53 protein-coding genes and 1 pseudogene (1 of these 54 cut by a window edge) are annotated in these 57671 nt (G+C 41.0%); 12 read left to right on the top strand and 42 right to left on the bottom strand.

Features of this window, described 5'->3' with window-relative positions; all coding sequences use genetic code 11:
• Positions 1 to 136, top strand: partial view of a hypothetical protein gene (locus A5877_RS17205; protein ID WP_008377957.1) — the 3' portion only. The gene continues 17 nt to the left of window position 1, outside the view; only the last 136 of its 153 coding nucleotides appear in the window; its start codon lies beyond the left edge, outside the window; it ends in the stop codon at positions 134 to 136.
• 51 nt (positions 137 to 187) lie between these two features.
• Here the strand turns inward: A5877_RS17205 and A5877_RS11790 are convergent, their stop codons facing one another.
• The 4 genes from A5877_RS11790 to A5877_RS11775 form a co-directional block, all read right to left on the bottom strand.
• Complete coding sequence (locus tag A5877_RS11790) at positions 188 to 721, bottom strand: ParB/RepB/Spo0J family partition protein (protein ID WP_005232014.1); 534 nt, start codon at positions 719 to 721, stop codon at positions 188 to 190.
• Positions 648 to 1139: a hypothetical protein gene (locus tag A5877_RS11785; protein ID WP_050790962.1), complete on the bottom strand. Its 492-nt coding sequence runs from the start codon at positions 1137 to 1139 to the stop codon at positions 648 to 650. The genes A5877_RS11790 and A5877_RS11785 overlap by 74 nt, the downstream gene beginning before the upstream one ends.
• 36 nt (positions 1140 to 1175) lie before the next feature.
• Positions 1176 to 2483, bottom strand: coding sequence for a DUF3440 domain-containing protein (locus A5877_RS11780; protein WP_008377955.1), 1308 nt, complete (start codon positions 2481 to 2483; stop codon positions 1176 to 1178).
• A gap of 231 nt (positions 2484 to 2714) precedes the next feature.
• Complete coding sequence (locus A5877_RS11775; RefSeq protein WP_086316888.1) at positions 2715 to 3239, bottom strand: hypothetical protein; 525 nt, start codon at positions 3237 to 3239, stop codon at positions 2715 to 2717.
• Positions 3240 to 4194: 955 nt separating this feature from the next.
• Here A5877_RS11775 and A5877_RS11765 point away from each other — a divergent pair.
• Positions 4195 to 4383, top strand: coding sequence for a hypothetical protein (locus tag A5877_RS11765; protein ID WP_005227564.1), 189 nt, complete (start codon positions 4195 to 4197; stop codon positions 4381 to 4383).
• A 413-nt stretch (positions 4384 to 4796) separates the two neighbouring features.
• On the opposite strand, the gene A5877_RS11760 is transcribed toward A5877_RS11765, so the two are convergent.
• From A5877_RS11760 to A5877_RS11740, 5 genes are all read right to left on the bottom strand, one after another.
• On the bottom strand, positions 4797 to 5723 hold the full coding sequence (locus A5877_RS11760) for a LacI family DNA-binding transcriptional regulator (protein ID WP_008377949.1): 927 nt from the start codon (positions 5721 to 5723) through the stop codon (positions 4797 to 4799).
• Positions 5724 to 5954: 231 nt separating this feature from the next.
• Positions 5955 to 8318, bottom strand: coding sequence for an HAD-IC family P-type ATPase (locus A5877_RS11755; RefSeq protein ID WP_086316887.1), 2364 nt, complete (start codon positions 8316 to 8318; stop codon positions 5955 to 5957).
• Positions 8319 to 8684: 366 nt separating this feature from the next.
• Positions 8685 to 9416, bottom strand: coding sequence for a bifunctional 2-polyprenyl-6-hydroxyphenol methylase/3-demethylubiquinol 3-O-methyltransferase UbiG (locus tag A5877_RS11750; RefSeq protein WP_176273459.1), 732 nt, complete (start codon positions 9414 to 9416; stop codon positions 8685 to 8687).
• 274 nt (positions 9417 to 9690) lie between these two features.
• Positions 9691 to 10203 (bottom strand): ClbS/DfsB family four-helix bundle protein, encoded by a 513-nt coding sequence (locus tag A5877_RS11745; protein ID WP_086316885.1) that lies wholly within the window; start codon positions 10201 to 10203, stop codon positions 9691 to 9693.
• A gap of 27 nt (positions 10204 to 10230) precedes the next feature.
• Positions 10231 to 10647: an effector binding domain-containing protein gene (locus A5877_RS11740; RefSeq protein ID WP_086316884.1), complete on the bottom strand. Its 417-nt coding sequence runs from the start codon at positions 10645 to 10647 to the stop codon at positions 10231 to 10233.
• A gap of 93 nt (positions 10648 to 10740) precedes the next feature.
• Here A5877_RS11740 and A5877_RS11735 point away from each other — a divergent pair, with 93 nt between their 5' ends.
• From A5877_RS11735 to A5877_RS11725, 3 genes are all read left to right on the top strand, one after another.
• A complete protein-coding gene (locus A5877_RS11735; protein ID WP_086316883.1) occupies positions 10741 to 11649 on the top strand; it encodes a YafY family protein in 909 nt (302 codons plus the stop codon).
• On the top strand, positions 11639 to 12208 hold the full coding sequence (locus tag A5877_RS11730) for a hypothetical protein (protein WP_035006572.1): 570 nt from the start codon (positions 11639 to 11641) through the stop codon (positions 12206 to 12208). Before A5877_RS11735 ends, A5877_RS11730 begins: the two co-directional genes overlap by 11 nt.
• Before the next feature lie 98 nt (positions 12209 to 12306).
• On the top strand, positions 12307 to 12768 hold the full coding sequence (locus tag A5877_RS11725) for a GNAT family N-acetyltransferase (protein ID WP_005232035.1): 462 nt from the start codon (positions 12307 to 12309) through the stop codon (positions 12766 to 12768).
• A 114-nt stretch (positions 12769 to 12882) separates the two neighbouring features.
• Here A5877_RS11725 and A5877_RS11720 read toward each other — a convergent pair whose 3' ends face one another.
• Together A5877_RS11720 and A5877_RS17365 are read right to left on the bottom strand one after the other, a co-directional pair.
• Entirely contained in the window at positions 12883 to 13728 is an 846-nt protein-coding gene (locus A5877_RS11720; RefSeq protein WP_086316882.1) for a bifunctional 2-polyprenyl-6-hydroxyphenol methylase/3-demethylubiquinol 3-O-methyltransferase UbiG, read from the bottom strand.
• A 497-nt stretch (positions 13729 to 14225) separates the two neighbouring features.
• On the bottom strand, positions 14226 to 14363 hold the full coding sequence (locus A5877_RS17365) for a hypothetical protein (RefSeq protein ID WP_254907477.1): 138 nt from the start codon (positions 14361 to 14363) through the stop codon (positions 14226 to 14228).
• A gap of 382 nt (positions 14364 to 14745) precedes the next feature.
• On the opposite strand from A5877_RS17365, the gene A5877_RS11710 reads away from it, so the two are divergent.
• Together A5877_RS11710 and A5877_RS11705 are read left to right on the top strand one after the other, a co-directional pair.
• Positions 14746 to 15237 (top strand): PH domain-containing protein, encoded by a 492-nt coding sequence (locus A5877_RS11710; RefSeq protein ID WP_086299101.1) that lies wholly within the window; start codon positions 14746 to 14748, stop codon positions 15235 to 15237.
• The gene (locus A5877_RS11705; RefSeq protein WP_086316881.1) at positions 15227 to 16696 is read left to right on the top strand and encodes a PH domain-containing protein; all 1470 of its coding nucleotides are present in this window, start codon (positions 15227 to 15229) and stop codon (positions 16694 to 16696) included. The genes A5877_RS11710 and A5877_RS11705 overlap by 11 nt, the downstream gene beginning before the upstream one ends.
• A 112-nt stretch (positions 16697 to 16808) precedes the next feature.
• On the opposite strand, the gene A5877_RS11700 is transcribed toward A5877_RS11705, so the two are convergent.
• The 8 genes from A5877_RS11700 to A5877_RS11665 all read right to left on the bottom strand — a co-directional run bounded on the left by A5877_RS11700 (position 16809) and on the right by A5877_RS11665 (position 26047).
• A complete protein-coding gene (locus A5877_RS11700; RefSeq protein ID WP_086316880.1) occupies positions 16809 to 17771 on the bottom strand; it encodes a transketolase family protein in 963 nt (320 codons plus the stop codon).
• Between the two features lie 3 nt (positions 17772 to 17774).
• Positions 17775 to 18632: a transketolase gene (locus A5877_RS11695; protein ID WP_086316879.1), complete on the bottom strand. Its 858-nt coding sequence runs from the start codon at positions 18630 to 18632 to the stop codon at positions 17775 to 17777.
• Between the two features lie 22 nt (positions 18633 to 18654).
• Positions 18655 to 20019, bottom strand: coding sequence for a PTS ascorbate transporter subunit IIC (locus A5877_RS11690; protein WP_005232062.1), 1365 nt, complete (start codon positions 20017 to 20019; stop codon positions 18655 to 18657).
• Between the two features lie 16 nt (positions 20020 to 20035).
• A complete protein-coding gene (locus A5877_RS11685; protein ID WP_005227537.1) occupies positions 20036 to 20317 on the bottom strand; it encodes a PTS sugar transporter subunit IIB in 282 nt (93 codons plus the stop codon).
• Positions 20314 to 22353, bottom strand: coding sequence for a BglG family transcription antiterminator (locus tag A5877_RS11680; RefSeq protein ID WP_086316878.1), 2040 nt, complete (start codon positions 22351 to 22353; stop codon positions 20314 to 20316). Before A5877_RS11680 ends, A5877_RS11685 begins: the two co-directional genes overlap by 4 nt.
• Positions 22354 to 22716: 363 nt before the next feature.
• Positions 22717 to 23979, bottom strand: coding sequence for a PTS sugar transporter subunit IIC (locus tag A5877_RS11675; RefSeq protein ID WP_016611331.1), 1263 nt, complete (start codon positions 23977 to 23979; stop codon positions 22717 to 22719).
• A 14-nt stretch (positions 23980 to 23993) separates the two neighbouring features.
• Positions 23994 to 24719: a glucosamine-6-phosphate deaminase gene (locus tag A5877_RS11670; RefSeq protein ID WP_008377914.1), complete on the bottom strand. Its 726-nt coding sequence runs from the start codon at positions 24717 to 24719 to the stop codon at positions 23994 to 23996.
• Between the two features lie 11 nt (positions 24720 to 24730).
• On the bottom strand, positions 24731 to 26047 hold the full coding sequence (locus A5877_RS11665) for a 6-phospho-beta-glucosidase (protein ID WP_086316877.1): 1317 nt from the start codon (positions 26045 to 26047) through the stop codon (positions 24731 to 24733).
• Between the two features lie 145 nt (positions 26048 to 26192).
• Here A5877_RS11665 and A5877_RS11660 point away from each other — a divergent pair, with 145 nt between their 5' ends.
• The gene (locus A5877_RS11660) at positions 26193 to 26945 is read left to right on the top strand and encodes a MurR/RpiR family transcriptional regulator (RefSeq protein WP_005232077.1); all 753 of its coding nucleotides are present in this window, start codon (positions 26193 to 26195) and stop codon (positions 26943 to 26945) included.
• Positions 26946 to 27150: 205 nt separating this feature from the next.
• Here the strand turns inward: A5877_RS11660 and A5877_RS11655 are convergent, their stop codons facing one another.
• Both A5877_RS11655 and A5877_RS11650 read right to left on the bottom strand, forming a co-directional pair.
• Entirely contained in the window at positions 27151 to 28479 is a 1329-nt protein-coding gene (locus A5877_RS11655) for a PTS sugar transporter subunit IIC (RefSeq protein WP_016611335.1), read from the bottom strand.
• 145 nt (positions 28480 to 28624) lie between these two features.
• Positions 28625 to 29338, bottom strand: a complete 714-nt coding sequence (locus A5877_RS11650; protein WP_008377910.1) for a GntR family transcriptional regulator — start codon at positions 29336 to 29338, stop codon at positions 28625 to 28627.
• Between the two features lie 167 nt (positions 29339 to 29505).
• Between A5877_RS11650 and A5877_RS11645 the strand changes: the two genes are divergently transcribed.
• Complete coding sequence (locus tag A5877_RS11645; RefSeq protein WP_016619910.1) at positions 29506 to 30930, top strand: glycoside hydrolase family 1 protein; 1425 nt, start codon at positions 29506 to 29508, stop codon at positions 30928 to 30930.
• A gap of 518 nt (positions 30931 to 31448) precedes the next feature.
• Here the strand turns inward: A5877_RS11645 and A5877_RS11635 are convergent.
• Positions 31449 to 31593 (bottom strand): annotated as a pseudogene (locus tag A5877_RS11635) (putative holin-like toxin).
• Between the two features lie 327 nt (positions 31594 to 31920).
• Here A5877_RS11635 and A5877_RS11630 point away from each other — a divergent pair.
• Together A5877_RS11630 and A5877_RS11625 are read left to right on the top strand one after the other, a co-directional pair.
• The gene (locus A5877_RS11630; protein ID WP_086316875.1) at positions 31921 to 32754 is read left to right on the top strand and encodes an AraC family transcriptional regulator; all 834 of its coding nucleotides are present in this window, start codon (positions 31921 to 31923) and stop codon (positions 32752 to 32754) included.
• Positions 32747 to 33166, top strand: coding sequence for a DUF2000 domain-containing protein (locus A5877_RS11625; RefSeq protein WP_005232083.1), 420 nt, complete (start codon positions 32747 to 32749; stop codon positions 33164 to 33166). The genes A5877_RS11630 and A5877_RS11625 overlap by 8 nt, the downstream gene beginning before the upstream one ends.
• A 194-nt stretch (positions 33167 to 33360) precedes the next feature.
• On the opposite strand, the gene A5877_RS11620 is transcribed toward A5877_RS11625, so the two are convergent.
• The 3 genes from A5877_RS11620 to A5877_RS11610 all read right to left on the bottom strand — a co-directional run bounded on the left by A5877_RS11620 (position 33361) and on the right by A5877_RS11610 (position 35851).
• On the bottom strand, positions 33361 to 33903 hold the full coding sequence (locus A5877_RS11620) for a DUF3267 domain-containing protein (RefSeq protein ID WP_005231440.1): 543 nt from the start codon (positions 33901 to 33903) through the stop codon (positions 33361 to 33363).
• Between the two features lie 58 nt (positions 33904 to 33961).
• Positions 33962 to 34279 (bottom strand): hypothetical protein, encoded by a 318-nt coding sequence (locus tag A5877_RS11615; RefSeq protein ID WP_008377898.1) that lies wholly within the window; start codon positions 34277 to 34279, stop codon positions 33962 to 33964.
• 447 nt (positions 34280 to 34726) lie between these two features.
• Positions 34727 to 35851, bottom strand: coding sequence for a GGDEF domain-containing protein (locus A5877_RS11610; RefSeq protein WP_254907476.1), 1125 nt, complete (start codon positions 35849 to 35851; stop codon positions 34727 to 34729).
• A gap of 136 nt (positions 35852 to 35987) precedes the next feature.
• Between A5877_RS11610 and A5877_RS11605 the strand changes: the two genes are divergently transcribed.
• Positions 35988 to 36731 carry an EAL domain-containing protein gene (locus tag A5877_RS11605; RefSeq protein WP_005232094.1) on the top strand — a complete coding sequence of 248 codons (744 nt, stop codon included), beginning with the start codon at positions 35988 to 35990 and terminating at the stop codon, positions 36729 to 36731.
• 373 nt (positions 36732 to 37104) lie between these two features.
• On the opposite strand, the gene A5877_RS11600 is transcribed toward A5877_RS11605, so the two are convergent.
• The 17 genes from A5877_RS11600 to A5877_RS11520 all read right to left on the bottom strand — a co-directional run bounded on the left by A5877_RS11600 (position 37105) and on the right by A5877_RS11520 (position 57335).
• Positions 37105 to 37452: a hypothetical protein gene (locus A5877_RS11600; RefSeq protein WP_016611346.1), complete on the bottom strand. Its 348-nt coding sequence runs from the start codon at positions 37450 to 37452 to the stop codon at positions 37105 to 37107.
• Between the two features lie 125 nt (positions 37453 to 37577).
• Positions 37578 to 37973, bottom strand: coding sequence for a hypothetical protein (locus tag A5877_RS11595; RefSeq protein ID WP_061053740.1), 396 nt, complete (start codon positions 37971 to 37973; stop codon positions 37578 to 37580).
• A gap of 173 nt (positions 37974 to 38146) precedes the next feature.
• Positions 38147 to 38476: an LPXTG cell wall anchor domain-containing protein gene (locus A5877_RS11590; RefSeq protein WP_086316873.1), complete on the bottom strand. Its 330-nt coding sequence runs from the start codon at positions 38474 to 38476 to the stop codon at positions 38147 to 38149.
• Positions 38477 to 38510: 34 nt separating this feature from the next.
• Positions 38511 to 39074 (bottom strand): hypothetical protein, encoded by a 564-nt coding sequence (locus tag A5877_RS11585; RefSeq protein WP_086316872.1) that lies wholly within the window; start codon positions 39072 to 39074, stop codon positions 38511 to 38513.
• A gap of 25 nt (positions 39075 to 39099) precedes the next feature.
• Positions 39100 to 39618, bottom strand: a complete 519-nt coding sequence (locus A5877_RS11580; RefSeq protein ID WP_008377885.1) for a hypothetical protein — start codon at positions 39616 to 39618, stop codon at positions 39100 to 39102.
• A 39-nt stretch (positions 39619 to 39657) separates the two neighbouring features.
• The gene (locus tag A5877_RS11575) at positions 39658 to 44235 is read right to left on the bottom strand and encodes a hypothetical protein (RefSeq protein ID WP_086316871.1); all 4578 of its coding nucleotides are present in this window, start codon (positions 44233 to 44235) and stop codon (positions 39658 to 39660) included.
• A 373-nt stretch (positions 44236 to 44608) separates the two neighbouring features.
• Positions 44609 to 46084 (bottom strand): helix-turn-helix domain-containing protein, encoded by a 1476-nt coding sequence (locus A5877_RS11570; RefSeq protein ID WP_016620737.1) that lies wholly within the window; start codon positions 46082 to 46084, stop codon positions 44609 to 44611.
• Between the two features lie 235 nt (positions 46085 to 46319).
• Positions 46320 to 48557, bottom strand: coding sequence for an excinuclease ABC subunit UvrA (locus tag A5877_RS11565; RefSeq protein WP_016612450.1), 2238 nt, complete (start codon positions 48555 to 48557; stop codon positions 46320 to 46322).
• A gap of 360 nt (positions 48558 to 48917) precedes the next feature.
• A complete protein-coding gene (locus A5877_RS11560) occupies positions 48918 to 49499 on the bottom strand; it encodes a GNAT family N-acetyltransferase (RefSeq protein WP_086316870.1) in 582 nt (193 codons plus the stop codon).
• 166 nt (positions 49500 to 49665) lie between these two features.
• Complete coding sequence (locus tag A5877_RS11555) at positions 49666 to 50142, bottom strand: SAM-dependent methyltransferase (RefSeq protein WP_086316869.1); 477 nt, start codon at positions 50140 to 50142, stop codon at positions 49666 to 49668.
• Positions 50143 to 50228: 86 nt separating this feature from the next.
• On the bottom strand, positions 50229 to 50411 hold the full coding sequence (locus tag A5877_RS17465; protein WP_369596783.1) for a GyrI-like domain-containing protein: 183 nt from the start codon (positions 50409 to 50411) through the stop codon (positions 50229 to 50231).
• Between the two features lie 72 nt (positions 50412 to 50483).
• Positions 50484 to 51047 (bottom strand): MerR family transcriptional regulator, encoded by a 564-nt coding sequence (locus tag A5877_RS11550; RefSeq protein ID WP_254907474.1) that lies wholly within the window; start codon positions 51045 to 51047, stop codon positions 50484 to 50486.
• A gap of 178 nt (positions 51048 to 51225) precedes the next feature.
• Positions 51226 to 52125, bottom strand: a complete 900-nt coding sequence (locus tag A5877_RS11545) for a hypothetical protein (RefSeq protein WP_061054483.1) — start codon at positions 52123 to 52125, stop codon at positions 51226 to 51228.
• A gap of 1 nt (position 52126) precedes the next feature.
• Positions 52127 to 53407: a PTS cellobiose transporter subunit IIC gene (gene celB / locus A5877_RS11540; protein ID WP_086316868.1), complete on the bottom strand. Its 1281-nt coding sequence runs from the start codon at positions 53405 to 53407 to the stop codon at positions 52127 to 52129.
• Positions 53408 to 54114: 707 nt separating this feature from the next.
• A complete protein-coding gene (locus A5877_RS11530; protein ID WP_008377866.1) occupies positions 54115 to 54858 on the bottom strand; it encodes a hypothetical protein in 744 nt (247 codons plus the stop codon).
• Positions 54859 to 55342: 484 nt separating this feature from the next.
• The gene (locus tag A5877_RS11525) at positions 55343 to 55678 is read right to left on the bottom strand and encodes a nucleotide pyrophosphohydrolase (protein ID WP_086299081.1); all 336 of its coding nucleotides are present in this window, start codon (positions 55676 to 55678) and stop codon (positions 55343 to 55345) included.
• Positions 55641 to 57335 (bottom strand): DUF2075 domain-containing protein, encoded by a 1695-nt coding sequence (locus A5877_RS11520; RefSeq protein ID WP_086316867.1) that lies wholly within the window; start codon positions 57333 to 57335, stop codon positions 55641 to 55643. Before A5877_RS11520 ends, A5877_RS11525 begins: the two co-directional genes overlap by 38 nt.
• Between the last annotated feature and the right edge of the window lie 336 nt (positions 57336 to 57671).

The following is a 57671-nucleotide window of genomic DNA, read 5'->3' as shown; positions in this document are numbered from 1 at the left end:
GATCTTCAGCTTTCTAAGAGACACATTAGGTGTGATCCTGGCCATTCTCTTAGGGACGCTTTGTTTGTCGATGGTGATCAATCTGATCGTTATCGTTGTAAAAAACACCTATTCAAAATTTAAAAAGAATTATTAACGAATCGCTGTCTTCTAATAGATAGCTTTTTTAGATAGTTTTTTCAACCTCTCAGGTCTCTTTTTTGCCTTTATAGTATCTTTTTTCAAACTCAATCCAAGATTTGCTGAATTCATGGTTGGAAAAGGCACTTTTTAAGCCTGAGCGCTGCTTAAAGCGAAAGACCTCTTCGCGGTCCATCCCCAATTCCTTGGCAATTCGTTCATCCGACCACTCGTTAGCGACCAACTGCTGCACGATGTTTCCCATCTTCTCGATGCCATGGGTACCACGTGCTCGATTGTGGCGAATCGTTGAAGCGATGCGATTCTCAAAAGGCTTATCGATCACTGTGACCGGAACGCTTGGCAATTCTAAGCGATCTTTTGCTACGACATACCGATGAAACCCATCGATCAAAATATACTTGTCCTGCTCCTTATCGTGGTAACAAACCAGTGGCTGCGTAAAGCCATCTTCCCGAATCGACAGTTCCAGCAAATCCATCTCTGGAGCAGCCACGGTGTTGGGATTATACGTATTCGCGTGAATCTTGCTGACTGGGATCAGCTTCGCCGCTAACACTGGAAAATCGATATCGCTCATGAGGTACTACACTCCTTTTTAGAAATGAATAATTTTTTGTTTGTCGATAGACCGCAAACCCTTTTGACTCCAAAAGTGCAATTTCACTAGGCTGGTTACTAGAAGCGAGAATCTCTGCTTCTGGGTAGTTGCGGCTGATATCCACCAACATTTTCCGTAAAAGAAACTTTTTAAATTGAGCAGTTGGATCTTTTTCATAAAATTCCCCTAGCTCCACTTTATTGACGCCTTTTTCATAATAAGAAAAAGCGGTCACCCGTTTTTCGTCATCAAGAATCACATACCAGTAGCAGTTCTCATCATTGACTAAGTACGGAAATTGCTGCTGATACACCCGTTCCGCAAAAAATGCCCCCATCAATTGATAGAATTGGCTTTTCTTATACGGTGGAAAAAATAAAACCAATCGTTCGTTCACAAAACCCTTCCTCTCTAGGGACACATTCGTCCATCGTTAGGTGATTTTTTTCGTTAAATACTCATATTTGGCATTCAATTTTTTTAACTGATACTTGGGTAAATGCTCGATTCCCAACGCCGCCCCAAAATCGACCGCCAACTCATACAATTCCGTCTCATCTTTTTTCGTCAGACTGTATTGTCGCGTGCTCAAAGAAAAATCATTTTTTTCTAACGCACGAGCGATCCCTTTCCAGTCATGCCAGAGTACTTCGTTTTTCAGCCACTCCTTACGTTTGGTCACATCGGGAATGTCTTCCACTTCGATCCCGTGCTTTTCTCGATAATGATCAATCAAGATTGTGATTTTGCGGTAATAATGGTCCTGTAATTTCTTTGAATAAAGTCCAATTGATTCCAGTAAAAAGACCGCATACTCTTGCCAAGTCATATGACTTGGCTTTCTCGTATTGTAATGCGCCAATAATCCCGTCTGGGCATACAATCGACCAAAATTGGCTCCTGACACGCGGTTGACGACGCGTTCCCACGTTTCCGGTTCCACCAGAGCATATTGGTATAAGCCTTTTCGTTGCTGCATACCATAAGGCTGACAGATTCGCATTTGATGAATCGGAACGCCATGATCATATAATTTTTCATAAAAGCCATTGATCGGCCAGTCAAAATGGGCATAGGCGCCCCAGACATCTTCTGTCTTCCAATCATAGATGGGGTAAAAATTGACGACCATGGAATCTGCTACTTGCCGTTTGATCCAGCATTGCTTCCGAAAGTTATACTTTGGCGAAGTGATCGACCGATATCGGTATAGACTTTCCTGTGTTCGGATGCCAACGCCACAAGCAACGGGTTCACACTGATGATAGTTTGCGTACCAGTGAGCAAAGTTTCGTAAGAACTTATCTGGATTCATATTTGCACTCTGATAGATTTCCATCAATGATTCATCTAAATCAGCAAGTGAAATTGCATCTTTTGGCATCATCTGTACCCACTTCTCACGTTCTTGTTCATCCCACATCAGCCATTGTGGCTGAAATACGCTAGTGTTGTTGTCCTCGTAAAAGGGCAAACAGAAGTGAAAGGTTTGATTGATAGTTGGTAACGCTTTGATTTTTTCCATGAACGTTCTCGTAGCATCATAATTTGCCTCGATATCTAAAATCAGCAGATCAAAAGTTTTCTTTTTTTGTCGGGCGACTTGGTCAGCCAACTGAATCATGGCACCGCTATCTTTTCCACCACTGAAAGAGAAATAAACATGGGGAAAGGTATCAAAAATATATTCCAGGCGCGTCATCGCCGCTTCCAGCACATTATCCTTACAATATTTCTTCATAAAAGCTCATGTCCTCATTTTATTTGTCCTTTTTTTGAATAAGTATTACATTCTAGTATAAAGTTTCACTTAGCTTCTTACAAGGACTTAAGGGAGATTTTGCATTCGATACATGCAAATAATTGTTAGCTATCATTGCAATGTGTTCCCCATTGCTCACTACTATTCCTAGTAATCAAGAAAAATAGTAGAAAAATTCCTTCTGAAACAAGTTTTATTGCTTTTCTTGATTCATTCAGCCAAAAGGGTTTGAAGGACTTTTTCAATACGCTTCACTTGTTTTTCATTGAAGTGGGACAGCCATTCTTGATCCGCAAGTAAACGCTGAATCTCTTGCTGAAGGTCTTTGTATCGACTGGCTTCCTGGATGTTTTCAGTCATTTTCAAGAAATTACTAATTTTTTCTCCTTTAGGCAGCAGTACATACTCTTGCTTGATCCCTTCAAACTTGTCTTCATGATCAATCACCAAAAGTTGAGTGATCAAATCATGAGCGATCCACCGATGATAGGAGTTTTTATGGGTATGCAATGCCCAGATCCGTTCCCATTCATCATAAATCAGCTCAGGGTTTTTAACGGCTACTTCTTTAATGATCAAATAACTATTAAAATACTCATTGATATGATTTTGACCATCAACGATATTCTCCACTAGCCTCTCTCTTACCTTTCGATCATCGATCGCCGTTTGCACAAACGGTTGGGGATCAAAGGATGTTGTCTGGAAATGACCTGCGATTTCTAGGTAGTCCATGCTTTCACCTTCTTTAAAAATTATAAGATTATTTTACAGGTTTGAACCTCTATGTTTATTTTAACAGAATCTATGTGCGAAAAAAGTGGCTTTTATATTCCCCTTCTTTTATCAATCATCCATTCTGATCACGTAGGTAGACTAACGCCACTTTGAATATCATACTTTTTGGAAAACCCAATTTAAAATTGAAAACAGCTGGAAAGAATCCTTTCGATCCTTTATCCACTAACACTGCTATCTATTGATTTCTTCCGTTCGTCTATTGAGCGCTAGGAAAAGTGCAAGCTTCCTTTTATATCCTTTTCTGAAAGGAGCCCTTCACAAGAGAACCTGCTGGCAACTACTTTCTCGTTAAATTCCCAATGTCACTGACACAAAAAAGGAAGTCCCGCGTTCGGGACTTCCTAACGTTCTTTTCTCTTCAAATACTATTTCACGCATAGCTGCGAGATGCTGGATCACGCGTCCTTTCTCCGAATACCTCGGTCGGTAGGCATTTTGATCCATTGTTCTGGTGGACGCTTTCTGATTTTTTTTGGTGCAAACATCAGTTGAATAGTTCTTTTGACAAAGTTATTTCGGTATACGTTTTCCATAACTTCCACGCCCTTTTCAATTGATTTAGGAAGCGGTGACGTCGATCCTTCTTCCTATTTTTATTATAAGCCCCAATCCGGTACAAAACAAACAATTCAGCTGCTGTTTTCTCCCATTCGTTTAGATGAAATCTGTGATTGCTGCTTAAAAAAAGCAGCATATATTCTTGAATAAAGTTCAATAAGCCACCGCATATTTATTGAAAAACATAATGAAAAATTGCAGAAAAAGATCGAAACTACTCGAGACAAACGCCAAAGGGCTGTGTTTTTGAATGAAAAATCGTTTCACTTTACTTTTTCTTAAATTTTAATTATTATTCTTTTGAAATAAGAATAATGAAGGAGATAAAAACATGGAAAAATACCAAGTGTTCCCTGGTCAAAACTATCAGGCAAATGTTATTGGCTTTACCGGTTTACAAGAAGTTAGTGTGATTCATGTTTACGAGAATACTGCAACTGTTCTAATCAAAGAAACAGCTGAAACAGGTGTTGCTAAGCTATGTAATTTTCTAGTTGGTGCCACACAATTAGTTAGTTGATCCTCTTTTATTAACCAAAACATGAGGAGCCATTTGCCATCCAACATGTTGTAGGAAAACGATTTGAAAGTAGTCCTTTGTGAGCTTGCTCTTTTCCTATTCATCAATTACAGCAGTATTTTTATTTATCTACTCAATATCTCTCTACTTTATATATAAATAGTGTTAGAATGAACAAAAGGAAACGTATCAGGCTTCCCCCAAGAGAATCTTCCCCAAGTACTCTTGTCTGATACGTTTCCTATTTTTGTGGCGAAAAAGCCACAGACCAATGGTAGCCCTTTACTCTGTGAAAAGCAAGCATTCAAAATTGATTTTTTCTTTATTTTTTTATTTTATCTCCTCAAATTCCCTTTAAAAATCAGGCAAAAACACACCTCTCGTAATAAGGTGTGTTCTTTTTTTGACAATGATTATTCACGAATAATAAGTTCATAAGGCAGAATGATCTGTTCTTGTTTTCTTTCTTGAAACAAGCGAAAGGCTTCTTTGCCGCACTGATTCAGATGAAACTCAACGGAAGAAAAATGCAGCATTTGACTGATAAGCAGGTTTTCTTGTCCAATCACGATGGGTGCTGTCCCGTGGGAGTATTGATTCAAAATCATTGCTGCGATTTCGTCTCCATTTGTGATCACCCCATCGATTCCTCGTTCTTTAAAAAAGGCTGCTGCGGAAATCCCGTCTTGGGCTTTGATACAATCCCAATAAATATCGGCTTCCGAAAAAGCAGGAAACAGCTCCTTGGCTTTTGCGATGGTATTGACTGAATTGCAGCTAAGACGTTTGCTGCGCCCGAGCGTCAGTCCCAAACGTTTTACGCCTTGTTCTTTTAAATAATTGATACTAGCTGTCACAGAGCCGACCAAGTCGATCGCAACGAAAGGAACAGCAGTACCGGTCGAATTTTCACAAAAAACGATCGGTCCTTTTTCCATGTAGGGATAAAACGTCTCGATATGATTTGCGCGGGTAATGACGATCAATCCATCAAACCCTTTTGCAGCGAATTCTTCTAGATATTCTAGTTCCAATTTCCGATCAAAATTGGTCGGCAATAACGTCACTTTGTATTTTTTAGCAAAGGCTTCTTCCATAATGCCATTTAGAATCCCATCAAAAAAGGCGTGATTGACAAACGGCACGATGACCCCAATATTATAGGTTTTCCCCGAGCTGAGCTTTTGGGCGATCTTATTCGGTTTGTAATCCAGTTCTTCCATCACCGCCAAAATCGCTGCTCGCTTTTGCTCATCGACATAAGGATGGCCATTGATCACACGAGAGACTGTCGTGATCGAAAAACCAGTGATTTTTGCTATATCGCGTATCGTTGCCATTTCCTTCATTCCTATCTGTTTGTTTTACGATTGACCTAAGTCTACCATAGAAAATTTACTGATTCACTTTCGATAAATTTTCTGAAAAGGTCCCTTGGTTGATTGTACGGTATGAAACGAGTTTCATAGCAAGACTTAGACTCCTTGAAAATAAAAGAAATTTATTTATAAACAAAAACTGATTGCTTAGCAAGCTACAAGCGCTACTTAAGCAATCAGTTTTTCTACTGTTTACTGAATCATTTCTTTTGATAAGCTTTTACGTTTCTTCGTATACCTTCGCATCAGTAACTCGATGCCCTTATCCGCAAAGCGTTGCATATAGGCGGAAAAATTCAACAAGGCAATCAAGAGAATGAGGTTGAGATAGCTGGTATTGCCTAGGTTAAAGAGGTCACGACCGACGATCAAGGCAGCAAAGTACAAGATCTGGGTGCTGAAAAAAATCATCGTTCGATAGCTGTTGATCGCTGGATAGACTTTTTTCTGGATCAAGCGATAGTTCCAAGCGGTAAAAATAATGCTCATGATCGATAGAGCTTTGCTGCTACTGTTGAACCAATAGCCAAAGTTGATGATCAGCAGAGTTCCTACCGTAATCGTCAATGCTGTTGGAAAAGCATTTTTGAAAATCGTTGTCATAAAGTCCCCTTTGATCCGATTGAAGTCTGGTTCAAAGTTTAAAAAGAAGGTCGGAATGCCGACAAAGCAGGCATTGATGATCGTTAATTGGATCGGCTCAAAAGGATATGTCGTTCCTGATAACAACGTCCCCATAGTGATCATGATGGAGAATAAGACTTGCACTAGCACCAATGAACCTGAGCGAGTAATGTTATTGATTACTCGGCGGCCTTCATCCATGACCGATGGCAAAGCATCGAATTGATTTTCCAAAAGCACCAAATTTGATACTTGACGCGCAGCATCGACACCGGAAGCCATCGCGATGGAACAGTCGGCTTCTTTCAGCGCCAAAACATCATTGACGCCATCGCCAGTCATCGCGACAGTATGCCCTTGTTCTTTCAAGTAGAGTACCATTTCTTTCTTTTGTTGCGGCGTCACTCGACCAAAAATCTGATAGTTGCTGACAGCTTCTTTTAATTCGGCTGCAGTTAATTTTGATACATCGATAAAATCAGCAGCCCCTGGTAGATTGACTTTTTTCGCGATTTGACTGACTGTCACTGGATCATCGCCAGAGATGATCTTGCATTGGATTGCTTGTGAACGAAAATACTCCAAGGTCTCTTTGGCATCTTCACGGATCGTGTCTGACAGTAAATAAAATCCTAACGGTTCAATATCCGTCGGCAGTCCTGCCTCCTCATAGCCTTGCGCACTGTGCGCCAAAACGATCACCCGGTAGCCTTCTTCTGCCAGCTGTCTTTCCTGTTTTAAGACAGCTTCATGGTTGGTTCCCAGTAAAATCGACGCAGCTCCGATGAAATAAGTGCCTTGCCCTTCAAACGTGACGCAACTGAATTTGCGGTCAGATGAAAAGGGGACGACTTGCTGCATCTGGTAAGTCGTTTTTTCTGAAAAAAAGGTTCGTAGCGCCATTGCCGTTGGGTTCTGATCGGGTAGCTGAGCCATTAAGTTGCCGGTGATTTCTGCCAACGGTGTTTCCGATTGTAAGGAAATCGTCTTTTCCACCGTCATCTTGCCTTCGGTGATCGTGCCGGTTTTGTCTAAGCAAAGAACATCGACCCGTGCCAAAGCATCAATGCAGTTCAATTCCTGCACCATCACTTTTTTGCGCGCCAGATAGACGGCACTGATGGTCAATGTGACACTGGTCAATAAAAACAAACCTTCGGGGAACATCCCTACAGCTGCCGCCACCGTCCGTAAGATGGCGGTGTTGAAAGCCGCATGAGAGAAATAGAACTGTTTGACAAACAAGAGGGTACATAACGGTACCAAAATCAAGCTGATCCAACGAATGATTTTATTCAAACTGCCTTGGATCAAGTATTTTTGTCGTTTGATGGTCTTGGCTTCTTTGTTGATTTTTGCGATATAGTTATCAGCGCCTACGTGGATCACTTGGCACAACGCTTCACCAGCAGTGATAAAACTGCCAGAAAACAACTCGTCTGCCGGCTGTTTGTGGATCGTATCCATTTCACCAGTCAGCAAGGATTCATTGACTTCTAAAGATCCTTGAATGACTTTGGCATCCGTCGGCACTTGATCCCCGCTTTTCAGTCGTAACACATCATCCATTACGAGTTTGTGGATCGGCAAATTCTCCAGCTTACCATCCCGATAAACATCGGCTTTGGCAACTTTTAGCAGTGCCAGCTTATCTAGCGTTCGTTTGGAACGAACTTCTTGAAAGAGATTGATGATCACATTGCTGAAGACAACAAAGACGAACAAACCGTTTTGATAAGAACCCGTCAAACAGACGAGAAAGAATAGGACACAGTTGATTAAATTGAAAAAGGTAAAGATATTAGTAAACAGGATTTTCGGGTACGTATTCGTCGTATCCTTTTTTGTCTTATTGACTTGACCGCGCTGCACCCGCGCCTTGACTTCCCCTGACGTTAAGCCAATGGTTTGGTTGTTTTCGATGATCCTCACCCTTTCTAATCATAGTCATTTACTTTTCGTTTGCTGAATATTCTGCAAACGTGCATCGGACTTGGGAATGGTTATGTGTTTTTTCTATAAAACCAATTGGCGGCGATTGCGTAAGTTACGCCATCATCTATCGGCTTTTTTCCGTAAAAAAACAAGTACTGTCTAAAATATAGCATACCCTTTTAAGTAATGGCGTTTCATTTTTGTCACCTTCGCGTCACTTTAGGAATTAAAATAACAGTTTATTTTGTTAACTCACCCCCCTACACATCAAGCGATCACAGGCTTCATCGGTTGTTTCTTACGATGACACAAAACAAAAAAACAGCTGATCTTCACAGATCAACTGTTTAACAATTCTTTAAGTCAGCTTTTTCTAGCAGCTATTAGCAGCATCATTGGTCGGCGCATTTCGTCTTTCATTCCCGGTACTTCCAGTAATTCTTCTGGCGGCTGCGGCTCAATCACTTTTTCTAAAATGAAGCCGTTTTGCAATAAGGTCATTAAATAGGTTGTCAGGGTACGATGGTATTTGGTCACCGTTTCACCTAAAAATTGCGCTTCCCGCTTGCCTTCATAATAGTAATGATCGACTGGGAAATGCTGGATTTCCCCCTGCATATCATACTGCCAATCTTGCGATCCTTCCGCAGTATAAACCGGATGCTCCACCGAAAATACGAGTACACCACCAGGTTTCAGCCAGACCGATATGCTTTTGATCAATGTTTCGAACGTTGCCACATAGTGAAACGCCAATGAACTTAAAACAACGTCTATTGTGGCTGGAGGAAGTGTCACTTCTTCCATTGCGACACATTGATACGTTATTTTCGGATCAGGGTGCCTTTTCTTGGCCTCCTCGAGCATCCGTTGAGATATGTCAGTTCCTAGTACTGCTGCCGCTCCATGGTTTACAGCATATTGGCAATGCCATCCATACCCGCAGCCTAAATCAAGTACCTGCTTTTTTTCGAAATCAGGCAACATTTTTTCTAGCGTCTGCCATTCCCCAGCTCCTTGCAGGCCTTTTTGCGAACGAGTCATTTCACTGTATTTCGTAAAAAACGTTTGGTCATCATATTTGTTTTCTTTCATCATTTGTTCCTCCCATGTAAATCGTTTTTTGCTGGTCTTGATCTACATGGGCTTAGGCAATTTTTTGGGAAATAATGCCACCACACATCAGCTTTTTCCTCCTTGCTCTGATTAACGCCATCATAGCACGATTTTCAGTCTCTCACAATTGATAGCAAGTCGCTGGCGCTTCTTTGCCATTGTTTCTCAATAAACCGTTTTTTTATGTACAGCAAAAAATCACACTATGAAAAGGGTGTGATTTTCCTGTTCGATTCATTCATTTCTCTATTGATCAATGCAGTACTTCCTTTTTCCATTTTCGGATTTTCGTTCGGAAATTGGTAAAGGGTGCTACTGTATTGATATGGATCCATTTATAGACTGGCCACTGTGCTTTGGTGGTTGCCCAATCCCGCTGCCCTGCTTCAAACAATTCCTGATCGGATAAGCCTTCGATCCACTGGCAAAGGGCCGTCACTTTTTGGTCTAAGAGCTCTTGCTGCTGTGCTAAGGTCAAACTGCCATATGTCTGATAAAAGGATTGATACAATCCGCCAAGGTTGTTCCATTTATACCCTTCAGCAGGTGTGTGAACGCTCATCCCTTGTTGTTCCTGTGCTTCCCATGACAATAACAAACTGACCCAGCCGATTTGGTAAGACAAGTTTTCTGAAGGCGTCTTATCGACCCCAGCTGTTCGCTGATTTCGTAACGCTTCGGGAATTTCAACAAATTCTTGGCGAAATTTTTGGTAACGTTCTGTGATCTCTTGGATCAAGTCTGCTTTGCTTTCGTACTGTCTCATTGACTGTCCTCCTATTCAGGAAAATGGTTACTCTTTGTCGCTTTCTTCAATGGCGATAAAAATCGTTACTTCGCCGTCTGGCGCATACTGTTCGAAATCAAAGGAATACCTGCGCTGCAACTGCCGGTTTTCTTCCTCTGACCAGACTTGACGCCAAGTAGTCAGAATGCCCTGCGCATCGCGCCGATCGACCGGATACTTTTTCCAAGTATATTTTTCTGTATCAAAGTCTGCTTGCTCCGTTTCTTCGCAACAAAGCGAAACGGCATAGTCTCCTTGATAGTTTGACTCATACTCGTGGTAAACGCAAGCGATGACCGTTCCTTTTTCTGCGGCTTTCTTGACCGCCTCGCTGTTTTTCTCCCATAAGCCAGTGATTTTTGCTTGAATCGCTGGATCAGTAAAATTATTGGTTCTTTCCGTTGCCATTATCGAAAATTTCATTAGTGTTCCTCCTTCTTTGTCTTTATGATACGATAGAAACCTAGACACCTTCTGTCAGTGTTTTATCATCTTTTTATAAAAGGAGTAAACCAAGTGAGCACGACACGCCTGTTCGGCCTTATCTACCACCTGTTGAATCATGAAAAAGCAACTACAGCTGAATTAGCCAAACAATTTGAAGTCTCGACTCGCACCATCACCAGAGATATCAATACCCTAAGCAGTATTGGCGTGCCCATCTATACCGAAACGGGTCGAAATGGCGGCGTTTATCTGTTAAGCAGTTTTGTGTTGGATAAAGTGTTATTATCAGAGGAAGAACGGAAAAACCTGCTTTTGGCGTTGAAAGGGATTCGCCAGCTGACGCCACAGATCAGCGGAGAATCATTGGCAAAACTGCAATCCTTATTCCAGCAAAACGATGCAGACTGGCTAGAAGTTGATTTTTCCACTTGGCATCGGCGAGAAAACGGCAACGACACGTTTGATTTATTAAAAAAGAGTATTTTAACGAACCACGTGATCACCTTTGACTATATCAGTAAACAGGGACCGCAAAAACGCGTCTGTCAGCCTTACAAACTGCTTTTTCGTTCGCAAGCATGGTATCTGCAAGCCTTCGACCAGCAAAAGAATGCCTTTCGGACATTTAAAATCAGCCGTATGAGTCAGGTCCACGTCACTGAACAGCATTTTTTTCCGGTCACTGCGCCTAATTCTGCCATTGAATTGACTGTTGACACCTATCCCGCTCGTCTATTCTTTCAAGCCGACGTTCTTTATCGGGTATATGATGAGTTCGATCATCAGGATATTACTTTGACGGAGGAAGGCACTGCTGTGGTTACCGTTGATTTACCCGAGGAAAGCTGGGTGGTGCCCTATTTGTTCTCTTTTGGAAAAAGCCTACGCATTTTAAGTCCCCCTCGACTAAAGAAGCGTTACCAAGAAGAAGTTGCTGCGATTTATGCCAATTTGACTGAGAACGAGGGTGCGAACTGATTTTTCAAGAAATGGATCCCTATTGAAAGGAGTGTTTGATTTGAAAGAAGTGATCGTAGACTATGGCGGGGTTTCGCTAGCCCGCCTTTGCCAGCAGTTGGAAGAACAGCAGATTCACTTAAACGCGTATGCCAACCAGCTCTTGCGCCATCCCCACCTCTCCCTCAGTGCCGATAAACAGCGTACTACTTGTGTGATTGTTTCCCTTAAAGAACTGGGACTCACACAAGGTGGCTCGTTGACGGAGATTTTTGCAGCTGCACCTTCTTATGGACTGACCGATTGTACATTGGAAATGGCCTTACACTTTCGCCTCAGTTATCATCAACTGGCAAATAGCACCGGACTGAAATCCCAAGGAAAAGCGCCAGCTGCCGCAATCACGATCGCTTCTATGCCTTTGGAGAAAACCGACGATTTCCCCAAAGGATTCTACGTTCGCCGCATCGATGGTTGTGACTGGTTGCGAGGCTATACTTGCGATGCACGCCACCAGTTTGCACCGGATGACCTGTTTTTGTTTCAACGACGAGACCCGCTGTCAGAGACCTTCAACTGAAGGGGGAACAAATAGTTACCAATCAAGCGTCCCCATTTCCCCTTACTGCAATCATTCTGCAAGATAGGGAGAATCCAAAAGGACGAAAGGAGAAATAGATGAACTTAATACCAATGAAAGACAGCGACTACGCTGCCTACTTAGCCAATGCTGTTTTCGAATACGCCAATGACAAAGTCCAAGCAGGCACATGGGCCAAAGACGAGGCCCTCTCCCTCGCCAAAGAAAGCTTTGCTTCTTTACTTCCTCAAGGGACTGCCACTGAAAACAATCACTTGTTTTCTTTATTTGCAGCTGATTTTAGTGAACCGATCGGGGTGATTTGGATCAACACAGCTGCCCAGAAAGCCTTCATCTATGACTTTATCATCGAGGAAGACCAGCGAGGAAAAGGCTATGGCACCAAAGCGTTACAAGCTTTGGAAAAGTGGGCGATCCAGCAAGGCATCACTGAGATCGGCTTGCACGTTTTTGCCCATAATCAATCTGCGTATCAGCTATACAAAAAAATGGGCTATTTGGAAACAGATATTACGATGGTTCGACGTTTCGCTGAATGAGTAGTGTTGAATAGGCCCGATCATTAGTACGAAAAAATTGATCGATCAGTTCCGAGCCAAACAAAAAGAAACGACGAAAAATCATCGTTTCTTTTTGTTTCTATTTACAGAAAACTACTCTTTCAGTTGTGGCTTCTTCAAAAGTATCGCCATTGTTGAATCTTCTTCGCTATAAGGACTGCCTTTAGCATCGCCAAATACCTCACAGATATCAAAGCCTGCAGCCTGAACTTCCCTCAGCAATGCATCTTTTGTAAAATAGGTCGTCCATAAGTAATAATTTGTGGTCTCACCTTCTGCTAAAATCGTTGTTTGCTCCAGCAAGACGTGATCAGGATATTTCCATCGTTGATATAGCACAAGATGGGGCTCCCCCCGCCAAAACCCTTCTGATTCGTGACTTTCCCAGGTCTGCTCTTCATTAAGCGTTAAAAACTGTGCAATCGTAAATACATCGAACAAAAATTTGCCACCCGGTTTTAGATGCGCCAGCACATTTTTTAGCAGTAGTTTGCGTTCCTCTGGATTTAAGGCACCATAGTCGCAATAAATCAAGGTAATAAAATCAAATTGCTGAGGCAATGCCATCTCCAAATAGTTATCAAATAGATAGGTAATATTTAGTTCCCGCTTATTCGCAGAATCTCTCGCATAGGTAAGGGATCTTCTGGAGTAATCAACGCCTGTCACTTCATAGCCCAGCGCTGCAAATTTTTCCGCGTAGATCCCTGGTCCGCAGCCGATATCAAGAAGTTGCGTCTGTTTTTCTGGCGGAACAAGGCGACTGATCCATCGAACGGATTCGTTGATAAAGTCAACCTTTCTACTAGCTCCCTCAAAATCAGGATCCAAATGAGCCTTTAACATTTGCTTGGAAATATACGCATCGTCCCAAAACGCCTCTGCCATTTTTTTATAGAGCGGTGGCCGCTCGATTGCCTTTCTCAATTCTTGGTACATCTTATTTTCCCCTTTCAAAATAATTGAAAAACAAAAAAGACCGCAGATTTCACTCTGCGGTCAACCTTCAAACGATGAAGATCAAAAAGCGAAGAGTAAAATAAAATCAATGATAGGCACTTCAAATAAAACTGCATGCAGTCAATTTTTTGCCTATGAAATTGATTTTATTTACTCTTTTCCAGTCCTACCCCTGTTAACGAAGGAATAACAGCAGATAGGCCGGAGCCATCACCTTTTTCTCTTGTTTTTCTGCTTTTAGTTTAGAAGGAGCCAGCCGATTTGTCAATGAGATTCGCCTGCTTTCCTTCGATAAAAGAAGTTCTTACTGCAATTCACACCTTGCCTAACAAAAAAACTGCATCAAACTACGTCTCTGCTTACTGTCGCCTGCTGATTTTTTCAACAGGAAGCTGGATCTCAGTCAGCCATTCCTCTTCACTTTCTTTCTTCCAAATGCCATCAATATAGCTTTCACGAAAAGGCCCTGTGATTCGTTAGCCGTTGTTTTCAACAAACTGAATAACTGCAGCATAGGCTCCATTATGGACCATACAAACTGCTTCCGGTACTTCTTCTATCTGCTTGAAGGCCAAATCACTATCTTGGGATGTATAAGAAACAGCCCCCCTCACTTTATCTCCACCAATCCTATTGGTCAAAAATAGTACGACCAGCGGTATTCCAATACCAAAAAGGTCAGTTGATCATTTGTTTTGCGTCCATTGATTTCTTTTGACAGCCCAGCAACCTCAATCATTTTCTACAGAAATCGCCCCATTCTACTAAAGCATACTGGCTCCTCTTGAGGGAGAGTCAATAGCAGATTCGCTTTTTTCATGACGAACAAACTCATTCTCATTGGTTAGCTAAACGTGGCTTTTTCTTTTTTTACCTATTCGCAACAATATTTAAATCACAATTAACTATTTTTAATTCCTGACCTTGTTTTTTTCTTCTATCTCCACTATATTTGTGGGTAACCCTATTTATTTCTATGTAGAGAGGATGTTTCCCTTGAATTATCCCTTATTAAATGAACAAATGCCTCAGACCATCATTCGTGTTTGGCGGTTGCGAAGGATTACGTCACTGATTATTTTCAGCCTGATTTTCGCTGCTTCTTTTTGGTTTCTAGCCACGCAAAACTGGCTGCATTTCTGGGTGATCACCCTTTGGTCAAGCTTATTGGCGCTGACTTTGATCAGCCATCTGCTTTCTTTTGTGCTGATGAGCTACCGTTACACATTCCATCGCTACGAGATCCAAGAAAATGATATCGCCATTCAACACGGCTATCTATTCCGCAGCACCACGTATATTCCGATCCGCCGAATCCAGCATATCGAAACAGACCAAGGGATCTTTTTGCGAAAATACTCCTTAGTCTCCTTACAGATCCATACGGCTGCCACCAACCACACCATTGAAGGCCTACCAGTGGCGCAAGCCGAACGCTTGCGAGAAACCATTATGACTTTAGTCGAGGTGGTCAAAGATGATCTATGAAAAACAACGACTGCCGTTGCTGTGTATCGGTCTTTATTGGTTCAAAAATTGCAAAAATTTTCTGGTACTAGCGTTTCTGCTTGTATTCAAATTATTCAACGACGTCCCTTCTTTGCCGATGATTCTGGGCGGCATTCTGCTATTTTTACTGGTGTGTCTGATTTTTGCGGTACTGTCTTACGCCCGCTTTACCTTTCAAATCGATCAAACGAGTGTACTAGTCAACAAAGGACTCTTTATCCAAAAACAAACTATTTTGCCATTTGAACGCATCCAAACCATTCAAGAGAATCATTACTTTTATTTACGTCCATTTAAATTAGCTGAAGTGAAATTGGAAAGCGCCGCAAGTTCGAGTGGCGAAGCCGAAATTCTTTTCCCAGCGTTGCCGCTGGCTCTCATTGCCTCCATCGAAGCGTCAAAAAAAGCGGCTGCGACACCACAAGAGCCGACTGCCCAAGCAGCTAGTGGAGAAGAACCAACCAATAATTACGCTACTGTTTTTTCGGGTGAGGAAACAGCAAATCCGCCGTTAGAAACATTCACTTTGAAATTCAAGGAGATTTTCTTGTTTTCTATCACTGATTTTTCTGTTTTCACCTTGGTTCTAGTCATCGGCTACAACGTGATCGACAACATTCCCAATCTCTTTACCTATGCATCGGAATTGCAACAACTCGGCCTTTTATTTGGTGCTGCGCTTTTGCTGGGGCTGTTAATTTTGTTTTTCTTTCTTGCGATTGCTAGAAATCTTTTCCGCTATTATGGCTTTACGGTGGAAACGAACCAACAACAGCTGCTGATCACGCAAGGCTTGTTTTCTAAACGACACCAAACGATTCCCCTCGCTAGGATCCAAGGGCTAAGTGTCGAACAAAATCTTTATCGCCGAATCTTTCATCTAAGCTCCGTCAAGTTACTGCTGGCTGCTGGCAGTTCTTCAGAAAGCGATGATGCGGTCTATCTGTTCCCCATTTTGAAAGAGGCGCAGCTGACCGAAACATTGGCCCGCTTTTTACCTGAATGGTCGTTTCAACAAACCGCTCTAGTGAAAAATCCGCGACCCAACTTTTGGTACTTTTGCCGTTGGCCACTGCTTATCGGGCTGCTTGTTGTAGGAATCTCCGCCTTCTTTTTCTGGTGGTTAGCGCTGATTTTCTTCGTGTTCTTTGGCTCCTTCGTGTTATCAAGCATCTGGCGGGGCAAAATACAAGGGTATCAATTTTTAGATAACCATGTATTGTTGTGTCAAACGATTCGCGGCTTAACAAAGGTGACCGCTTATCTGAAGAAAAATAAAATCCAAGATTTCACCGTCACCACGACGTATTGGCAGCACAAAAAAGGTCTGGGCAAGTCACAGTTGACCATCAAAACCGAAGATACCTTCACCGAAAGTAAGTTTTTCTACTTCCCATTAACCGAAGCAGAAAAGTTACGGCGCTGGTTTTTGTCGTAGTTCATAAAAAAACGTCAAACAGCAGAACTGACGCGTTGTTTGACGTTTTTTGCAAGTCCTGAAATAAATGAGAAGGAAGCACCAACCATTGATTCGTTGATGCTTCCTTTTTCTATCCCCTGACCTTCCCCTCAACGATTTGCTGCTTGATTGAAGCAGCATCTAAGCCATATTCTTTTTGCAGGAAATCGGGTGTGCCGACTTGACCGAATCGTTCGTTGACACCAATACGTTTTAAGGGGACAGCACTGCCAGTTTCAGCAAGCACTTCGGCGACGGCACTCCCTAGTCCACCGGTGATAGAATGATTTTCGATGGTGATGACTTGCCGTTTTCCCTGAACTTCGCGGATGATCAATTCTTTATCGATCGGTTTGATGGTGAACATGTCGATCACTTCGCAGCTGATTCCTATTTCTGCTAATTCTTCTGCCACTTGCAGTGTTTCAGAAACCAGTTGGCCACTGGCAATCAACAACAGTTCATCGCCTGGTCTTAAAACATTGCCTTTCCCTAGTTCAAAGGTCGAGCCTTTTTCATAAATCGTCGGAACCGCTTTCCGATTGCCTCGTACGTAATGAATGCCGGATAATTGGCTAAAGGTTTTTATGATCCACGCCATTTGGACTTCATCCGCTGCATCGCAGACGATCGATTGGGGAATCATTCGCATCAAAGCCACATCTTCCCATGTCGTATGGGTGCCGCCGTTGTGTCCGACTGCAAACCCCGGATCAGAACCGTAAATATTGATCGTATTGCCGCCATAGCCGCCAGAAATAAACAGCTGATCGAATACCCGGCGCGTTGCAAATGGCCCAAAAGTGTGGATAAAAGGTGTATAGCCAGCTAAACTCAAGCCAGCCGCAACGCCAACCATATTGGCTTCCGCGATCCCCATGTTGATAAAGCGTTGGGGATGTTTGTTGGCAATCGCTGTCCAGCCGCTGGCAGAGCCAAGGTCGGCATCCAACGCAACTAGCTGGTTATTTTCATCCATGAGTTCCACCAATGTGTCAACGACACATGTTCGCAGCTCTTTACCAGCAGCAGTGGTTTTGCTTAATGTAAACATGCCTTAGCGTCCTCCTTCGATTTTTATCGTCAACTCTTTGATTGCCGCTTCTGCCGCTTGATTGATTTCATCCGTGGTAAACTTCACGGAGTGATTGGCATCTAATTCTTCAAAGAAAGGAACGCCTTGTCCTTTCACGCTGTCCAAGACAATGCAAACCGCTTGGTCTTCGATCGCTTTGCAGCGCTCGATTGCCTCATCAATGGCTTGCATGTCTGCTCCTGGAACTTTTTCTGTATAAAAGCCAAATGCAGTCATCTTCTGCTGGATGTCAAAGGGATCAAGAATGTCTTTGGTTGGCCCATCTAGCTGTTTTTTATTGTCATCAATAATGACGATACAGTGATTCAGTTTGAAGTGGGCAATGTATTGGAAGGCTTCCCAGCACTGTCCTTCATTTAGTTCGCCGTCCCCGACGATCAAATAAACAAAATTGTCCTTCCCTGCCAAGCGCAGACCCGTCGCGATCCCGGCAGCCATGGAAGTCCCCTGCCCCAGTGAACCTGTGGTGGCATCAACCCCCGGCGTTTTCCAGCGATCCGGATGGGAAGGCAGTCTCGTGCCGCCCTCATTGATCGTCCATAACCACGACCGATCAAAATAGCCCGTATTTGCTAATGCACTGTACAGTGCGGCGCCAGCATGTCCTTTTGATAAAACGAGTCGGTCACGATCCGCCCACTGTGGATCTTGTGGATTGACCCGCAGCTGTTTGCCGTACAAAACGGCTAATAATTCAACAATTGAAAAGGAACCGCCCAGATGACCTTGCCCCATTTTCTTGATGCTGCAAAGGGTATCTAAACGAATCTTTGCCGCTAAACTTTCGAGTTCGTGGTATTCTTGTTCACTGATTGCCACTATTTATCCCTCCATCCTCTATTTATTCAGAAACAGATTTTGCCCGGCTGTTTTTCTTGAAAATCGTCAATCCGATCAAGACCGCGACTACCGCAATTATCCCTGAGAAGATGGCGATTTGACCGCCCATATTGGCTAAGTTTCCTAGGAAGATCCCTGCAACTCCATAGTCGGTATCAGAGAAAGTTGATCCTTGGAACCCAAGATCCCCCATGACTGGCATCAACAAGATCGGCATGAAGCTGATAATGATCCCATGAATAAAGGAACCAATCACGGCGCCTCGCACACCACCCGTTGCATTGCCGTAAACACCTGCCGTTGCGCCACAGAAGAAATGGGGCACGACACCTGGAATAATAACGGTTGTTCCTGTGAAGACCATGATGATCAAACTAACGATTCCACCGACAAAGCTGGTTAGAAAACCAATCAGAACAGCATTTGGCGCATAAGGAAAGACGATAGGGCAATCCAATGCAGGAATTGCATTAGGAACAAGCTTTTCGGAAATCCCTTTAAAGGCTGGTACGATTTCTGCCAAAATCAGACGGACACCAGCTAAAATCACAAAGACACCAGCGGCAAACGAACCGGCTTGCTGCAACGAATAAATGATCGAGTTCGTGCCATTGCTAAGATTTTCTGTAATAAATTCACTCCCAGCAAAAATTGCTACGATCACGTATACAACAGCCATCGTAATCGTGATACTAACAGTAGAGTCCCGCAAGAAAGACAGGCCTTTCGGAAAATTAATGTCTTCTGTGGATTTTTCCTTATTGCCGACGTATTTCCCAATCAACCCGCTCAATGCGTAGCCGAAGTTCCCCGTATGCCCCAATGCGACGGAATCATTTTTAGTAATTTCTCGAGTAAACGGTTGTGCGATCGCTGGGAAAATCGTGTTACAGATCCCTAACGCTAAGCCGCCAAATAAAACTAGATTAAAAGTATTCATTCCAGTAACGCTCAAAATCACCGCAATCATGCAAGCCATATACAACGTGGCATGCCCAGTCAAATAAATGTATTTAAAGCGAGTGATACGGGCAATCAAAATATTGAAAGCCATTCCGGCTAACATAATAAGTGCGGTATAGGTGCCGTAAGTCGTCAACGCCAGCGCAACGATCGCTTCGTTATTTGGGACGACCCCTTGCATGTTAAAGGCTGCTTGGAACATCTCCCCAAATGGCGCCAGAGAGCTTTCGATCACCCCAGCCCCGGCAGTGACCACGAGAAACCCAACAAAGGTTTTGATGCCCCCTTTGACGATCGTGGCAATGTCTTTTTTCTGCAGCACATTCCCCAAAACGGCGATCAGCGCAACTAAGATCGCTGGGGTACTCGCGATATCAACAAGAATATCTAAAAATTCGTTCATGACTGTCTACTCCTTTTTATAGTAATCCTTTTTCCTGACAAACGGCTTGAACCTTTTGCTTCAATTCATCGAGATCGATAATACTGTCTAACACCACGATCTCACCTAGATGCTGCGCACTATCGGCTAAATCGCCACCAACAAAGAAAACATCCGCCATATCGGGTGCGGCACTTCCTAAATCATAATGGGACACTTCCACACCTGAGACACCCAATTCATTTAAAACAGAATTGATATTCATCTCCACCATAAAACTTGATCCTAATCCTGACCCACACACTGCTGCAAATTTCATTTTTCATCTTCTCCTTCTCTGATCACTTCAATTATTTGATCCGCATTGGTTGCGGAAAGTAACGCAGTTAGTTTTTCATTATTCGACAAAATTTTTGTTAAACTCGCTAACGCTTTTAGATGGAGCTCATTGTCAACTGCTGCCAAACATATAAACACTTGAATGGGGTGTTGCGGATCATCATTTAAAAGCACTGGCTCTTTGACTTTTAATAACGACATCCCGATCGCATTGACCCCATCTTCTGGACGCGCATGAGGCAAAGCGATGCCTTTTCCAATATGGATAAAAGGCCCATGATCCACCACTTTATTGATCATGGCGGTTATATACTGTTCCTCAATTTTATTGGTCTTTTTTAATGGCGCAGCAGCTTCTCGAATGGCTTCTTGCCAAGCCAGCGGCACCTCAGTAAATTGGATGGTTTCTGCTGTTAATAAATCTGATAACATCGGACGTTGGTCTTCCCTTCTATTCAATTCTCGATTGATTTTTCTTTGCAAAATTTTTCTCAGCTTTTGCTTACTGATGCCTGCTTTTAAATCAACATAGGGCAAAATCACTTCTAACACATCGTCAATGGAATGCAAACCAGTTTTTGAAGGAAAGAATGCCGCTTGTACGTTTCTAAACAGTTCATCCTTCTCAATGGGGGTCATAATCGGATTGATCACATAACATGGTCGTTTGGTTTTGATCGGGGCACTGGAAAAAATCAGATCAATCTCTTCATTGAAACGAACATTTTCATACTCTTCGATCGAACGAGCCGGCAAAAAATGGATCTGGGGAAACAGTTCCTTTAATTCTGATTCCAAAATCAAGGATGAACTGATGCCGCTTGGGCAGACAACTAATGCATTCAATTGGAAGTAATCGCGTTTGGCCTTTTGTTTACTGATTTCCCCACCAAACAAAATCGTAAAATAACCGATTTCTTCATCAGGGATCGTACCGACTAGGTCTTCTAAAGAACCCAGTGCTCGTCTCGTCAGTTCAAACAACTCATTGTATTGCAGCTTGATTTCTTCAATCAGTACATTCTCCAGTGGAAAACCGTAGCGGATTCGAAAATACGCCGGGACAAGATGATAGAATGTGTTCATCAAAAGGGTGCGATAGTCCACAAACTCGATAGCTGCCAGCCGTTCCATTTCATGAATGATCTTACTGGCACATTCCAATAAAAACTCTAATGAAGTATCTTCGATATCTCCTTGCAGAATCGTTTTCAACAGGATCGTTACATAAAGTTCTTCTGTTTTCCGATCTTTGATGGCAGGAAATTCTGCTAAAAACTGCTGACTAACTTGATGGACATGCAGCGACTGTAGCAGCGATGTTTCTGTCTCCGCTAAAGAAACAGCCGTTTCTGCCATCCGAAAGGATAAATAATTAAGAAAATAAAGCATTTCTTCGAAGCGGCTCGGTACGATCACCAGATTGAAGGCAGTCAATGTTGCGGACAAACGATCTCTTATTTGAATATATATCGTTTTATTCTGCTCATAGATTCCCTCAAATAAAAGCAAATTCCCATTTTTCGTATTGGATAACGCACTGACTTTTCGAAAAGCAAGAGCGCGAATCTGATATTCCTCTCCCTCTAGATAAAAGCCATATTTTCGAGAGTACAATAGTTGAATCTTGAAAGCTGCAAGTTCCTCTCTGATCCCCTTTAAATCCTTCAAAATCGTATTTTTACTGACATAGAACAGCTCTTGAAACTGGTAGACGGATAAGTCTTTCACTGCTGAAAAAGTCAGAAGATAAATCATGGACCGCCGCTCTTCTTCCGAAAAAAACAACGTGTTCTTCTGGACATCGAAAAGAATTTCCGGCCATTTTCGTTGAATCAACGAAGGAATCAAAACTTCTCCCTCATGCATCGTGATTCGTTGATTCAACCGCTGTTCAGTGATTTGATTGATCTTGGCAATCTCCGCCAGAAATTCCTCATCCCTCCACTTCGTCAACTGAAGAAACGCCTCAATATTTGGTTCTGAAAACAGATACGTCAATTTGAAATGAATCATATTTGCTACCCCCACCTAAACTATAGCTTGCACAAAATGAAATCGCCATCATTTATCGGTACAACTGAAGCTCCGTTTTTTTTAAACGATGGACCGAAGAGGAGATTTCAAGGATTACCATAACATCCAATAAAGTATTCGAGAAGGTTTTATTGATAGAAGCAAATGATAAAAAATACAACATTAAAAAAAGCGAATCATTTACTGATTCGCTTAGATAATGATGCTATTTGTTGTTTTATTATTGAAACTATCAGAATCATGAAGGACAATCGTCTTTTTTCCAATATACTTTTTTAAAGTTATTTTCTGATACCTAAAAATACTTATCTTAATGAATGATGGAAAATAGGCTTCTTCTATCTACTCACTTATACTCACAGGAATCGTTGTTTCCGTTTCTTGCGCCTCTGCGGTTTCATTTTTCACTTGCTGCTTTTCCAATATTTTGAAAAATGGCATATAAATAAAATATGAAATGAAAATAGATACAAAAGACCAAACGGCTGCTCCAATACTACCATTAGTAGCTAAATAAGGACCAATAATAGGAGGAATAGTCCATGGAACTTGAATAACAATCGGTCCTACTATACCAATATTCATTAAGATATACGTACCGATACATAGGACCATAGGCGTTGCTATAAACGGAATAAGCATTACAGGATTCATCACAATAGGCAAACCAAAAATAACCGGTTCATTGATACAAAAAATAGCTGACGGCAAAGATAATCGTCCAATCGACTTATACATCTTACTTCTGGAGTGGAGCATATTTAACACTAGACCGAGTGTTGCTCCAGTTCCGCCTAAACACATAAAGACAATCCAAAATCCATCGGCAAAAACATGAGGTACTTCTGCACCACTTTGAAAAGCTGCCGTATTATCAGCAAGATAACTTAGGAAAACAGGGGTCGCAATTCCAGACAAAACATTGTCTCCGTGGATTCCACATATCCATAGCAAACAAACGAGAAGTGTGTATAACAGCATGCCTGGGAGTGTTCCCATCCCTTGCATTAAAGGTTGGAAAACAATAGTAATGATTTCATTGATATCAACCCCTAATAAAGTTCTGACGATCCATATAACGGTCAGAATAAATGCCCCTGGGATTAACGTTGCAAAAGAAGTTGCTACAGTGGGCGGCACACCTTCTGGCATTTTTATTACAATATTATGAGTGACAAACCATTTAAAAGCATGAGTGACAAATACCCCAACAATGATCGCGGTAAACATACCACTAGCACCAAAATTAGCCAAATTTATCGTCCAGTCATCGTTTAATGTTGCTAGAAGAAAGCCGATAGTTGTGAGCATCGAATTAGAAATAGCATCAACACCAAACTCTTTTCCTAAATGATAGCCTATGCCAATGGCAGATATCAGTCCAAGGATTCCGAACGTAACATTGACTGGTGCATTCAACTGCGGCCCCCAATTTGACACAAAATCCATCCATGACTGTATTGGAAAGTTACCAATGATTAGGAAGATACTTCCAACAATAGTAAAAGGAATCGTCATGGAAATCCCATTTCTTATAGCAACTAAGTGTTTACTATTGCCTATTTTCAGCAATATAGGCAATACCTTATTCTCAATGACCTGCATCTTTTTTCCTCCTTTTAGTTCACGACTTCCTTATCAACCACCAATACAGGATCTTTGTGCAACCATAGAGAAGTAACTGGACACTCTTTTGTAATCGTACCGCATAGAAATTGTTGTATCGCAGATTTCTTTTTTGCCCCACTAGCTTGTACGATCATTGTTCCAGATTGTAATAATTGTCCTATCCCTAACGTAATTCCTTTCGTACGATCAACTTTCTCATCTGAAAAATATTTTTTCCCAACACTTTGGGTTGATTCGTCTAAGTTCACTATATGAGCTTTATCTTCGAAGGACGAACCAGGCTCATTAAAACCTAAGTGCCCATTTACTCCAACCCCAAGCAAACTCAGTGTTAATCCTCCATTCTCCTCGATAAATTTATCAGCTTTTTTGCATTCCTCATTTAAATCATCGGCTAAAGGATCAAATGTGTGAAGTTGCTTTAGGTCAATAGGAACCCGATTGAATAAGTTTCTTTTCAAATAAGATATACAACTGCCTTCATTTTTCGGATCGATTCCAACCCATTCATCTAGTTCAATAAACTTTGCCTGGGATAAATCTATTTCTTTATTGATTGCTGCTTCTGCAATGATGTTAAGCGTTCCTACGGGTGTATCACCACCTGCAAAGCAATATAACCCATTTGGCTTTTCTTTCAAGACATCTAAAATGAGTTTTGCACAGATCTTACTGACTTCCTGGTAATTTGCCTCAACATAGTATTTTACTTTCATTGTCATTCTCCTTAAAAAAAATTCGGCAGATATTCTTTGTGTGCTAAAAGCATTTCATCAAGTAGTTGCTTTGCTGTCCTATCACTTGGAACTAAGGGATTGATCGTCATCGCTAATAAAGCAGTGTTATAGTCTCCCGTAACAGCTGCTTGGGCCGCTATACGTTCAAAAGACTTAATTTGTTGAACTAGTCCTTTGATAGGAATAGGTAATTCACCTGTAGTCAAAGGGATCGGTCCTTGTTTTGTAATCAAACAATTTACTTCAACCGCTGAATCACAATCGATATCACTGATGGCACCATTATTTCTTGTATTGACCGTTTGAATATCACGTTTGTCATTATAGATGGAATTAATTAAATTACATGCTGCTTCACTATAATAAGCGCCCCCACGTTCTGACAATTGAGGTGGTTTGATTGCTAGATGTTCATCTTTATAAAGTTCAAACAACTCATGCTCGATTTTCTGCACAACTTCTGCACGAGTTCCTTCTTTCTCTGCTGATCGTTTTTGCTCAGACAACATAGTAGCTGTTTGATAGTAATACCTTAAATAGCCGATGGGAATCATGCCAAGTGTTCGGAAAAAATTTGGTTCCCATTCTAAATCAGCAATGTTTTTCAGACCAACTGCATCGCCAGTATCTTGCGTCATCAATGTAAGTACTTTTTGGGTCACATCAATCCCTTTATGATAAATCTTTTTCGCAAAAACCATATGATTTAGCCCAGTAAATTCAACATATAATTCTTGTTTGGGTACTTTTAATATTTCTGCAATGCCACGTTCTATTCCAATTGGTCCATTACACAAACCTACTACTCTACGCATATTGCTATGGCGTAAGACAGCTTCTGTCACCATGCCAGCTGGATTAGTGAAGTTGATCAGCCATGCTTCTGGGCAAAGGCGCTCCATATCTTTCACTATTTCTAAGATAACAGGAATCGTGCGTAATCCTTTAAAAAGCCCTCCTGGACCATTCGTTTCTTGTCCAATCGTGTCATATGTTAAAGGAATTCTCTCGTCTTTCGCTCGCGCTTCCAAAAGACCTACACGAAATTGCGTCGTAACGAAGTCCGCATCCTTTAATGCCGCTTCACGATCAAGAGTCATATAAATTTTCATTGGAAGGTTCGCTTTTTTTACCATACGTTTAGCAAGTTCCCCAACTATTTCTAATTTCTCTCTTCCTTGTTCAATATCCACAAGCCATAATTCTGAAATCGGTAATTCAGCATATCGTTTAATAAATCCTTCTATCAATTCTGGTGTATAACTTGATCCACCGCCAATTGTTGCAATTTTTATTCCTTTATCCATCCTGAAACACTCCTTTAACTTAACTACATGGTCAGTATAGATTATTTTTATCCCCTTAAATACCGCTTTTAAGTAAACGGTTACAAAAACAGACGATTGACACCGGTTACAATCCTGTTACAATTTGTAACAGGAGGGGATTACTATGTTGTTTCTTGACTATCAACCAGACTTAAATGAAACGGATATTGAGGTATATAAAGCAATTATTTCAGAGGTAAATGCAGTTGCTTCCATGAGTATTCGAGAATTAGCTGAGAAAAGTCATACGAGTACTGCCAGCGTATTACGCTTTTGTAAAAAATTTCGCTGTACCGGTTTTTCTGAATTTAAAATTTACCTTAGTGCGTATCTCGAATCTCTTAAAGAAGAAAAAGAGGTAAAAACACTTGATTTTGAGAGTGAACTCTTGAATTTTTTAGCACGGACACAAGACAAATTCTTTGAAGATAAATTTGATGAGGCAGTTCACTTATTGATGGAAAAAGAGCTGATTATTTTTATTGGCGTAGGCTCCTCAAATGTTGTTGCTGAATATGGTTCTCTTTATTTCTCGTCACTATTTAACATGGCGATTCGCATTGAAGATCCTAGTAATTATCCTATTAATTACCTATCCACTGAGTTAGCAAAAAAAATGTGTATCGTCGCTTTATCCGTTTCCGGCGAGACCACAGAAATCATTCAATATTTAAATCATTTGAATCTATCAGAAAGCTCAGTAATAGGAATTACCAGCAGCTCTAATTCAACACTTTCTAAATTAGCTGATATTTCAATAACCTATAATATTTCGCTAGAAAAAATTAATGAAGCTGATATTACAACCCAGATACCGGCAATGTATATTATTGAAAAGTTAGCCAAAACCGTGAGAAATAGAATGGAAACTCAATAGATTTGTATAAAAAAATTCTTGCTAATAAATTCTTCAGGTAATTCTTTCCGTCTAAACACAAGTTCACCGACCGATATTTCCACAAAAAAAGAGACTCACATACATCTATGTGGTCTCTTTTTGTTATATAGATTTGTTCAGTTTATTTGTTTCACTTCCCTTTGGTTTGAGACGACTTCAAAAAATCTTGTGAAGTTTCCTCTTCTCAATCATTTGACTCTTCATTTCCTATTGTTGAGGTAACTTTTTCATCGATACGTAAAAATGGTAAGTAGATAAAAACACTCACAGCAATGATCGCAATTTGTAAGACTGATGCTCGCCAATCGCCACCAGTTGCTAAAAATCCAGATATGACGGGAGGAGTGGTCCAAGGTATCTGCACGACTACATGATTGATCAAACCAACAGCTGTCGCAAAATATGCAACTGTTAGGGAAAAAATCGGCGCCAATACAAATGGAATAATCAAACTAATATTGAAAACAATTGGTAAACCAAAAATGATTGGTTCACTGATATTAAAAAGTGCTGGAGTTACGGATAATTTTGCAAAGTCTTTGTAATCTTTACGACGACTAAAGATAAAAATAGCAATTAGCAAAGCAATAGTATTTCCTGACCCTCCCATAACAGCAAATGTATCTTTAAATGCCATGTTTATGATATGTGGAATATCTTCCCTATTCGCATAAGCAGCCATATTCTCTTGCATATTTTGAATCAAGAACGGATCGAGAAGTGAACCTGATATCACTGCTTGATGAATTCCAAACCCAAAAAAGAGATTTGCAATTGAGGTAATTAAGAGGAACCCTGGTAAACCTGTCGTTACCCTACTTAAAGGCCCAGTGATTAGAGTAGTAATCAACGAATTAACATCCATATTGAATAATTGATTGACAGCAAATGAACCAATTGCGAAGGTAGTCACGGTAATCATGATTGGAATAAGGACGTTAAAAGACTTCAACACAGCTGGAGGGATATTTCCTGACAATTGAATTTGTAACTTTTTATTATTAGATAACTTAATAAAGAGTTCCGTAGCAGCTAAGCCCACAAAAATTCCAACGAACATTCCTGACGCACCAGTATGAGTGACAGGAATAACCCCACCTACTTCCAGCGCTTCTTGACTTCCTTCTGGTGTAAACATCGTCATCATAGGGGTGAGAACAATAAACGTTGAAATAGCGACTAGAACAGCAGCAATATGATTTGTATAATTTCTGCTAACACACATATGATAAGAAACTGCCGCAACAACTAATAGTGTCGTTATACTTAGCGTTCCATTACTGATGGAAGTCCCGATCTCTTGAATCGTCGTTAATGTTGCTGGATCAATAATATTTCCCATAAATCCTGTTGGCTCTAAAATAACATAGTTGATCAATGTAACAAATCCCGCCAACATCATAAAAGGCATAAAAGTGGCGAAAGCATCCCTTAGTGTTCGAAGATGAATCTGGTTCCCTAACCTTGTGGCTATTATTCCGAACTTTTCAAAAATAGCATCTTTTTTACTCATAATTCCAATCAGTCTCCTTTTTTAGTTGTAAGCGATTGCTTATGGGATGATCATACACCAGCTCCCTTAAAAAGTAAATATCTTTATTTAAAATTATATATCTTTTTTTGAAAGTCAAAAAAAGACCAACGAAATTCGTTAGTCTTCACTTCTCAACAAAAACTGCTTCAAAAATAAAATCTTTGTATAAATGTCTCGAAAGAGAATATTCAAACGGTATACCAGAAGACAATGACACCACTTTGTCTACCTCTATCATAAACTCGCCTGGTTTTACAGAAAGAATTTCCGCATCGAAATCATTTGCCACATCCCCTTTGATCCAAATATGGGAAGATTTAATCTCTAGACTAAGCTCATTTGTAATGTAGCCATATACGGAACGTTTCAAATGCTTTGGTTCTAACCCCGGTATAACAGAAAGTGGCATAAACGTTTGCTCAATAGAATAAGGCTGTTCATCAATAAAACGACTTCTAATAATATTATAGACATACTCTTTTTGATTTATTTCTAAAATTTCTGCAACTTCATTCGATGGCAACTCAATTGAGAACGTATGGATTTCAGAAGTCACATGTTCTTCCCCTACTAAATCAAAAAGACCTTCATTTGGTCCAAACACTTTCGAATTATCAATTGGTCTGCGTAGAACTTCCGTTCCAAATCCACTACGTGTTCGTAAAACTCCCTCTGATACTAGCATATCAATACCTTTCTTCACAGTGAGCTTACTTGTTTGATACTCATGCGCAAGTTCATCGCCCGTAGGTAATTTTTCACCGATTTGATAGGTTCCATTGGCAATTTTTTTCTTTACCTCCGTATAAACCTCCATATATTTTGGCTGTTTCTTCATAACTTACTCCCTCATACTCATCTCTATTACTTATACTTTAACATAAAAATTGTCTTTTTACAGCTAAAACCATACCCACCATAAAAAGATATATATTTTTAATAAAAAGTATTTATTTATATCAAAAGCAATGTTACACTGTTAAAAACGAACAGGAGGAAACGATAATGTCAATACATACTCAGTTAACATTTCCAGCTGACTTTTGGTGGGGATCCGCTTGGTCAGCAGAACAATCTGAAGGGCGTGGAGAAACAGGAAAAGCAGAGACCGTATGGGATCGGTGGTTTCACGAAGAACCTCATCGTTTTTATAAACGAATTGGACCTAGTATTACGACAGACCATATCCATCGTTACCACGAAGATATTCAATTGATGAAACAAACCGGGCACAATTCATTTCGGGTGTCTATCTCATGGGCACGAATGTTTCCAAATGATGGGGTTGGTAAAGCGAACGAGAAAGCGATAGCCTATTATCGAGATCTTTTTACCGAAATGAAAAATAATAATATCAAAGTTTTTGCGAATCTCTATCATTTTGACATGCCAGCAAAATTACAAGATAAAGGGGGATGGGAATCACGTGAAGTTGTTGAAGCTTATGTAAATTTTGCTGATACCTGTTTTCTAGCGTTTGGCGACTTAGTTTATCATTGGTTCACCTTTAACGAACCTTTGGGGCCAATCTTGGGCTCTTATTTAGAAGATTTTCACTATCCAAATCTCATTGATTTTAAACGTGGTGCTCAAGCAGCGTTCTTTACCATATTAGCCCATGCAAAAGCCATTCAAACTTTTAAAAAATACCAGCTATCTAGCAAAATCGGAGTAATTCTCAATTTGAGTCCGACTTTCCCAAGAAGCCAAAATTCAGCAGATAAAAAAGCAGCAGAAATTGCGGATCTTTTTTATACTCGTAGTTTCTTAGATCCCATGGTCAAAGGAGTATTTCCAGAAAAACTAGTCTCTTTGCTGGAGGAATATGACCAATTACCCGTTGATTTCAATGACACAGACCTAAAAATTATTGAAGAGAATACCGCGCAGATACTTGGTCTAAACTACTATGAACCACGCCGTGTCAAAGCAAGAACTTCTGCCGTTAATTTAGAAAGTCCATTCTTACCAGAATGGTTCTTTGAACCGCATATTATGCCTGGTCGTCGAATGAATGAATATCGTGGATGGGAAATCTATGAAAAAGGAATTTATGATTTATGTATGGACATCAAAAATAACTATGGAAATATTGAATCCTTTATCTCAGAAAACGGTATGGGTGTTGCTAATGAAGAACGGTTCATGGATGAAAATGGTCAGGTGATTGATGACTATCGCATTGAATTTATCCAAGATCATCTCGCCTATTTATGGAAAGCAATTCAAGATGGCTGTAATATAAAAGGGTATCATCTATGGACATTCATTGATTGTTGGTCATGGATCAATGCATATAAAAACCGCTACGGCTTAGTTTCTTTAGATTTAGCCACACAGAAACGTACAATAAAGAAAAGTGGCTTGTTTTACAAGGAACTAAGTAAGCAAAACGGTTTTTCCTACGATCTCGAGCGATTGGTAGATTAGCATTCACGAATATGATCGATAGTGATCTGTATAGAAGAAACCTGTTGCCACAACTCCTCTCTAGCACCTTTTAAGAAGGCGACAGGGTTTTATTAGTAAAAAAATAACCGTTTCCTTGCTAAAGTCGACGGTTATTTTTTTGTCATTTTTCACTGTGGCTAGGATACGAAAGAGCAGCATGGCAATAAATGTACCAGAATTTATCTGGAACTTATTAGCCGCTAGTTTCGATAATAATGCTTCCCTTTTCTTTAAACATTGCATTCGTTTTTAGATGTTCGAACACTTTTCAAAAATGACTACATCGAACACCTTATTCCAATTGAGAATAAGGTTTTGCCTATGTCGCTTATCGATTTTGTTTGAAAATATCCTTGTTAAAGTTGAAAAATCACTCTCTTCTTGCTATACTAACTATGTAAAGAGGAGTTGTTGCCACAACCCCTCTGCAGCGCCATTTAAGACGGCGACAGGTTTTTTAACTTAAAAGATAACCGTTTCCCTGTTAAAGTCGACGGTTATTTTTTTTTGTCATTTTTCACTGCGGCTAGGATACCAAAGATCAGCATGGCGGTAAATGTACCAAAACTGATCATTAGCCCGATTGCTTCCGCTGTGGACAAAAAGGCTTCTCCTTTCTGAAGAGTTAGTACTTACATTCATAAGCACCACCACCTTTCAAAGATAGCCACCGTCACAAACTTTACTGCAGTCAAATGGTACCATACTTCCATCAATAAAACTTTCAAATGCCAAGGATTTATCGTTATTTTTTTCACGGTGCATGGTCTATTTGCTTTGATTCATTCCATAGAATCGTCAAAATAACCTGCTGTTCTTTCTTCAAGGCTGATCCGCTCTTTCCCGACATTCTCCAGTCCCTTTTCTCAGTCCCAATCAAGGGCCTCCATCAAGAAAAATAGTCAAAAGTCAATATCATTCTATTCACCAAAAACCACTTTTGTTATAGTAACAAAAAGGAGAATGCAGATGAGAAATGAACGAAAAATCATTCAAGATAGCACCCTTGGTGTAGAGGCTTTATTATTTAACGGCATCCAGCAGGAGTTTCCTAACCATTGGCACGAATATTATGTGATTGGCTTGATGGAAGCTGGGACGCGTCAATTCACCTGTCAAAATACCTGCTATATCGTTGAAGCAGGCGACTTGATTTTGATTCCGCCAAAGGCTGCCCACCGCTGCCAGCAACTCACGGAGGAAAAGCTGGTTTACCGCAATATCCACTTAACCCCGGAGAACATGGCGGTACAAGTACAAAAAATTTTTAACACTCAATTGACGCCCCACTTTCCTGAACCGGTCATTCGCCAAGTGAAAGGAAAAGAGGAATTTCATGCAGTGCACCAGCTGTTGCTGTCGGATCGCGGCGATGAGTTTGAAAAGCAAGAACGCTTTACTTGTCTCCTTCACGACCTGCTTGTTCAGTATGCGGATTTCACCCACGAACAAACAGATCCGGTTTCAAATAAAGCCGCAGCGGCAAAAGCCTATATCGATCAACATTATGCCGAAAAATTGTCCTTGAGTGAATTAAGTGACGTTCTTGGAATGAATCAGTACGTCTTGATTCGGCAATTTACCAAAGCGTATGGGCTGTCGCCGTTTCAATATTTAAGTACGGTGCGCATCAGTGCTGCCAAGAAAAGACTAGAATCACAAGAAGCAATTGCAGAAGTCGCTTTTCTGACAGGTTTTAGTGACCAAAGTCATTTTACCCGTATCTTTAAAAGCTTGATTGGGGTCACCCCGAAAGCTTACCAAACAATTTACCAAGAAGATGGAGTGAGAACGTATGAATAACCAAGAAAAATGTGTCATGATTATCGATGAACAATTACCGATTGGCTTAGTTGCAAATACTGCTGCAATTTTAGGCGCAACCTTGGGCAAATTGTTTCCCGAAGGAATCGGAGAAGATATTTACGATTCGACAGGCAGAAAACACCTTGGCATTGTCAACTTTCCCATTCCTATCTTAAAAACGAACAAGGAGCAGTTGCAGACCATTCGTGAATCGATCAGTCAGCAAGCAGATCCAGAAGTAACCATCATTGATTTTTCCGACGTTGCTCAGACCACCAATTCTTACGAGCAATACCGTCAGACGCTTGAGACGATTCCCACAGAAACACTGGCTTATTTTGGTCTTTGTTTAAAAGGCAAGAAAAAGAGTATCAATAAAGTCGCTGGTAGTTTGCCGTTGTATCGGTAAAGCGCTAGTAAGAAAACGGTCGTTTAAAACAAATTTTCTTTTTGTCGGCCGAACAGTCTTCTTGCTATATACGTTATTTATAAACAGTCTTACAAAAAAACAAACACTTTTGAGGTGTTTGTTTTTTTGTAAGAGATTTTCTAGCATACATTTTCTTGCTCTTTGATTTTGCCAAGATCAATTGAAAAAATAAACTACTCTCCTTGATAAATATTCAACCCCACTTCAGTATCTTCTACACAACTGTTCGCTGGTGCTTTAACAATCAGAAAAAGAAAGTAAAAGTCTCCCACACAAGAAGCGGCATGTGCGGCAGCAATCAAGGTGAAAAGAGATGCCGTCAACCAGCCAAATAAATAAAATAGAAAGAGACCCACAGAAATGCCAAGGAATGGCGCCAATAAAATGATGGCAAATTTCCCTTTTGAATAAAAGGAATGGGGACTCGTGGCATATGCTACCCCATTTTTGAACCCAAACTTTACCTTCCCTTTAGGGTCAAAAAGCTTGAAGAAGGCACCATGGATCAATTCATGAATAATGATGAGAATAAAATACGCAACCATTAAGAGCAAAAGATCGAAAATAAACGAAGTTTCAGCATTTGACCCATGACCACCTAAGACAAAGAGTGTAAAGAACACATAGAAAAAAATAAAACTAGGGATCGCCGCGAGATTCAATCTCTTTATTGTTTTTTGATCATCCATTAAATTGATTTGTTTGAGTAATTTCATCGCTGTTCTCCTTTTCTTTTCGACATTCTTCTTAGTACATGATTTCTATGAATTCCCTTTACCCAACCAACAAGAGCAGCAAACACAAAACCAGTGCCGTTAAAACGAAGAGGAAATTGATCGTTTCTGGCGCACCTTCGATCCTTCTCTTTAATGGCGGAGGACGAAAACTTGGATTCATGCTTTTCGTTTGGTAGTCCACGCTGCTTGATAAAAAGCTGTCGGAAGGGATCATAAACACCAAAAGAACGCCATAAATAATGGATGCAGGAATCAGGAGTGAGCATTTGGCTAGGTAACCAATCAGTAGACTCACGATCAAAGGAATAGCTACGTACAAAGCACTTTGGTACAGTGTTCGCCGAATTGGTTTCATAGGGAAGTCTCCTTAGTCAGTAATCATTACGCACAGGCACAAAATAATTTTATTTACTTATCAAATAAATATACCATTGCTTTTAAAGACTGTAAACACGCCAGAAAACCAAGTCGATGCTGCCAAGCGCGGCTACCCAATGCTTGGTGCAAAAAAAGAAGTGGTTTCTTTCCACTTCTTAAAAAGCACTCTACTTGTTTTTTCCCTTCAATTAACCTCTCAAGATAATCGGTAAACCATTATACTTACCAGATTGCTTCCCCTCTTCCTTTTGAAAAAGCTACGACGCTGGACAAAGAAGCCTGCGAACATTGTCTCTTTATTAAAACTTCTTCTGAAAAGCATTCGTCTAAAAAAATCATACGGCCTTTTCTCTCCTTTTGGCTTCCTACAACACCTATCCACTTGAGAAAAGACTGCTGAACCTTCTTTAGAAAAGAAAACGTCTCAAGAAAATATAATCGTGCGGTTTCTGCCCTTCCTTTTGGCTTCGTACAATGCTTGATCCGCTTGATAAAAGATTTCTGAAATGTCTAACGTAGGACCTGCTTCTGAAATCCCTGCTGAAAAGTAAAGGGTCAGTTGTGTTCCCTCTAGTTTCAACTGTTCATTGCTTAAGAACAAATGAAATTCTTCAATAATTTTTTTCACTGACACGGAAGTATTCTCTTTAAATAGGACTAAAAATTCTTCGCCACCATACCGATAGACTTCGATTAAATGGGAAGGACTTTTTTGATAGAGAAATGTCGTCAGTTTATCCGAAAAGAAGGTTAAGGCTTGATTGCCGATTTGATGTCCATGGTGATCATTGATCTGCTTAAAATGATCTAAATCCATCATCACCACGACCAGCTGATCCTTCTCGTTTATCACCAATTTTGAAATATCTTCGTTCAAACTACGGAAATTTTTTACCTTCGTCAACTCATCATAATTGCGCTCAATGATCTTCGTATTGATTTTTTCGAGAAAGTTTTTTTGATTCTGCAGATAATACTTCCATAAAGAAACGATTGCCACTGATCCAATCCCTAAAGTGACAGCATCCCAAAGACCAACTTCACGGCGATGAAAAAGCAATGCATTGACCATCGGCGAGGCAACCGTAACCACAATCGAAAATAGATAAAAGACAGTATGATTTGTCTGTCCGTAAAATCTTTTCTTTAATAAGCAAGTAATGATTAAAATGATGTAATTTAATCCGATAATAAAGAGCATGGCTCCCCATTCGAATTTATTGATCAATGCAAAAAAAGTTAGCAAGATGACGGGGACCAGCCCAATCAGATATATTTTTTCTTTGAGGATACCAAAATAATAAATAAAGATTGGAATCGTATATTCATACGCAACATAACCGATACTGTTCAAAGAAAATGATATAATAAAGTAGACTTGCGAAATGAACAGAACGACACCGATAAGAATTTTAAATGACAAGTGTAAATTCAATTCTTTGAAGTTCTTGATAAACAGATCATACGAAATGAGCAAGCTTACAACTAAAACAGAATAGATCGCAGCATAAATCAGATGGACAAACACACTATTCCTTCTTTCTTTCATAGATTTTTCTTTAAAATCCTTCGCCCATGATTTTGAAAGGCTCGATTCTTTAACAATGCAGGTAAAGAACTCGATCTTCCTTTCCTGCACTTCATGAAACCAAAAATAAAACTACCCCAGAAAGGAGCAGAAACCAATGTCTGAGAAAATAGAACAAGAACTCTTATCGATATTTCCTCAATTATATTTTGATGCCCAGCCTATCTTTCAAATGAAAGCAGATAGTCAGAAAGTGATTGGCTACGAATTATTATTGAGAAGTACCGAAAGAAATAGGTTTCCCCTTTCCTTCTTCCAGCAAGTGATCAAATACAAAAAGCTACACACTCGCTTACTGCAATGGTACCGAAATGAAATTTTCAGCTTACTTCACCCGAATGAAGAAACAAAAATCAGTCTTAATATCCACCCGCAACAACTCAGCTACCCAGAAACCTTTCTGATGTTAGCTGACTTAGCACCCTACCATGATCGTATTTTGATTGAGATCACCGAAGACGATACGGAACCTTCTATCGCCTGTGATCCCAAGTCTTTTCTTATGAACAAAATCAACCAAATAAAAAAGATGCGCTTTTCTGTCGCATTGGATGATGTAGGGACAGGCATTCATTCACTGACAAATATTGCACCGATGCTGGATAAAATCGATGTGATCAAATTTTCGCCTATCTCGTTGCGAGTGCTGTCCCAAAAGGAGATTTTCTTTTTGATCGACTTCTGGCGAAATATCGCCAGCAATCGTAAAATCCAATTTATTGTCGAAGGGGTCGAAACCTCGGATATCCATGAGTACTTGCTTGAAGAAGAGATTTTTCTTCAACAAGGGTTTTATTTGGACAAACCTTCCCCAGCTAATCAATTAAAGCGAAAAAAATAGCCATCGCGTCGTTTATTTTTCTCACTATACGCGATTAAAAATAAACGAATATTAAAAAAATGAACAGATGCCCTTCAAATATAACACAAATAATTTTATTTGCAGAATTTTTACTGATTCGGCATCGTTTTAACGGTGATTTTACATGAGAGGGAGTAGAAACCAAAGCAAAGACCTTTTTCAGATAGATGAATAGACAAAAAGCATTCAAGAAACCAATTCCTGAATGCTTTTTGTCTATTCACCCTTTTTTTCGATACAAACCTTCTATTTCAATCGCTCACCTTTACTAATTGCAGAAACATTAAAAATACTCATCACTTCTTACCAAATCGTTTTGCTAGAAGTGATTCCGGCTATTCCCCTCCTTGATTTATCTCACGTTGAAAACCAGAGAATGCTTCGTTTCCATTCCTAGATTGTAACCGCACAATTCTTTCAGATAAAAGCGATAATCTTTTTCGACGATTCGGATGATCTCGTCATCGGAAAAATCGTCAAATCGCATCATTTCTGTGACTAAAACCAGTTTGGCATCGATTCCCAGAATATCTGGGGTGATCGCCCAAAATGTTTCTGGAGAAATCCCTGCTACCAATTGATCAAGTAACGTTAATTGCTTTTCTACATAAGAGGCTAAGGCACCATTTTCACGATTGGAATCCGTAAATTTCTTTTGAAATCCATCAAGATATTCTATCTTTGAAGTAAATACAGTCAAGCTTCTTTGCTCCTTTCTTTGAGGGGAACAAGCCCCCTTATTTTCTTCCTAAGTCTCAGCCTATTCTTTTTCGTTATCTATTCACTACTTTTTCTAGCTACTGAAAAAACACCAAGGTCCAGTAGTCAATGAAGAATATCCAGCAACCCTCTGACCAGCTGCTTGTAATGCTCTTTTTGATCCTTCGCCTCATCTTCTGCCTTGATTGAAAGACTTTGCTCAATTGCTTCTTGAGGCATCAACAAATGGGTGTTCAAATTTGAGATGTACGAGACGCATTCTTCCAACAACTGATACTCTTTTTGTAGGACACTAGGTACTTTATACGTACGAAAAATGAACAAATAGCGAGCATTCGCTTTTATTTCTTCTATGTGATTATTTTCTAATAAGTAACGCATCTTATCTATTTGTTCCCCTTGGGGATAGGGGCTAGAATCTGCAGTCAGCAGATGATAATAGTAGCCAATATATTCACTATTTATGATGGTTCTTTCAAACGCTTCTTTCCTGATCTTCATCTTCTGTATCCTTTCAAAACTATCACTGACCTCACTTATACAGCGTTTGTGGTATCACTAAGGACTGCTTACCTTTTTGATTCATTTTTTATCCGCTCTACTCTTTCATTAAAAAAGAGAAACTGTAAGTTTTCCTCACAGTTTCTCCTTTACGCTTCTAGCGATGACGATAGTTAAGGAGCGACGCTTTCACCGTGCTTCTTTTTTCTTGTCGCTGCAATGACAAACAGTACTAAGAGTGCATACCCAAGGATGATCAAACGAGTGGTGTTTGAAGAACCTGTTTGCGGTAATTTCCCTTGTCCGATTTGAGAAGCATCTGCGACGATCGTTTTCTTATTGTCATCGTCTGCTTCTTCCTCTTTCTTCACTGTTTCACCAATTCGACCAGTCACAGTGACCTGCCCTGTTGTCGCCTCTGCGACAACGGTTTCTGATAGATCCCAGACAGTCAGAGCCAGTAATGCAGCGATGAAAAAAATGATTCTTTTTCGTTTTTTCATACGATAGATCCCTTCTTTACTGGGATTTCAGTTTTTAGTCTTCCTCTACATCCGGCGCAAAACTCAAGACCAATTTGAAACTTGGGTTTGATTCTTCTGATGCATTGACAGGTGTTGCTTCACCAGTGAACGCAAACGTCCCTTCATTCGTTCCTTGGTTGCCTTCAAGGGTAAACAATTCTGTTTCTGTTACAGTTGGTGTGCCGTTTTCAAACAACTCAATCCCGTTTACGTTTAACAAGTCTACTTCAGACATATTCAATGGTGCATCAACGCCTGCAACAGAAGCGATCACACCAACTGCTGAGTTATTTGTCACTGTGTACGTAGGCGAAACGATCTCTGTATGACTTGACGCTTCTGTCGTATAGAACAAAGCAGTCGTTGGAATCGTTACATTGATCCATTGGTTCAAATCATCGGGATTTGGTCCAGGTGTTGTATTATCGAATTCACCGATGATCCCGTTTACTTGGACATCTCCTGACGTATCGCCTTCACGTCCGTCAATAGTTTGTGTCGCAAAAGCGGTGGTGCCGCTTGCGATTACTCCTGCGATCGTTGCTGTACTTAGAATAGCTGCTACAAATTTTTTCATTTTTATTTCCTCACTTTTCCTTTTTTTAATTCTTAACGATAATCGTTAATTCAGCTTCAGTGACCCCTTGTTTTTCTTTGCTTTCAGGGTCGTAAATATTGATGGTGGCTTTGGCAGGATACTCGCCTTTTGCCAATGGTGTCGCCAAGGCGACATTTTCAACAAATTGATTTGGATAGATCGCACCGGAAGAATAGATGACTTCCCCGCTCGACAGTAAAGAGATATCCACGGCGATTGGGTACACATTGGTGCCTGGATTAACGATTTCGATGGATCCCGTGCTTTTACCATCTTCAAAAATGGCTTCTGGATTGATTTGCAGGGTGAAATAATTCGCATCTGCAATTTCCTGCGCCCGTTCAGATAATCGCTGATCGGTGGCATCGCCAGATTCAGGCAAAAGGTCTGCACTGATCAACGGAACTGCTTCTTTTGATTGATAGAAATAGTACCCGAGTCCACCGGCAAGTACGGCCAATAGCAACAACCACCAGAGCCATTTCCGTCGTTTTTTATTTTCGGTTTGATTCGTTTGCTCCAATGGATTCACCTCCTTCACGTTTGGTACGATCTTTTTTTCTTAGTCTCGTGGAACAAAGCGTAAGACGATGCGATAATTCGGTACGAGCAAGTCTTCATAATACCCGCCTTGATCGGCTTCTGAATCAACGACCCATTGCGGGTAATCCCCATAGAAATCCCCTGTTAAGGAAATCGGCACGCGACTTCTTTCTTCTAAGCGAACCAAGTGTTGTTCTTCCATCGCTTCATAGAGTTGAATCTGGGTTTCTTCCGTTTTTAGGTTCAATCGCAACAGCGGGGTTGAGATATCGTCATAAGTAAGGGTTGGGTCTTCCTCTTCGCTTTCACTTTCAGCGTAATCGAGGGGATCTTCTCCCTCTTCTAACAAGACGATTCCGGCATGATCATCGATCGCCAATTGATTGATATAGGTATCCACAGCAAGTGGCGATTGATTGCGGATCTCATACGCTTGGCTTTCAAAATTACGATTCGATTCCGCCGTATTGTACAAGGATTCAAAGACCATTTTGGTCGGGATCGTCACCCGCATATGCTCAAGTTTCGATGTCACATCGATACCGATGGTCATCTGGTAGGCTTTATTCCCCACCTCAAGAACAGCGAAGTAACTGCCGTCTTCGTCCACTTCTCGTGTAAGATCCGTTTCTACGATGCGAAAGTCATCCGTCATATCCGCTTCCGTCAACACATTTACGGCTTGCGCGCGACTTTCTTGAAGGATCAAAGCATCTAATTCTTCTTGCGTGCTTAATTCATTAATTTTATAGCGATCTAAAGTGATATTGTATGCTTCAAAATTCACACCTTTAATCACGGTTTGACGAGCGGTCACATCGACATAGGTCTCAATCGAAGGTTTCGATAAGAAAATCGACACTTCTGTCTCTGTTTCCAATCGCTCATTTTCTCTTAAGGGAATGCGGAAATAGCGATACAGCTGATTTTCATCCCGATAGTCGCCCCATTCGATTCGTTCAGAGTTTTTGTCCAATTCGACGACTTCTCCATCGGTATTTGTATAGGAGATCAAGGTGACATCGGTATCCTCGTACATGGAACCAGTGATTTCAGTCGACTGATCACTCAATGCATCGATTCGGGCAATGAGGCCTTCTGGTTCTGAAAAACGAATCTTATTGAAGTTATTCTTAGCAATCACTTGGTAAATGTCCGTTTGTTTTTCCAGACTTTCCAAAGAACCCTCTAATTGCTCGCCACTCAGTAATCTGGAACGCGCTTCGCCATTTCCTGTGCCGCCATAAGGGAATGTATTCCCCCCATTTCGATTGATTCGCATCGTTCCGGAAATATTGATAAATTCTTCTGTTGGTTCATCTAAAGAAGCATTTTCCCAAACTGCTAATTTTTGACTCGCAACATTGATTCTCAAACCGTTCGCAACCGTATTTTGTGCAGATCGGATCAAACGCTGCAATTGCGCATTGGCTTGACCAGTTCTTGTCGTAGGATGACTAATTTCAAACAAATTCACATTGTTTATATTCAATCGTGCATTGGCAAGTCTGAAATAAAGAACTTCAGATTTATTTCTTATGGTTTCCAATACAACCGTAGAATCTTCTCCTGCCGAAAATGAATTCCGCACATTGACTAACGGGCGATTGATAAATTCCGCCGATGTTCCCATGCCTGTCCGATTATCGGTCATGGAAAAATTAGCTCTGGCCCCTACTGTGATATTCGCAAATGAATTCGAATGATTGCTTGAGGCATTGCCTCCCGCCTGAGTATTTAAACCTCTCGCAACACCTTTAAATGTTGCCTCATCATTGAGAATGAAATTAGAGGAAGTCGTTACTCTAAAGATTCCTCCAGATTGATCCACGTCGAGGGTAGCCCCTTTACCAATCCGAACAAATGAATTACTAGCAGTCAACCAAATAAATCGGGAATCTGAAGTCGTTCGATCTCTTCTTGACGTCATGGTAGCATTGTCTTGCAACTCCACTCTTTGTGATACTCGGATTCTGGAATAATTTTGACTTGTTGCTGAATTTTGAATCGCCGTCGTTGTTGGCTCTGTCAAATGCACTTCAGCATGTTGCGCAAGCGTAACTGAACGAACAGTGGTGTTTCCTGTCATTCCTCTAGCAGCGTTTATTCTCGTATAGGAATTTTCGCCGAATAACAGATCTGTTGTTCCGACTCCCTGTAGAAATCGTCCACCAGTATCAACTTCGACTTTACTTCCTTCTTCCATCGTAAATTTCGAATTCGCCAAGGTTAAACGAAAAACGGCTCGTGCAGCTTGTCGCGTTGTATGATTGACCGTTACTTCCGCTTCACGACCTAGTTTGATTTCTTCTCTAAACCGGAAAAAATCAACATTTGCATTGCTTCGTCCAGAAACGGTGATTTCGGAGTGATCGCCCACATGCAACCGGCGAATGGTTGAAGAAGCAGCAGATGAGGTACCACCGGTAAAGCCTTGTGCGGTTTGTAGGCTGATCGTATTTGCTTCACCAATATAGATATCTGTTGTGCTGCGACCAGTCACCAATGGTCCTACTTGATTGAGGGTGATGGTTGCATTTGCTTCTGACAAAAATTGTGAAGCCGTCGACGTTGAACCCAGTGCAATGAAAGGATTGGCTGCTGATGATGTGCGAGAATAATTGATCGCTGCTTTTTCTCCTAGGAAGAAACGTCGTTGCACGGAAAAAGAATTGGCTGCTGTGCTCGTTGAATGCTCAGCAACATTGATTTCAGCCCCTTCAAGCAGCTCAAATTGATCGACCATCGTTCCAGCGGTAAAACCATTCCCTAATACGCCCGTTAGTTTTGAGTATTTCCCTAAAGTGACATGGGACAAACTTGCGTTGACAAACGCCCCTCGCTGGTTCACAGCTATTTCAGAATAGTCACCAATGGTGATTTTCCCGTTGCTTGATGCTAAGCCGATGACGACATTCGATGTACTTGCTGAAGAGGTCGTTCGCGTTCTCGGCACGTCAATTGTTGTATGACTTCCGATTTGAACCGAAGACGTTGCGAAAAAGGTTCGATACGCTTGACCAACAGTGGCATTACTAGGTTCACTTATGGTTATATCCACCTGATCACCAATCGCAATACTGTTGACTGCTACGTTGCCATTAAACCCGTTGCTATGCTGATTGTTCATTTTCACGTGGTCTTGAATCACTATCGTGGTACTAGCCACACCCGTAAACATCGGTCCATGCTGCGATATTCGCGTTTGTGTATTCTCCCCAAAATCGATGGAGGAATTTGCACTTTGGAGCTGGATAAAAGCTCCGGTCGTTGTGCCCGTCCGCGTTCCTTCAATAATGGTAGGTTGGTCCGCGGTACTATTTTCAACGATGAAGCGGTGTCCGACATTGATGGCGGGCGTCCCGCTGACCGTCCCGTACTCAGATAGTTTTAACTGACTCCCTGCTTGTAACCTTACTTCGCCTAGCGTGCTGGTGGAATTACCAGAAAGCCCCTGTCCCGTGCCAACATCTAGTGTTGCCCCGGTTGCTAGCGTCAACCGACTATCTTGATTGGCATTTGGTAGGGAAACCATTGCGCCAGATTGGCGAATCGTGGTCATACTTCCTTGACCAAAATCAAGGCTTGCTGCGGTACCTGTCATGTGAAAGACAGTGCCAGTATTGCTGTTGGTACTTCGGGTGACAGAAATTTCAGCTTGGCTAGCGACTGCTACTTGATTCATTTCAAAGATTGGTGTGGCATTTGATGAGCGATGATTGATCGTCAATTGGCCTTCGACCAAGAGTCCTTCAGCCGTGAATAACGTTGGAATGGAAGACGTCGCTGTCGTCACCACATTGGTTCCTTTGAAATGAAGATGTGCTTGGTTGTTATTCACCACGCGTCCTGCGGTAGTGGTCAGCTCCAGTTGGGTATCTTCAAAGGTAATCGTTGAAGCCCCAGTTGTTTGAGCCAGCCCTTGCGCCGACTGAATGCCTTGTTGTTGCACCCCTTGCCAAGTCAGTTGAACAGGTGCCGCAAACTGCATCAGGTTCTCTGCCGCCGTCTGCGAAACGATCACAGGTGTATCTTGACTACGAAAAGTAACGTCTGCCCGTTGGATACCACTGATTGGCTCAGTTAATGCCAAGTTGTTGGCAAAAGTAAGCACCAAGGATTGATCATTGGCGATTTCTTCGTAATGATACTCCGTGCCATCTTCATCGGTGAAGGATTCCCCAAGTAAAATTGCCCGCAATTGCGCCTCACTTGCTACAGTCAATGCGACCGCTGAAGCTTCAGCATCAAACCTTTCGACTTGCTCATTCTCAGCTTCTGTTTCCGCTTCATCTTCTGAGCTATCTGGCGTTTCTGCTTCGGGCAGTGCTTCATTTTCCTCTGCTTCTTCTTGGCTAGCTGTCGTGGAATCATCCGTGGCTTCCGAAGAAGATTGTTCTTCACTGCTTTCTTCGGTTGTTTCTTGGTCTTCCGATAGATCAGCAGAATTAGTGGTTTCCTCAGTTGAGGAGTGTTGCGTCTCTTCAGAAAGTGACTCTGTTTCTGCATAAGCAACTTGCTGGAACGCCAGCGTCGTGTTGACCGCCGTGCTGCTTAGTAGGAATACTGCAGAAAACAATGTAAGTAGTTTCATCATATCCTCCTTTCTTCAAGTCTTTGGTGCGTCAAGAAGGTTGAAGCTAAGAAACAGCCTCCTCCTTTTCACACAAAGTTGTCTCAATATTCTTCGTTTTTGGGGGAACGACAAAAAAAGACATTTGGACGAATCAAATGTCTGAAGAAAGTTGTTAGATTGGGTTTTTGTAAAATAATATCTACATACGAGTTCCGTTTTCTTAAAAACGAAGGTTATTGAGACGAAAAAAACTGTAAGTGTATCACGCGTGGTCCTTACTAAACTAAGAATAGCGTGGTGCTTTAGCAAAAGAAAATCATTATTTTCATAAACACCTGAAATAGATGAATAAATAACCTACCTCTTTCACTGTGTGAAAGGTACGGGAATGGGTTTAAAAAAGCGGTTTTTGATACGGGTTTATTTTCCGTTCAAGATGTTCCCAATCTCGATCATCTGGAAGAGATTTTAATAATAAATAATCTGTTTTGACTTTGTAATCGACGAGATAGCGATTGTAATTGGTCACGATCAAATCAATATGTGATCCATTTAGCGTCTTCTTTGTTAAATATTGCAGCTGCACAAAGGTCAACTCGTGCTTGCTGCCAAACCGCTGGATTGCTCGAGTTTGAATGTGCTGGCACACAAAATGATCTCCTTCTAGGAGAAAATAAATGGTTTTTGCTGGTGCGTAATAATCGAAAATCAACTCGCTATAAATTGTTAAACTGACACAGATGTCTTCTAAGTAAGCACTAGACAAAGAGAGTTTTTTGCTCTGCTCCTTAAGAAATTGTAAGTTCTTTTGATAATTCTCGCTGTTGGAACGCATGATCACTTCTTTGATATCATCCATTTCCTTGTTCAAAACCGGCGCAATCGCATGGTTTATTTTCCTCGATAAAAAGAAAGAACGTAAAAACGTCGCCACCGTAATGGCTTGCTCTTTGGGCACATCATGGTTCTGCAGAAACAATTCGGCCACGTTTGCAATCGCTGTACCTTGATGAAACTGACGGTAAAATTTTTGCTCTCGTTCTTCTTGATCCAAGGTTCGCTTACACAGGGTGACCAAGTAAATCCAAGCAAATTCTTCTTTGGGCAACTGGGTCTGATAGATTTCTTCAATGCCTTTTTTCAAGGAATAAAGTTTGGCGAAACTATTCCCTTTATACGCTTGCCTGACCAGTTCTTTGGGCACAGTGATATGATAGCCAAGGCTCGCGCGTTTGATGGCAATATAAAACGTATAGTAAAACGCTGCGGGGGTCGCCCCAGATCCGATTTCATAATAGCCGAACTTGTCATCCAATTGCCCTAAAATCAAGTCATGCAATGCTTGGTCTGGGACCAATGTATAGATCGTTTCGACCCCTTCATAGTAAAAATCTTTGAAAAACTTACGTAAGTTGGCTTCGCTTCCTTCAATCGTTAAAGGATTGGAGGTCCATTGTAAGCCATAGCTTTTCAAAATAGGGTTGCGCTGATTAAGTAAGCGCCGAAATGTACTCTCTGAAAAATGGTAATGATGTGCTAGCTCATCCACCTTAGCTAACTTGCCATGAAAGATATTCCCGATAATTTCAAATAAGCATTCATTTTTTAACAAACTTTGTTTTCTTTTTTGATATTCTGTAGGCTTTTTCTCTTCGAAAACAAACCCGCTATTGCCGGAAACAAGAACTATACTGTCCCCAAAATATTCTTTCATGTATTTGATATCATTGGCAATCGTCCGCTGAGTTACCTGATTGCGCTCAGCTAAGTCGCCAATCGTAAACACCCGATCTCGCTCAATCGTACTCAACAGCCGAAACAACCGCGCGGTTGTGCGGTTGCTGATGAAGGCCAATTGCAGCTCTCTCATCCACTCCACTCCTTTTTCAAGAGATTCTTTTCTATACTATTACATAAATAGACCACTATTTGGTAATTATATACTCAAATTTACAGTATTTTTATCAAAAAACCTACTAATCATGAAAAAAATAGCGTTCTGAATTTTATTTTCTAACTTGTAATCGCTTCTTCGATGGAATGAAAAAAAGCCGCAAGCAACACTCGATGAAAAGAGCTACTTACGGCTAGTCTTGGCTTTTTCGTTAAAATAAATACTGCGCAGTAATCGACGATTGACAATTGATCAGTTGGTCTGGGGTTCCTTCGTACAAGATTTCACCACCGCGAATCCCACCATCAACACCGACATCGATCAGCCAATCCGCTGCTTTCATGACCTCAAGGTTGTGTTCGATAACGATCACCGTGTTGCCTTTTTCTACTAATCGTTCGATGATCGCCAAGATGCTTTTGATGTCGGCCATGTGCAATCCGGTCGTTGGTTCATCCATAATGTAGATATTGCCTTTTTTGCTTAATTCTTTTGCTAACTTCAGTCGTTGGCATTCACCGCCAGACAAGGTATTTAATGGCTGTCCGAGGGTCATGTATCCTAGACCTACAGCCAAAATCTGTTTTAGTTTTCTTTGAATCGCTTTTTCCTCAAAAAACTCCACCGCTTCCGTGATACTCATGGCAAGGACTTCATCGATCGACTTGCCTTTCAAGCGATACTGGTAGACTTCTTCTTTAAACCGTTTGCCGCCGCATGCCTGACACAAAACCTCGACGGAATCCATAAAGGACAGCTCCATCTTGATGGTCCCGTGGCCCTTACACGTTTCACAAGCACCTTCGGAATTGTAGGAAAAAAGACCTGCTGAAACCTTGTTTTCTTGCGAAAACAACTTGCGAATGTCATTCATGATTCCTGAATAGGTTGCAGGATTAGAGCGAATATTCCCCGCCACCGCTGATTGATCGATCGTAATGGCTTCAGGGTATTCTTTGGCAAAAACACCATTTACCAAACTGCTCTTTCCAGAACCAGCGACACCGGTCACCACCGTAAATACCCCTAATGGCACCCGCAGTGCTGTATTTTTCAAGTTATGCAGCGTCGATTTTTTCGTTTCGATAAACTGTTGGCTTCTGCGAGGGGCTTCTTTGAAATCCACCATCTGTCCAAAGGCTTTGCCAGTCAGTGTATCTGAGCGCAGCAATCCTTCAAAGGTTCCTTCGTAAGTAATATAGCCGCCATTTTTTCCAGCTTTAGGACCAACATCGATAATATGGTCGGCTGCTTTAATGACATCTGGATCATGCTCCACTACGATGACGGTGTTCCCTTTGTCCCGTAGTTTGACTAACAATTCATTCAATCGGTGGACATCCCTTGGATGCAGCCCAATACTCGGTTCATCAAAAATGTAGATCACATCGTTCAAGCTAGAAGACAAGTGTTTGACCATTTTTACCCGCTGACTTTCCCCACCAGAAAGCGTCGTTGTTTCACGGTCTAAGGAAACATAATCCAACCCGATATTGATCAGATCAGTGATTCTCGCTTGGATGTTTTGAAGCAGGGGTTGGACACTCTCCTCCGAGATTTCTTGAAGAACCGTCAATAGTTCATCCACTTGCATCGCCAAAACGTCCGCAATCGAATAGCCCGCGATTTTACACGCGAGTACTTGTGGATTGAATCGTTTTCCCTGACAGTCAGGACACTTCTGCTCATTCATGAAAGAAGCGATTTTCTTCTGCGTAGCAGCGGAGCTTTCATTGCCACCTTTGATATTGGAGCGATTAAAACGAGCGACTAAGCCTTCATAGGTGGAACTCATGCCTTCCATATACAAGGAATCGATTTTTTCTCCTTGGGCATACAAAAAGCGGTTCATTTCCTCTTCGCTATATTCTTTCAACGGCTTGTCATTGTCAAAAAAGCCCGTATTGGTGAAGGACTTCAGTAGCCAAGAGCCGACTTTGTAGCCAGGAAGCAGGATTGCCCCTTCGTTCAAGGACTTTTCAAGATCCAGTGCCTTTTCTAAATCTAACCCGACGATCCGCCCAATCCCTTCGCAAGTGGGACACATCCCATGAGGGTCATTGAAGGAGAAATTCCATGCAGGACCTAAATACGGTTGACCAAGACGAGAAAAGAGCAAGCGGATCAAGGGGTTGATATCCGTGATCGTCCCTAATGTGGAGCGGGAATTGCCGCCTAAACGGCTTTGATCAACTACTACCGCCATCGAAAGATTGTCGATGGCATCGGCATCTGGCTGGCTATATTTTGGCAAAAAGTTGCGGACAAATTTCGAAAAGTTCTCATTCAGCTGTCGACCAGCTTCTTGTGCGATCGTGTCAAAGACGATCGATGACTTGCCAGAACCAGAGACACCCGTGAAAATCGTGATTTTTCTTTTGGGAATCTTCAAGTCAAAGCCCTTCAAATTGTTCTGCCTGGCGTTGTGGATCGTAATGTATTCCTGCATGCTATACCCTCCCAGATTCTATTGAATTTTTACAGTGAGCGACCATTATAGCACAAACATTCTCGCTGTTTCTCGGAATTTTGTAAAAAACTATGTTTATTTTATGTTTTGTTCTCAATGTTGGAATAGCAAGGATAGAGGGCTTATGCAATTTTTCAATAACTGTTGCATAGGAAGGAATTTAGCGTGCGAACGAAGTTAGAAGATAGAGCGAAGAAGGAGTATTTTGAATGACCTTAAATTGCTAAAAGGTAAAAAACAGTCCATTTCCCCTTGCTTGCAAAGTGAAATGGACTGTTTTCATGAAATAACCTTTAATCGTTTGAAGCCGAATGTTAGAGATCGGCCAGATCAGCCAGATCAGCTCAATACAGTTGACGGAAACATTTTGATCAATGTCACCGTTTCTTCTGCCCCATAATCCCCTTCGGCATATAAAGCAAGATACTCTTCCAACAAATAGTCAGCAAGGTCTTGGATAGATTGCGTAAAACCAGCCTTTTCGTAAGATCTGACTGCAGGGATATTTTTTCTCGACGGCCGCATCATCAATTTTTGAATGCCGAATGTTTCATGTAAATGATCACCGAGGGTGACGATCGCATCGGTACCAAATCCTTTGCCGCAATGAGCTTCTCGATTCAACCAGATATCCAATTCTGCTATGCCGTCTTTTAGATGAGACGAGGAGTAACTAATAAAGCCAATAGGTTCACCTGCATGTAGAATCAAAAAGCCTCTGCCATCTTGCGGTTGGGCACCAGTAAAGTAATACTCTTGATAGTCCTCAAAAAACTCTGCTTCAGTGGCGATCGGTGCATTAGGATAAGAAGGTGGTCCAGAATGATACTTTGTGGTTTCAGAGTGAAAACACCATTGATAGACCGCTTCTTTATCTTTGATTTCCGCAGGGGTTAAAGTGACTTTGTTGCCTGTTAGCATGTGGTGTACTCCTTTCGCTCTTCCTAATGTTTACCCCAATTATAGCGGAGGATGTCCCTTAAAAACAAACCGCGTTTTTTCTTTACTTGAATCGAACATCGACATTGCTTAAATTTTCATTGTTGCGCCAACAATCTTCCGATTGATTCCTCTATTTTTTCATCCTCTAAAAATTAAATTCATTTTCCCAATTAAAATCAGCAGATTCTTCTAAACTGTTCGGCCAATGATGGCACCAGGAAGGAACTCTGGGCACTTCTACTCGATCCAAACTTGGTGTGTACGGTTTGATATCTATTAGTGGCGTTTGGTCGTTTGCATCAATATAAGGAATAGAAAGAATTCCTTTCTCAACATCGACTGATAATACTTGAACAACACTTAATGCAATTGGATTTGGTCGGATGGGTGATCTCGTAGCAAAAATCCCCATTTTTTCAGGCGCATGTTTATAGGGTTGCTCAGCATCCAAAATCATTCGATACTTTGCATCCGCAAAATCACTGAACCACCATACTAATTGAAGATGACTAAATCCTTCAATCCCTGCTAAAGCTGGAATATATTCTTTCTTAAGCCTGAGCAAGCATCCGTCCTCATTGTTTTGAATGATCCCGATCGGTTGTAGTTTATATTCTGTCATTTTCTTTCCTCCATTTCCTCTTTGTGCTCTCAGAATAGTGCCTGACACAGTGTGAGAGTCAAGAAAAAACAGAAAAAATCTGCTACTCAACGTTTTATGAGCGGTATTTGTATTTCAGTCAAATAATTACGTTCTTCCTGCTCATTCCAAGGACCGCGATGCACGATTTGCCTGTCTGGTCCGTCCATTTGGTAATAAGGATGTTCTTGTAGCCACTCAGCCAAGGACAAATAGACGTTGGCTATGTTGGAGAATGCACCGTACACCATCGTGCACGCCATAATTGGCACTGCCTCCGTTTCGTAGCTGGAAAATACTTTGGAATCTACCTGCAGGCCTGCTTACACTTGCACACACAATTCAACAACGACATTTTTTTCTTTAAACTCTTGGTCGTGATAAATCGAAAATGATTGTCCGAAATTCTTTATTTTATGAAGCTCCATAAAAGTGGCTAGTTCTCTCCACAGTTCCTCTTCAGCAAAATAATTTGGTATGACTTTGCGAAGGGAGAGCACATGATAACTCGGGACTGCTTTCATTGTGACCTGATAATGGCGCTCTGTTCGTTCCTTCGTCAATTCTAATTTAGCTACTTCTAGTTTGATTAATTTTTGTTTTTCCGCCTCTATAGTTGTCTCAATTTCATCTTTTTTTCTTTCTAATTGTTCTGCAAGGAAGTCCTGCTCTTGGTTTTTCAGCAACACCGCAATTTCTGCTACACTAAAGCCGCTATCACGCAAATAGATTATTTTATTGAGTTCAGGCAATTGAACAGCCGAATACAGTCGATAACCAGTAAACGTATCAATCCTATCGGGCTTTAATAGACCCATCTCATCATAGTAACGCAACATTCTGATACTCACTTGAGAGAGCTTTGAAAATTCACCTATCTTAAACATACGCACCTCCGATAGATTTATTATAAAAACACTTTATCCACACTTCAATGCTACTCACTATAAAAAACCGAAACAAAGAACTCACTCTCTGTTTCGGTCTTGCTTCATTATTCAACATTCAACGAAAAATTCTTCTAACACTTCTTGCATTTCATAGGCATGTGCCGATTTGTTCCACCTATCGGTTCACTGAGACGGCCATTCGGTGATAGGTATGGCGCTTGCCTCTGATGGCGATGGATAGTTGCAAGATGTTCTCGGGATCAGCGGTCCCAGAAAAACCTGCATCTCCGATATGATGAAGGTCGCAGCCGGCACGTTTGCTAGTCAATGCCAAGGCACGGATCGTACCTGTATCTGCACCTTCCTGTGTAGTACCGATGGTGCCCATGACCAACTTCTCTTTTTGGTGGATAAAGGCCACTAGATCACTCATGTGTTGTTCACTCAGCCCAGGAATCGTGCCCGCAATGGGTACAAGAATAACATCGGCTCCAGCTTGAATGAACGCAGACGCAATTTCTTCATCTAACACGGGTTCATTGACACCAGCTCCGTGCATTTTTCCAGCAATAATGATCCCAGAGAAAATGGCTCTTGCTTGTTTGATTGCCGCTGTGATTTCCTTATTTGAAACGCCAGTGGAAGGATTTCCTGTCAGACAGATAAAATCAAATCCAAGTGCTTCTGCACGAGCCATGTTTTTCTTTGTTGCCAAACGCCCAGTAGCGATAGTTGTCAACTGTTCCATCTGTTCCGCACAATCGTCGACAGGCTCAAGATTGACCCCAATAGGCCGCCCCGTTAAGCACTGCAAAAAGCGAATCGGGTCATCCGTTGTCGGTAAACCTTTGATAGCGCCGTTTTCGCAATCAAAAAGGTTCAGCAAAATCAAATCCGCCCCAAATGCAGCGACGAATTCAGCATTAGTGATTCCTCTAGACATCGGATCGATTTGGACATCATTTTCTGCTACGATCGTCCGACCGGCACTTCCTCGGATACTTTCCAATAGTTGGTCTTTATCAAATGATTTAAAATCAGCTGCCGTGCAATTCAATAATCGTTTTGTCTTCATTTTATGCCCCACTTTCTGAACCGAGTTCACTGGCTAATGTCCGATTATCTAGCATTTTGAAGAATGGATAATAGATGGCGATAGAAACCGTCAGATTCACCAGCTGTAAGATTGCCCCCGAAATATGTCCGCCTGTGGCTAGATAACCGCCGATGATTGGCGGCATCGACCAGGGAACCAAAACGACGGCAGGTTGGACGATCCCCATGGCAACTGTCGTATAAGAGATGACATAGCACACGACCGGCGTCAGAATATATGGGAACAAAATCAATGGATTCATGACAACAGGCAACCCAAACATGATGGGTTCATTGACATTAAAAACCGTTGATGGAAATCCGAGTTTCCCCAACTCTTTTAAATACTTACTTTTACTTCTGACTAATAGCAAGATCGCCAAGCCCAAAATCACGCCACTCCCACCAATCCAGACAAAGGTATTCATAAAAGTATAATTGATGATATGCGGAATCGTTTCGCCGTTTTGAAAAGCGATCCGATTCTCATCGATCATTTGAATCCATGTCGGCTGCAGGACGCTCAGAACCAAGTCCCAACCGTGGATGCCCACTGACCAAAACAATGACGTAAACATAATGGCAAACAGTCCGCCTATAAAGCCTCCGCCAATGATCGACAATGGCTGTCCCACAAGACTGTACAGCAGATCATGAACATTCGTGTTGCCGAATGATTCCACTAATAAACGAATCACCCAGAAAAGCGAGAGGCAAAAGAATGAGGGGATCAATGCAATAAAGGAGCGACTGACCGCCGGGGGAACGTTTTCTGGCATGCGAATCACGATATTCTTTTGTACGAATAATCGGAAAATCTCCGCCGTGATCAGGCTGGTGATGATTGCTACGATCAGCCCGCGGCTACCAAGATAAGACATTTGAATGCCGCCATCTTCAATCGGAGTGACTAAAAGAAAAATCGACGCTGCCAATACACCGGCAGATAAACCGCTGACGCGGTAAGTGGTTGCTAAACTATACGCAATAGCAAAGGAATTGAACAGCGCCATCACACCAAAGGTCACTTGAACGACAAAGTCTAATTTGCTGCGCCATTCCCCGCCAAAAATACTCGTAACAAATAGGTTAAAGCCTTCCCATGGAACGTTAGATAAAATAACAAAAATGGAGCCGATAATAATCAAAGGCATCGTGGTGACAAGTCCATCACGGATGGCAACCAGATGCTTTTCACCGCCAATTTTCATTCCCCATGGCAGCATTTTTTCTTCCATAAATTTCTTTAACGAATCCTTCATAAGCTTCCTCCTTAACCTTAAAAGATCGCTGAAAGAGTGCGTTCAGGTATCTTTTCGAAGTGTGAATAGAAACCAAGGCTTGCCACCTTCAAGAACCTAGGATTGAAGTGCTGATCGCCAAAACGCTATTGTTATGAACACAGTAAGAACGCAAGGCATTGGATTTCTCAACTATGACTGCCTATTTTCCATGCAACTGTTCTCAACTGATCTTCACACCTTTTATTTGCCGCAAACGATCCTGCGCATGAACCGTTTCAAACGACAAAAAAGGCATTGGACAAGATTGTCCAATGCCTTTGGCATAGCAAAATAAGCGTCCAGCATCCCACGGTTTTTGCCCAAAAACCTGCCTGAATCTACTAGAAATCGACAAGGAAATCGGGTACAATAAACACGTTGATGCCTTTGGCGATCAACTATGGCAACTTGATTGGTCATCCTGCTTAGGGGTCTGACTGATCAGGGCCTCGTAAGTCTGCGCCAACAGAATTACGGGGTGCCTATTTTTTTGGTTTCTATTCGCTTACATTTTATAGAATGTTTTTGGGAAAAGCAAGCGAACATCGTAACAAAATTGTAAATAATGGTCAAAAAAATAAAAAACTATTGTGATTTGTTCGATTGAAATAGAAAATAGTAATTACTTTGCGTATTTATAAAAAAAGGAGGACCGAATCATCCATGATTCAGTCCTCCTTTTCGCGTTAGACAAATACAAACAAAATTCCAGAGCAGATCGTGCCTACCAATAGCCCACGAATACTGCCTTCCCCTTCATTGGGTAACTCAAATTTGATGATATTCACCAGCAAAGCGCCGGTGATCAAGGCTTCAATGATGACCACCAAATAGTAGGGCAATGATACAAAGAGGGAGAACGCCGCTCCCGCGAAAATACTGAAGGAAAGCACAAAGCGGCCATATTTGTTATAAAGGGCACCATGATGGTGATAGAGCAACCAATCGTTCATGAGAAAGTGCAAACCAAAAGCGATAAAGTAGGTCAAAATGTAGAAACGCTCTGATAGCGTATTGGCAATCACGATATAGCCGATCATAATATTATAAATCACATGAAAAGCGATATCCGACCAAAAAAAGGCGTTTTTGGCACTGGTGATGTCTTTCTTTTCTAACACCATAAACGTCCGCTCATCGATTTTGTAGATCACGTAACTGAAGACTAAGCCAAACAAAACGATGCCATAGACCCCATGACTATAAAAAATCCCCGAGTCCCAGCCAAATTCATCAATCAACACCGTTTGAAAATACGCCAAATGGGGCAATAGATGAACGATCGCATAGGAGATTCCTACCCCAGCGGCAAAGGAGCTCATGTATTGCACGTTTAGTTTTCTGGATGAGATAACATTTGAAAATAGATGGATGAAGATAAACCCTAAAGTGATCATGCAATTCACAAAATTGTTTGTTAAATACGTCATTGTTTTCTCCTTCTTACATTCCGTTTACAGCATCGTTTAATCGCAATTTTCAATAACAAAGTCTTTTTAATTAGTTATTTTTGGTTATTTTCACGAAATATTCTTGTTTACTATACAGTAAGAGGGCTTGGGGGGCAATAGGTTTTTTAGGTTTTGGTGGGAGAAATATTTTTGATAGAAAACGGCCTTCATTGTTGCCGATTTTTCCCGATGATCTTGTCTTCATTTTCGGATAGGATAATCTTGTTTTTGCTCTAGCAGATACTAGGTCTAACTTCATTTTTTATCAAAAATTGCGCTTATTTGAAGTTAACTTCAAATTTCCGAAAAATTGTAACCAATTTGAAGTTATCTTCAACTTTCTCAATTATGTCAGATTTTTAACGTTCGTAACCAATCACTGATGAATTCAGAAAGCCGTTGTTGCTCCTATTCCATCAAAAAAAAGAAGCAAGAACTTGCAGCGTCCTTGGTTCTTTTTTTGTTACAATTCATTATACTTCTTTTTCGAATCTTTACTTTCTCTCACCGGATACTTCATGTTGTTTTTTTCCAGCTTTTCTTTGATGATCTCATCAATATCAAGCCCCAAATTGTCTGCCAGCATATAAGAATAAATCAGAACATCGGCAATTTCTTCTTTTAGATGTTCGAAATCTTGAGTGGCTTCTTCAGGTGTTTTCCATTGAAAAATCTCCAACAATTCGGCGGCTTCGATGGAGATAGAAATAGCTAGATCTTTTTCATTATGGAATTGTCGCCAATTGCGATCATCTCGGAATTTATTGATCCGTTCCATTGAAGAGGGTTGGTTTTGCATGGTAGGACTGGCTCCTTTCGTTTTGTAGGGTTATGAGTTTTTGGCGGAGATTGGGATTGATTGCATAGATGTAAAGCCCTTTGATTGCTCGCTTCATTAATACATTCAATGAATTAAGGATGATCGTTTCTTTGGCTTTCTTCGTCAATTCTTGGTTCATATCGTCACGTCCCGTAAACGCCCCTTTGTCCTCATATTTATCGATATCGATGACAAGCTGGTCGGTCTCTGGATCGTAATCAACGGAAGGACCAATGACGACTCCTACATTGTTTAAATCAAAGCCTTGGACGGTGTAGATTGAACCGACTTCACTGATTGTATCTGGTCGCTCCGCCCATGTTCGCTTCGTATCGGTCGTATTCCATGGCAGGTTGATCCCACCAGGATCTACAAGATATGAAGCTCCGTCTTTCTTATGAACATAATCGAATGTTGAGATGATCCGTGACAGACCTTCCTTTTTATCGAGAGAAAAGATTTTATTCTTCAACGCATCATGGGTTTCCATAATCTGAAGCTCAAAAGATGCTGTTGATTCTGGAATCGGTGTTACACGTTTTTCTACGATATCATCGATCCATTGAATAATTTGTGGACTACTTTTCATTCTTAATTGATCTTTTAGCTGAAAGCGAGAAGCATTGTACCTTTTCTGAAACTGATCCAATTTGTCCTGATCCCAATAACTTTTGATTTTCAATACTTGCTTCGGATCAAAGATACAAATCGTGATTTTTGCTCGCTTGATAATCTCTTCTAGTTGGTTTTCATAGTGAAAACTGTTATAGCTGTCTTTCTTCGTTAAAAGCAAATGGGCCTCATCCACAATAACGATGTCTGGGTGCAACTTCTGATTATCTGTTTTATTAATAAAGGAAGTTGGCTTTAACATATGATTCTTTTTTAAATTTGGCAAACTTTCTGCCATTGTATGGTAGGTTTTTAACATCTCTGAATGGTTGACTAGCAAATAGTTATCAGTGCCTTTTAATACAGACTCTGACTTTGTATAGTCTTGAAGGGTGTTATAGAGCGATGCCAATAGGACGCTCTTTCCCGTTCCAGCTTCTCCTTCAATTATTAAGACTTTTTGTGTTTCATCCTGCTGAATCGCTTGTTTACAGTACTCAATAATTTCAAGTTTTATATCTAACTGTTCTGGCGTCAATTCTTTAAAAGGGGATAATTTATATACATCTTTGTTGCGAATCGTATCGATTGAGTGCTTCGCCAATTGACGCCTTTGCAATTCTTCCCATAACTCTTGGAAGACCACTTCATCATAATACTCTTTTTCATAATACTGATGCATCTGTACCTGTCTTGTTTGACTGACGTTTTGTAACTGAAACTGCTCATCCCCAATGAAGTGATTGATCAAATTGGTTTCGATATTGTAGGTCGCTGATTGATTGAATTTTTCATGTCCAATCAGCAAGACTTCTTTAATTTCTCTGCGCTTAGAGTTATTCAAGTGCTGCTTCAATCGTTTATTCACTTGAACCGTTTGACCAATGTACGCAACAGGTCTTTTCTTTTCATTTCGGTTGTAGAGTATGTAAACGACTGGGTACTGATCGATATATGCCGTCGTTATGCTAGATAGCTCACCTTTCTTGAAATGATGATCTTCTATGATTAGTTGGTTGGTCATATTTTAGAGTCTCCGTTTAGTGTCTATTCCATTAAGTTTATTTATTTTAGTATATCATTGCATATTTTGCTCTTAAAGCATTAAAGACAAAATTGGTAATTTTTTGTTTTAGCAAAATAACCATTATCTAAAAAAATCGCTGTTGATTAATCTACTAATTTCGTCCAACGTGCATACTTTGCTAATGATTTAATAGACTAACTTATTATCCTGAAACTCTTTTCAAACGAATCCTCTCTAAGACGTTCTAAAATAAATAGCTGAAAATCCCATTTGACAATTCATTAAACATCCTCTGTTTAGGATATTTATAAATTGTTTAGTAAATTAAAAGAA

The sequence above is a fragment of the Enterococcus sp. 3C7_DIV0644 genome (assembly GCF_002141235.1).
GTDB lineage: Bacteria > Bacillota > Bacilli > Lactobacillales > Enterococcaceae > Enterococcus_D > Enterococcus_D entomosocium.
Note: the sequence above shows the minus strand (reverse complement) of the source record. Positions and strands in the feature narration are given on the sequence as shown.

Excerpts from the sequence above, each read along its gene's own strand:
- A5877_RS11660 (WP_005232077.1), top strand. The coding sequence starts at position 26,193 with ATGTTGTTTCTTGACTATCAACCAGACTTAAATGAAACGGATATTGAG.
- A5877_RS11625 (WP_005232083.1), top strand. The coding sequence starts at position 32,747 with ATGAATAACCAAGAAAAATGTGTCATGATTATCGATGAACAATTACCG.
- A5877_RS11560 (WP_086316870.1), bottom strand. The coding sequence starts at position 49,499 with ATGCTAACAGGCAACAAAGTCACTTTAACCCCTGCGGAAATCAAAGAT.
- A5877_RS11595 (WP_061053740.1), bottom strand. The coding sequence starts at position 37,973 with ATGAAGATCAGGAAAGAAGCGTTTGAAAGAACCATCATAAATAGTGAA.
- A5877_RS11565 (WP_016612450.1), bottom strand. The coding sequence starts at position 48,557 with ATGCAGGAATACATTACGATCCACAACGCCAGGCAGAACAATTTGAAG.
- A5877_RS11630 (WP_086316875.1), top strand. The coding sequence starts at position 31,921 with ATGAGAAATGAACGAAAAATCATTCAAGATAGCACCCTTGGTGTAGAG.
- A5877_RS11650 (WP_008377910.1), bottom strand. The coding sequence starts at position 29,338 with ATGAAGAAACAGCCAAAATATATGGAGGTTTATACGGAGGTAAAGAAA.
- A5877_RS11550 (WP_254907474.1), bottom strand. The coding sequence starts at position 51,047 with ATGTTTAAGATAGGTGAATTTTCAAAGCTCTCTCAAGTGAGTATCAGA.
- A5877_RS11615 (WP_008377898.1), bottom strand. The coding sequence starts at position 34,279 with ATGAAACCAATTCGGCGAACACTGTACCAAAGTGCTTTGTACGTAGCT.
- A5877_RS11750 (WP_176273459.1), bottom strand. The coding sequence starts at position 9,416 with ATGAAAGAAAACAAATATGATGACCAAACGTTTTTTACGAAATACAGT.
- A5877_RS11765 (WP_005227564.1), top strand. The coding sequence starts at position 4,195 with ATGGAAAAATACCAAGTGTTCCCTGGTCAAAACTATCAGGCAAATGTT.
- A5877_RS11760 (WP_008377949.1), bottom strand. The coding sequence starts at position 5,723 with ATGGCAACGATACGCGATATAGCAAAAATCACTGGTTTTTCGATCACG.
- A5877_RS11585 (WP_086316872.1), bottom strand. The coding sequence starts at position 39,074 with ATGAAAAAATTTGTAGCAGCTATTCTAAGTACAGCAACGATCGCAGGA.
- A5877_RS11690 (WP_005232062.1), bottom strand. The coding sequence starts at position 20,019 with ATGAACGAATTTTTAGATATTCTTGTTGATATCGCGAGTACCCCAGCG.
- A5877_RS11545 (WP_061054483.1), bottom strand. The coding sequence starts at position 52,125 with ATGAAGACAAAACGATTATTGAATTGCACGGCAGCTGATTTTAAATCA.
- A5877_RS11680 (WP_086316878.1), bottom strand. The coding sequence starts at position 22,353 with ATGATTCATTTCAAATTGACGTATCTGTTTTCAGAACCAAATATTGAG.
- A5877_RS11655 (WP_016611335.1), bottom strand. The coding sequence starts at position 28,479 with ATGAGTAAAAAAGATGCTATTTTTGAAAAGTTCGGAATAATAGCCACA.
- A5877_RS11745 (WP_086316885.1), bottom strand. The coding sequence starts at position 10,203 with ATGAGACAGTACGAAAGCAAAGCAGACTTGATCCAAGAGATCACAGAA.
- A5877_RS11685 (WP_005227537.1), bottom strand. The coding sequence starts at position 20,317 with ATGAAATTTGCAGCAGTGTGTGGGTCAGGATTAGGATCAAGTTTTATG.
- A5877_RS11740 (WP_086316884.1), bottom strand. The coding sequence starts at position 10,647 with ATGAAATTTTCGATAATGGCAACGGAAAGAACCAATAATTTTACTGAT.
- A5877_RS11555 (WP_086316869.1), bottom strand. The coding sequence starts at position 50,142 with ATGACAGAATATAAACTACAACCGATCGGGATCATTCAAAACAATGAG.
- A5877_RS11605 (WP_005232094.1), top strand. The coding sequence starts at position 35,988 with ATGTCTGAGAAAATAGAACAAGAACTCTTATCGATATTTCCTCAATTA.
- A5877_RS11530 (WP_008377866.1), bottom strand. The coding sequence starts at position 54,858 with ATGACGTATTTAACAAACAATTTTGTGAATTGCATGATCACTTTAGGG.
- A5877_RS11780 (WP_008377955.1), bottom strand. The coding sequence starts at position 2,483 with ATGAAGAAATATTGTAAGGATAATGTGCTGGAAGCGGCGATGACGCGC.
- A5877_RS11610 (WP_254907476.1), bottom strand. The coding sequence starts at position 35,851 with ATGAAAGAAAGAAGGAATAGTGTGTTTGTCCATCTGATTTATGCTGCG.
- A5877_RS11775 (WP_086316888.1), bottom strand. The coding sequence starts at position 3,239 with ATGGACTACCTAGAAATCGCAGGTCATTTCCAGACAACATCCTTTGAT.
- A5877_RS11590 (WP_086316873.1), bottom strand. The coding sequence starts at position 38,476 with ATGAAAAAACGAAAAAGAATCATTTTTTTCATCGCTGCATTACTGGCT.
- A5877_RS11705 (WP_086316881.1), top strand. The coding sequence starts at position 15,227 with ATGATCTATGAAAAACAACGACTGCCGTTGCTGTGTATCGGTCTTTAT.
- A5877_RS11525 (WP_086299081.1), bottom strand. The coding sequence starts at position 55,678 with ATGCAAAACCAACCCTCTTCAATGGAACGGATCAATAAATTCCGAGAT.
- A5877_RS11700 (WP_086316880.1), bottom strand. The coding sequence starts at position 17,771 with ATGTTTACATTAAGCAAAACCACTGCTGCTGGTAAAGAGCTGCGAACA.
- A5877_RS11570 (WP_016620737.1), bottom strand. The coding sequence starts at position 46,084 with ATGAGAGAGCTGCAATTGGCCTTCATCAGCAACCGCACAACCGCGCGG.
- A5877_RS11720 (WP_086316882.1), bottom strand. The coding sequence starts at position 13,728 with ATGTACCAAGAATTGAGAAAGGCAATCGAGCGGCCACCGCTCTATAAA.
- A5877_RS11620 (WP_005231440.1), bottom strand. The coding sequence starts at position 33,903 with ATGAAATTACTCAAACAAATCAATTTAATGGATGATCAAAAAACAATA.
- A5877_RS11645 (WP_016619910.1), top strand. The coding sequence starts at position 29,506 with ATGTCAATACATACTCAGTTAACATTTCCAGCTGACTTTTGGTGGGGA.
- A5877_RS11575 (WP_086316871.1), bottom strand. The coding sequence starts at position 44,235 with ATGATGAAACTACTTACATTGTTTTCTGCAGTATTCCTACTAAGCAGC.
- A5877_RS11790 (WP_005232014.1), bottom strand. The coding sequence starts at position 721 with ATGAGCGATATCGATTTTCCAGTGTTAGCGGCGAAGCTGATCCCAGTC.
- A5877_RS11520 (WP_086316867.1), bottom strand. The coding sequence starts at position 57,335 with ATGACCAACCAACTAATCATAGAAGATCATCATTTCAAGAAAGGTGAG.
- A5877_RS11725 (WP_005232035.1), top strand. The coding sequence starts at position 12,307 with ATGAACTTAATACCAATGAAAGACAGCGACTACGCTGCCTACTTAGCC.
- celB (WP_086316868.1), bottom strand. The coding sequence starts at position 53,407 with ATGAAGGATTCGTTAAAGAAATTTATGGAAGAAAAAATGCTGCCATGG.
- A5877_RS11665 (WP_086316877.1), bottom strand. The coding sequence starts at position 26,047 with ATGGATAAAGGAATAAAAATTGCAACAATTGGCGGTGGATCAAGTTAT.
- A5877_RS11675 (WP_016611331.1), bottom strand. The coding sequence starts at position 23,979 with ATGCAGGTCATTGAGAATAAGGTATTGCCTATATTGCTGAAAATAGGC.
- A5877_RS17465 (WP_369596783.1), bottom strand. The coding sequence starts at position 50,411 with ATGGTGTACGGTGCATTCTCCAACATAGCCAACGTCTATTTGTCCTTG.
- A5877_RS11670 (WP_008377914.1), bottom strand. The coding sequence starts at position 24,719 with ATGAAAGTAAAATACTATGTTGAGGCAAATTACCAGGAAGTCAGTAAG.